Below are 42,554 nucleotides of genomic sequence, written 5' to 3'. Positions count from 1 at the left end.
AGCCGACAGATCCTCAACAGGGCAGCCAGCGCCAGTTGTCCCACGGGCCAAACTCACGCCCCGGGCGATACCCCACAAGTCTCACAGTTGTCCCAGACCAGCACGATCGGGCCGCCGAGTTGATGGTGGGCGGCCTGGATCAAGTCGCGGTAATCGGTCCAGGCGAAGCTCTTTCGCCCATCAGGGCGCGCGTCGGGACAGGGCCGGTAGATCAGGCGCGATGGCTGTCCGGGTTTGTAGCAGGCCAGGGCAGCCACCGATAACCGGCGCCGGGAGCGGCCGCGTACGCGCACGATCGGGGTGGCCCCGCGCCGGGACCAGGTCCTGGTGATCGGCGGCGTCATCGAGAACCCGGCCTCGTCTTCGAAGACGATCCATGCCCCGAGCGCCGCCGCGGTTGTTCCACCTGCGGCCAGATCTCCTTCACCCAGCCGGCCACCGCCGCCTCATCGCGCTCGACAGCCCGGCGCGCCGGCACCTGGCACGACCAGCCGTGCCGCTTGAGCAGCGCGGCCACTCCTTGGATGGTGTAGCTCTTGTGGAACCGTCGGCCGATCAGCGTCTTGATCCGCTGCAGGGTCCAGGTCTGGTCCGGCCAGCCGTGCGCCGACGGCCCTTTGTTCAGCTCGGTCTCCAAGACGGTGAACAGCTCATCGCTCAGGAGCGGTAGCGAGGCCGGGCCGGTGGAGAGCAGCGCTCGCTCACCGGCTTGTGACCAGGCTTTACGCCATCGCTGCACCGAACGCACGCTCACTCGCAGCTCACGGGCGATGACCGCGTTGTCCTGCTCGGCACCGAATCGCCCGGCCGCCTGAAACCGCAACCGTTCACGGAAGGCTCGCCGCTCGGCGGTCAGCCCGCCACCTTGCGCGTATCGCATGACGATGGCATACCTCAGAGATCACCAGCCGTCAGCTCTCCGAGACACCACACTTTTAAGGTCAGTAACCAGGCCAGCGCCCGCTCCACCACCCACCGCCGAGGATGCACCCGAAAGCCCCGCTGACCGGCGGGCTTGGCGACGATGTGCACGGTGATGCCCAGCATCTGCCGCGCCCACAGCACCAACCGTCCGGAAAAGCTCTGGTCGGCGAACACCGCCCGGCAGCGGCCGCTTAAATACAGTCCCAGCAGCATCGTGGTGGCACCGGCGCGGTCCTGCACACTGGCCGGGCGCACCATCACCACCAGGAGCAAACCGAGCGTGTCGGTGACCACGAACCGCTTGGGGCCGTTGATCTTCTTGTTCGCGTCGTAGCCGCGACTGTCTTCGCCGACGGTGTCGGCGCCCTTGACGCTTTGGGAGTCCAGTACCGCGGCCGACGGCTCGGCCTTGTGGCCGGCCTCCCTGCGGGCCCGTCGGCACAGCACCCACGATCTGCTGGGTCACCCCCTGGTCTTCCCAGCGTACGAAGCGCCAGTAGACGGTCTGCCAGGGCGGGAAGTCGGCTAGCAGTTGCCGCCACGAGCAGCCGGTACGCATCACGTACATAATCGCGTCCACGACCTCACGCCGTGAATGCTTGTCCGGGTGGCTATCCCAGTGCGCAGCGGGAAGCAGCGGCTCGATCAGCGCCCACTGCTCATCGGTCAGATCAGAGGGATAAAAACCGGTCTCGTGTCATGCCTTACCTATACCCATCGAGGACAATAGGCCAACGATCACCTCTCAAACACCCTCTTAGTGAGCGTTTGGATCATAAGTAGGGTGTTTTGTGCTAGACCGGGAAGCGCAGGGCACATCCAGGGCACATGAGCACGAGAAGCAGCACGAAACGCTGAGAACCAGTGAAAACCAAAAGCCCAGCTCAGAACGCCTTCTGAAAGATCACCGCAGGTCAGTCGCCATCACGGATCAGATCTCGATGTACTAGGGCCCGTACGGACTTCAGATCTTCAGATGGGTTGATGGCGCTGCGGAGACAAAGAGCGGCGAGGTGGCTCTCGGGAGTCATGTCGAAGCGGAAAACCAGCCCGCGCCACTCCTTGACGGTAACCACTGCGGCCGGGCGGGTGCGCAGCAGCGTTCGACACCGAGCATTCGGCCCAGATGGCGGGGTCAACAGCTCCGGGCACCGCGCCGCCGGCCTACTCGTGGATCCGTCGACCTTGTCCCGCGGGATCGGACTCAGGCTGCGGTCCAGGCGTACGAACCGGGACCGGAATGTCCGGCCTCCGACCGGCGAGCACCCGTACGAGCAGGGCCGGCCGACCAGGCAGCCACCAGTTCCATCGGCCCATCACCGCGACGAACGCCGGCAGCAGCAGCGCCCTGATCACGGTCGCGTCCAGCAGCACGCCCAGCCCGAGCCCCGTCGCGAACATCTTGATCTCCGGCTGCGGGGCCGCCGCCAGTGACCCGAACGCCAGGAACAGAATCAGCGCCGCGCTGGTGACCAGCCGTCCGGTCCGCCCCAGGCCCTCGACGACCGCCTCGTCGGTGGAGCCGGTCCGGTCATACGCCTCCCGCATCCTGGCCAGGATGAACACCTCGTAGTCCATCGACAGCCCGTACAGGAACGCGAAGATCATGACCGGGATGAACTCGGCGATTGAGCCCGTGCCGGCCAGCCCCCAGATCGGCTCGGAGCCGTAGCCGTACTGCCAGACGAGCACCACCGCGCCCATGGTGGCGCCGAGGGAGAGCACGTTGAGCACGATCGCCTTGACCGCCAGCAGCAGCGAGCGGAAAGCCCGCACGAGCAGCAGGAACGTCAGGACGGAGATGAGTGCGAGCACTGCGGGGAAGCCGCCGTAGACCGCGGCCACGAAGTCGAGGCTCTGCGGCCCCTCACCGGAGACCTGGGCGCCCGCGGGCACGGCCGCGCGGACCCGGGCGATCGTGGCCCGGCCCGCCTCCGTGCCCGTCTCGTCCGAGAGGACGACCGTGATCAGCGACGTTCCGCCGCTCCGCCAGCCGTGCGGGGCCACCGCCGTGCGCACGCCGGGCAGCTCCGCCAGGCGCGCCGCCTGCGCGGCGGGATCGACGCCGGGGGGAAGGATCACGTCGAGCGGGGTGAGCACCCCGGAGGGAATGCCCGCCCGCCGCAGCTCGGACAGCCCCTCGTAGGCGGGGCCGGTGCGGGGGAGGGAGTCGCTCACCGGCTGGCCGAGCTGAAGCGAGAACGCCGCATAGCCGAGCGCCGCGAGCAGTGCGCCGGAGGCGGCCAGCCCGGCCCAGCGGAACCGGACCACACCCCGCGCCCAGACCTGCCACCGGCCGGTTTCCGCGGAGAGCCGACGGCGGGGCCAGTCGAGTCGCGCCCCGCCCCTGGCCAGCAGGACGGGCAGCAGGGTCAGTACGGCCGGCACGCTGACGAGCGGCACCATGATGCCGCCGTACCCGACGCTGCGCAGGAACGGCACCGGGATGACCACCATGGCCAGCAGGCCGATGCCCACGGTGACCCCGCTGACCACCACGGAGCGGCCCGCCGTCGCCATGGCGCGCTCGACGGCCGCCTCGCCCTCGTAGCCGAGCGCGCGCTCCTCCCGCCAGCGGGTGATGAGCAGCAGCGAGTAGTCGATGGCCACGCCCAGCCCCACGAGGGAGACGATGAATTGCACGATCGTGTGCACGTCCGTCACACCGGTCAGGCCGTACACAGCCAGGAAGGTGACGGGGATCGACACGGCCGCCACCAGGAGGGGCACCAGCGCGAGCACCGAGCCGAACACGAACGCGAGCACGACCAGCGCCCCCACCCCGCCGATGAGCGTCTCGGCGAGCACGTCGACGCCCTTCGCCTCGGCTTCGGCCAAGGCCTCCATGCCGGTGACGCGCAGCGTCGCGCCCGGCATCAACGCCGGCCGTAACGCCTTCTCGAGCGGCTCGCTCAGGTCGGCGTTCATGCCGCGCGTGGGTTCGGTGAACACCAGCCCGTACGTGGTCCGCCCGTCGTCGCCGACGAATCGCGGGTCGGCAGTGTCGGCGTACGACACGACGCGCACACCCATGGCCGAGACGGCGGCCGAGAACAGCCTGCCGATCTCCGCGCGCTGCCGGGCCGCCGTGCCGCCCTCCGGCAACGTGACGACGACGACGAGGGGCGGGTCGTCGCCGCCGGTTCCGTAGAGCCGGTGCATGGCCTGGTTGGCCTCGTACCCGGGTTGCCCGGGCTGGGCGAAGTCCTCGGTCAGCCGGTCGCCCACGGCGACGGTCGCGAACACTCCCGCTACCGTGACCGTCAGCCAGGCCAGCACCACCACCAGCTTGTGCCGCAGCACGAACCGTCCGAGCCGCGCGGTGAACCGGTCATCCAGATGATTCATGCGCCCAGTGCAGCAGCGCACTCTTCAGTTCCTCTGTGACAGAGTTCCTTGAGAACTCCACGGCAGACTGGCCGGATGAGCGCTCGCATCCTTGTCGTGGACGACGACCCCCATCTCGCCGACCTCGTGGTGACGGCCATGCGTTACGAGGGCTTCCAGGCGGAGGCCGCGGGATCGGGAGGCGAGGCGGTCTCCCGGGTGGCCGTGAACACGCCGGATCTGCTCGTCCTGGACATCGGACTACCCGATGGCTCCGGGCTGGACACCTGCAGGCGGCTGCGGCGGCTGGGCCATCGGTTCCCGATCATCTTCCTGACCGCGATGGGCCGTACCGAGGACAGGATCGCCGGTCTCAGGTCGGGCGGGGACGACTACCTGACCAAGCCGTTCAGTCTGGAGGAGCTGATCGTGCGGACCCATGTCGTCCTGCGCCGCACGATGTCCGCCGACCGGCTCTCCTACGCGGGCCTGGAGATCGACGACGGCCCCCGCGAGGTACGCCGCGAGGGCCGCCTGATCGAACTGAGCCCGAAGGAGTACACGCTGCTGCGCTATCTGCTGGTCAACGCCGGGCGGGTGCTCACCAAACAGCAGATACTCGACCACGTCTGGGAGCCCGAGAACGGCGGCAGCGAGGGCCTCGTCCACACATACGTGAGCTACCTGCGCAGGAAGATCGGCGACCCGCCGCTCATTCACAACGTCCCGCGCGTCGGCTACACGCTGCGCCTGCCGCGGTCGTGATCCGCACGCGGTCGCTGCGGGCGCGCCTGACCCTCACCGTGCTCGCCCTGCTGACGACGGGGCTCATCGGCGTGCCTCTGGTGACGTGGGGCATCACCAGAGACGCCGGCGCGGAGCACGCCCGCGACCGGCTCGGCCGCTTCGCCGCGGCCGTCACCCCGTTCCTCGCCGAGGGCCGCTCGCCGGACGAGGAGACGGCCCGGTTGTTCTCCGCCGCGACGACCCCGGTCCTTCTCCAGGTGCGGGACACCCGCGGCAACGTGATCAGGACTGTTCTCTCCGCCGACGTGCACATCGGCGCCACCTCGCCCCGCCGCCCGACCGCCGCCGACCCGGACGGGGCCGTCTACGTACGCGAGGATGCCGTCCCCGACCTTGGCGGCCCTTTCGCGAGCGAGGACCAGTGGTGGCTGCGCCACTCCTGGCTGCCGGACGGACGGATCCTGGTCACCGGGATCCGCACGACCGAGTACGACGCCGTCACGAAGCGGCTGACCGGCGTCTTCGCGGCCATCACGCTGCTCGTGCTCTGCGTGCTCGCCCTTGTCGCCTTTCGAGCGATCCGCCACGCGCTGCGCCCCCTGGACGACATCGCCGAGACCGCCCAGGCCATCGGCGGCGGCGATCTCACCCGGCGGGTCGAGCCGACCGAGCCGCACACCGAGGCGGGCAGGCTCGGGCTGGCACTGAACGCGATGCTCGGCCAGATCGAGGCCGCCTTCCGCGAGCGCACCGCCTCGGAGGAACGGCTGCGCCGCTTCATCGCCGACGCCTCGCACGAGCTGCGCACGCCCGTGGCCTCCGTGCGGGGGTACGCGGAGCTGTTCCGGCGGGGCGCCGCGAACCGCCCCGGTGACCTGGCCAAGACCATGGCCAGGATCGAGGCCGAGGCCGAGCACATGGGCGTCCTCGTGCACGAGCTCCTCCTGCTGGCCGAGCTCGACGAGCGGCGCCCGCTGGAACGAGAGCCGGTCGACCTCGCGGATCTCGCCGCCGAGGCCGTCGCCGCCTCCGCGGCCGTGGACCTCGGCCGTCCTCTCACCCTCCGGGCGACCGGACCCGTCCTCATCCGCGGCGACCGCACGCGCCTGCGCCAGGCCCTGGACAACCTGCTGGTCAATGTACGTACGCACACCCCGGCGGGCACGGCGGCGACGGTGACCGTCCGGGCGGAGGGCGACGACGCGGTCGTCGAGGTGCGTGACGAAGGTCCGGGGCTGAACGCCGTGCAGGCGGTGCGCGCCTTCGAGCGTTTCTACCGCGCCGACCCCACCCGCCGCTCCGGCACCGGCCTGGGGCTCGCCATCGTCGCGGCTGTCGCCGCCGCGCACCATGGGCACGCCCGGGCCCTGCCGTCCGGCTCGGGCGCCGCGTTCGAACTCCGGCTCCCGCGCGGGTGACCACCGAACCGGGCCGGTTCCACCGCCCCTGTTCCGTGGCCGCCCGTGGGAGCACCGCAACCAGGTCACGTCCAGCGAGAGGCAGCGCGAGATGTCCGCTCGCTTCGCGGGCTTCCCGCTCGATGGTCTTCGGCCGGTACGCGACGGAAGGTGGGGCGGGCGTGTGCCCGGAGAAACTCGCCCGAGGCTGTCCGCGTTCCATCAGACTGGTCATGTGACGAGCGACTCCGAGCTGTATCCGGATGTGGAGTCCGCGGGGAGTCTGGCTGCGGCGTTGGAGGTGGCCGCCGTCAAGCTGGGGGTGGACCTCGGCAACATCGTCAGCAGCGACTCCGATCCACTCGGGTGGGCGGCTGTGGCGAGCGTTGACGCCAGGCGCGATCCGTTTTCGATCATGGTCGGCGCCGTCGAGCGGTGGTTCATCGTCACCGGGTGGAGCCGAGGCGTCGAGCTTGTCTCCGGGGCGACACCGGACCTCGGGGAGGTCGCCAAGGCCGCGAGTGCGTGGCGGCGTGGAGGCCGGCTCTCCGAGATTCAGCGGACGGCACCGTTCGTGGAGATCAGCGAGAAGGCATATGCCCACGAGCGGGGACCGGCCGACGTGGTCGCAGTGCAGTGGCGCCTCATCCGCCAGGCTGCTCGGGACAGTTCTGTCGAGGGAGTACATGCTCTGGTGGAGGCGGCTCACGCAAGACAGCGGTTACGCCGGCTCCTGCCGGTCTTGAGCCACTGGTCCCTCCACTTCAGCATGTGTACGGGGTACCCGTACACATGGAACATCCCGTTCGTCGATCCGTTGGGTAACGGGCGTTACCGGGTCTCCGGCCCCGCGCGTGATGTCGACGTAGACGAAGTCGACAGCGCCGACGCGGCCATCGCTCTGGTGGTGGCCAGGCTTCCGGCTGGATGCGGCCCAGCGGTCGAAGGAACCGCCCATGATTTCCTGTCCGCGCCATGATGCGGGCGTCAGCGGCAGCCCGCCTGCTCGGCGACGGCGACCGCGTCCGCCTGCAACCGACCGCTTCATCGGCCGCCCGGAGTGGCCGTGGCAGCCGGCGTCCGGTGCGAGCGAGTGAACACCACCACGTTCGCCTCGGGGCCGGTCAGACGCCGCCGGCCAAGGCGTTCGTAGAGCCGATCGCGTCATGCGCCTTCGGTGCCGTCAGCAGCCCGCAGCCGGTTGCGCCCTCGCAGAGCAGGTCGAGGATGCGGGCCGCCAGGCGTTGTCCGCGGGCGTGCGGGCTCACCGCGAGCTCATCGACCTCCAGCGCCCCGACCAGGCGCGTTTCCACCTGGCCGCCGAGCTGGACGCGCACCCGGTCGTAGGCGCGGCCCGCGGGGAAGGGGCTCTGCGTCGGCCATGCCGTACCGAATTCCGCGGGTTCGCCGTCCCGGCAGGCGAGCACCGCCGCGAGACCCGGGCGGCGTGCGTCCGTGGCCGGGCGCCTGGCGAAGCCGGCCGTGCCGTGTCCGTCCTCATACCAGGGTGGGCCGTTGAACGAGGCGCCGTAGATCTCGATCAGTTCGGCGGCGCGGCCGAGCGTCTCCTCGCCGGTGAGCCGCCGTTCACGCAGGACCGTGTACGCCTGCCAGAGGGTCAGATGCGGCTCTCGCGGCCAGGGCAGTTCGAGATTGGCCGCGGCCAGTGGCCGGTGGGCGACCCGGATGCTCTCCGCCGCCCTGACCGCGAGCTCGGCTGCCTCTGTCATGTCGATGTGGCCGCCGAGGAGGACGCGAAGTGTCCGGTCCATCGCTCGCGACCGCGCTTCGAGCACCTGCCCGGGGGTCGCCACGGCCCAGATCGCCGGCATGTACTCGGCGATCATCGTGGGGCTGAAGCTGTAGCAGGCGGCGGCGACCCCCCTCGGTCCCGCGGCGCCGAGCGGCGCCATGCGCCAGGCGAAGTAGCTCGGCCAGCGCGATCCGATGTCGTGGCCGAGCCTCGCCGCCTCTTCGAAAGCCTCGGGGCTGAAATAGAGCGTCGCGTGCACCGGCTCGGTCTGGTGCCACATCTGCCGTGCGAGTCGTTCGAACATGGCCGGGAGAAGACAGGCGTCAGGCCCGCGAATACGGTCTCGCCGGAGCCTCAGGCCGCGTAGACGGGTGCGAGGTCGACGAATATGCGGTAGTCCGAGATCAGGCCGTCGTCACGGGTGCGCCAGATCGACACGGCCACGACGCTCGCCTCCTTGCCGTCGAGCCGCCGGTAGGTCACCTCGGTCTCGGCGATGATGTCGGCGTCCACCCGCCAGTTCCTGACGATCCGGTGCCGCAGGCCGCCGATGGTGGAGAAGAACGCCCGCAGCCCGGCGGCGATGGTCTCACGTCCCTTCATCGGCTCGGCGTTGCCGAACACCAGCGTGGCGTCCTCGGCCAGCAACCGCACGAACTCGTCGGGGTCGAACGAGTCGACCACCTCGAAAACGCGTCGCACCACGTCGTCGGTCACGCCGATCCTTCCGTACGCGGTCGGGACCACTGGTGGGGACGATACGGGGTGGAGGACGACGCGCAACTATCGCGAAGGTGGGTGTCCCGTCGCCGTGAGGCCGGCCGGGATCTCCGAGCCTGGAGTGCGGCATCGCGGGCACCCGGAAGGTGCTGCCCTGGCCGGCGGACCGGGGCAGCACCTCGTGCTCGCGGGGACCGGCGTCTCGCTGCGGACGGCACCGCGATCAGGCTTTCGCCGGTGTGGTGAGGGTGACGAGTTGCAGCCCGAAGTCGCCGACGACCGCGGCCGCGGCGTCTCCCAGCCAGGCCATTCCCCGGATGTACCCGTCGAGGGTGGCCGACGCCTGCGCGCGGGCGCCCGCCGCCGACGCCGCGAGGTCGATCAGTTCGAGGTCGCCGCCGGCGGGGTCCGCGACGGCCATGAGCCGGCCGCTCGCGCTCCGCCGCCACATCGGCTTCCGGCCTGCCAGGCGGGTCCGGGCCGCGAGCCCGCCATCGGCGGAGCCGTCCTCGGGGCGCGCCAGGATCTCGATGCCGCCGTCCCCTCTGACGACGGCGCATCGTCCGCCGTCGTCGGACGGCACCACCTTGACGACCGCGTCGTCACTCGTGCCATCCGTCGTCCGGAGCAGCCGGTTCCCGCCGGTGAACGGGTCGATCGCCGTCAGCGTCCGCTCCCCCGCGACGTACAGCCAACGTCCCGCGGGATCGGCGGCCACCGTTTCGGCGGTGCCCGGCGAGGGGAGGGGGCGGGCGGAGGCGAGATCCCAGACGAACACCCGGTCATCGGCGTCGATCCCCGCGACCCATCGGCCCCGGACGTCGCCCACCACCGTCGTGGACGGCGGCAGCACGGCTATTCGCCGACGTGTCGCGACGTCCCAGGCCGACAGCTGCCCGTCCCGGTGCCTGACGACGGTGACGGGACCGTTGGGACCCGCGGCCACGTGCACCAGATCGGCGTCCTGCGAGGGCAGGCCGGGAAGCGGCCACCCCGACATGGCGTCCCACACGAGCAGGCTGTCGTCCCAGTCGTGGACGGCGATCCATCGCCCGTCGGGGCTGAATGCCCGGAAGGGCCGGGCGTTGCGGAAGACCCGGGGCGCCGTGCCGGAACAGCGATGCCGGAGCCGTCCGGTCCTCGGATCCCAGATGTCGAGCTCGATCTGATCGGTGAGGGTGGCCAGCCACCGCCCGCCGGGGTCGGCCGTCACGTCGAGCATGTGCCCGATCACGGGGTAGGCGGTGGCCTGGTCGGCGGCGTTCGCCTCCGAAGGACGCACGAGGTGGACGTCGCCCCCGGCGGAGACGGCGACGTGGGAGCCGTCCGGGCTCACGGCCGTGGCCGCGGCCCCGCTGAAACCGGTCGCCGTGCGGGAGTATCTCATCCCACCGGTCATCAGGTTCCACGTCTCGACCCTCCCGGAGGTGGTCACGACCACGAGCTCGTCGGGACCGGACCCCTTGGCGGCCCCCAGCACCTCGTCGGGTCCCCATCCGCTGGTCAGGGGGTAGCCGGTGCGGACGTCGAACATGTCCACCCTGTGTTCGAAGGACACCGCGCTGCCGCCCGTCAGATGCCTCCGTGTGATCACGGTGGCCAGCACCTGCTCGGAGAGACGGACGGCGACCGCGCTCCCGTAGTCGTCGTGGTCCTCCGAACGATCTCGCCCCGCCGAGGCCAGCCACGCCCCGATCCCGGCCATGGGGGCGGGCCCGGTCCGGATCGGGGTCACGACCAGCCGTCCGGGGTGCTGCAACCAGCGCAGGGTACGGGCACGGCCGTCTATCTGAGGCAGGCCGAAGACCCCGCGCACCGTGGTGAGGCGCCGTCCGCGCGTCCAGTCCCAAACGTGTCCGACGTCGTCGTAGTCCGTCATGAACAGCAGCGCCCCGTCGACGGCGAGGCGCGCGATCTGGACACGTTCTCCTCCGACCCGCAGCCGCGCGGCGTGCCGGCGCTCGGCGAGGTCCCACACGTCCACCAGGCCCTGGTCCGCTTCCACGGCGAAGAGCCGGTCGTCCTCGTCGAGGCATGTCGCCGCCATCTGCCCGTTCAGGTCCATGGTGAGCAGCACTTCGCCCGTCGCCCAGCTCCGCAGCCGGAACGCCCCGCCGGAGCGGGTCAGGAACGTCTCCGGGTCGTCGCGCCCGAGCAGGAAGGTCGCCGTGCCGCCGTCCAGGGTGGTGTCCAGGACGTAGCGCGGGTACGGCACGCCGTCCAGGGACCAGACGCCGAGCAGCCCTTCCGGGGTGAGCACCGCCAGCCGGTTGCCGGTGCCCGGCAGCAGGCACACCCGCGGCGTGCCGTAGCTGATGTGGACGATGCGTTCACGATGCGGGACGGGCGGCTCCCCGTGCCCCCGCTCGGCCCAGAGCCGCCGAGGATCGGTCTCACCGACGAACGCTCCGGTGGCGACGTCCCAGATCGCGACGACGCCGTCTTGGTCCGCCGTCGCCAGTGACTCCCCCTCGATGCCGAACGCGCAGGTGGTGACCATGGCGTCGTGGCGTTGCAGCGTGCGCACCCGCTCGTCGCCGCTCGGGCCGAGGCTCCACAGCGTAAGCAGATACGGCCGCCGCAGCCGCGTGACACAGCGCTCGACCACGGGGCGAAGGCTCGGCTCGCTCCCCAGCCAGGCGAGCATCGTGTTGACGCGATGAGCCTTGGACCGGGCCTCGCCGACCATGTGGGCCCCTCGCTCGATGAACCGGCCGAGCAGGACGAGTTGGGGATCGCCGCCGCGGGCCAGATCCTCCGCCACCTGTCCCGCCGGGCGGGTGGTGATGCTCGACAGGAGCCAGCCCGGGTCGAGGCAGAGGCCACGGATGTCGCGTCCCGCCCGCTCCGTCATCGCGGCCCGGGTCTGCAGGAGAAAGCGTCGGGTGGCCTCGTCCATCGGGGGCCTGCTCCGGTCGTCCGTCATCGACGGGATCCCCCGCCGGCGGGGGCGCCGTACGGCCCGTCGTCATCGTCGTCCTCGTCGTAGTCGTAGACGGCGCCGTGGTACAGATCCAGGATGTTCCGGCTCACCTCCGCGATCAGCCGGGGGCCGGCCGCGTGGCGCAGGTAGGCGCGTACGACGTCGTGGAGGCGGACGGTCGGCGGGGTGAACTGGAAGCGCTGGACCAGGGACATGCCGGCGAACTCGAACAGCAGCGCCTCGCTCGTCGCCGCGTCCAGCCCCGCCCGCTCGCGCCACAGGTCGGCGACGACCTCGCGTGGCACGTCCAGGTCCTCCTGGAAGGCCGCGAGCTCCAGATAGCGTGCCGTCGCTCCCGGCTCGCGCTCCTCGAGGAACCGCAGGCTCGTCTCCATCGTGGCCTCGACCGTGCGAGTGCGTGGCGAGGCGGGTTCGGCACGGCGGGCGCCGTCGAACGCGCGCAGCCCTTTTCCTCCGGACAGCCGGCGCCGCACCTCGCTCACCGCGTCCGCCGTGGACCCGCCCTGGTCGACCACCCACTGCAGCTGCCCGCCGACGAGCGCCAGGATCAGGGGCCAGTCGCCGCAGAAGTCGAGCAGCGGGATCAGGTCATCGTCCGTGATGGCCAGGCGCCCTCGCAGCAGTTGCGCGGATTCCCCGGGACGCATCGTGTCAACGTGCACCCGGGGGACATGGGGCGGCACCGCCCGCTGGTTGCGTGAGGTGACGATTCGAAAGCACTGCGGCGGAAGGGATTCGACGAACGGTTCGACCTGCCCCTCCGTCCAGGCGTCGTCGACGACGACGAGCGTCGGAAGCCCGTCCGTCAGCTCCCCCACCTGCGCGGCCAGGAGCCGCGGGTCACCGGCGGCCACCTCCTGGCTCCCCAGCACCCGCATCAGGCCCTCCAGCTCGGCGGAGAGCCGGACCATGGACCGGTCCTCGCTGAGCTGGACCCAGAGCACGCCGCCTTCGAAGGTTTCCAGAGCCGCCGGGCTGAGGCCCAGATCCTGGGCCAGCCAGGTCTTGCCGAACCCGCCGGTACCCCAGATGAGCAGCATCGGCGGGTGTCCGGGCAGCGCGGGGGCGAAGACGTGGCGGGCGATCTCCCGCTCCGCCGCGGGCCTGGACACGTGACGCCCCCAGCGCGCGGGCGTCATTATCGGCCGGTGGCGTCGAGCCGCCGGGCTGCTCCGCAGCGCGGTGAGGGAGGACAAATGGGCCGCGATGCTCTCCAGCCGCGCCCGGAGCGCCTCGTACCGCTGCTCGCTCGCCAGGAAGGACAGCGAGCCGCCCTTGCGCGCGTTCGCCGAGATACCGCCCACCACCTGTACCGACAGGGCGTCCGCCACCAGGTCCCCGTCGATCCCGATCTCGTCCCAGTAGCTCAGGTGGCTCCCGTCGTCGTGGGGCCGTCCCAGCGGCTCCAGCCAGCGGCGGATACACGTCGCCGGGTCCTTCATCGCGCCCGGGTCCAGATCGAGGCGCGCCGTGAGGCGTTCCCGGAGCACCGGGACGAGCGAACGTCTCTGTTCCTCGGTCGTGGTGACGGCGTCCACGGCCGGTTCCACGGCCCGCTGCATGATCTCGTCGAGTTCGCGGTTCTGCGGATCCCGCCGGACGGTCTGCAGGCCACGACCGAGCGCTTCCCCGACCACCCATTCGAAGACGGCTCCGCCGATGGTCGTCAGCACGGACGCGTCCCTCGGGCCGCGCACCCGCCAGGAGCCCGGGAAACGGGCACGGGCACCCGCGCCACCTCAGGCGGGAGCATCAGGATCCGGAGGCGTTACCACCTTGTCGTACGCGAGCTTGTTGAACATGACGAACCAGTAGTCCGGGTTGTGGACCTGGAGCGCCGTCGACGGCGAGCCGCTCATCTCGAGCCGGATGGCATGGCCGTCACAGTCGGACATGCGGATGTTCTCGAACCAGAGGTCACGCCACTGGGACTGACCTTGGACGGCGAACCGCCGGTTCGTCAGGTAGAGCGTCCCCTGGTCGACCGGGCGCCATTGCGCCGCGGCCTCGCGGGCCGCCTTGGCCTTCCGCATCCGGTTTCCCACGATGTTGCCCGTGAGCCTGGCCGCGCTGTACATCGACCCGAGGACGAAACCGCCGGGCGAACCGCCGACGACGTATCCTCCGGATTTCCTGAGGTACTCGGCCTCGGCCTCGGTGAAGCAGAGAAGAAGAATGGGGGTCTGGCCGACGCAGAACTCATCGCGGTGCAACGCCATCCGCGCGTCGACCGCCTGTGGCTGGAGGCCGCGGCTGAAGGCGAGAGCGAGCCCCCGTCCGGCCACGCGCGATTCTCGGACATGGCTCGGGGGGTTAGGACCCTGCACCTTCGCCCCTCTCTCCGGCAGGCTCGGACAGTGAGGTCGACAGCGTCTTCGCCTTATGGCGAATGATCGATTTTCTGATGCAGGCCACGGCGATCCATCCCCTCCGGCGGACCAAAACGTCAACCACTTGTAGGTATATACCGAGTGCGGACCATCCGTTACACGATCCATGACGTTCGGAAACGAACGCCGGAGTGTACGGGAACTCGATTTCACCGTGAGGGAATCATCATCGCCATCCCCAAAAGGGACATATTACAAAATATTATGATTTTAGAGATATTTGCAGAATTCCCCCTTTTCGGTTGGCCGTGTTGGCCGTGTTGACCCGTTGACCTGGTCCTGTCCGCGCCGATCTCGGGGTTCGCCGGTGACCGGCCGACCGGCGGCCTGCCTCAGAGCTCCTTCGCCCGGTCCGCGTCCTGTCCGGGGAGTCCGGGTGACTCGTCAGGGGAGGCAGGGGACGCGGGCCGCCCGGAGGACTTCGGACGCCCGGGAGACGTGGCCCGGTCGGGAGACGTGGCACGGTCCCGAGACTCGGGAGCCGCGGGACGCCGGACGTAGACCGGGGTTCCCGTCGGGGTCATGTCGTAGAGCGCCTTGGCGTTGTGGAGCGGCACCCGGATGCACCCGTGGGACGCGGGATGCCGCGGGACCCGCTCCGAGCCGTGGAAGCCGATGCCCTCGTTGAAATAGATGGTGTAGAACTGGTCGCCCAGCGGCCCGCTGGTCCATCCGGGCGTCCGGAACCAGGCGCGGAAGTCTCCGGTGGGCGTGACGGCGACCCCGCAGTTGCCCTTCTTGCAGTAGTGCTCGCCGTTGCCGGTCGAGATGTGGGAGACCAGCGCGGGTTTGCCGTCCTGCCACGCGGTGAGCAGCTGGCGGCGCAGATCGATCTCCACCCTCGTGGGCTCCCCGTACGACACCAGCGGCTTGAGGCGCGCCGGGCGGGAGAGCGCCCGCCAGGTTCGCGGGTCGATCTGGTCGGTGGGGGGCAACCCGTTCGCCTTCTGGAAGGCCCACACGGCCGCGCGCAGCGCGGGACGGTACTCGTCGCCGGCCTCTCCCGGCCCGAATCCCAGCCGGTCGAGGCGCCGGTGGACCTCCTGGACCTGGGTCCCCCTGTCGCCGGGGCGAAGGAGGGGAAACCGCGACAGCGGGGTGTGCTCGGCACGAGGCACGGGAGGGCGCTCCTGGGGAAGGGGCGCCCCGGAATGCCGTGACGCCACGACCCCGGTGTTCGCGATACCGAATGGCAGGCACGCGGTGAGCGCGAGGGTCGAGTTCGCGATCAGGAGGCACGTGATGGTTCTCCGCATTTTTTAACGCCTATCCGCTCTCGGACGAGATCCACTAGAAGGAATACGAGTACTTGCGATCCTCTATAGCCGCACGCACCAGACCGACGGCCTCCTGGGCGCAGCCCCAGGAGAAACTGAATCCGGCTCCGCCGTGCGCGAAGTTGTAGACGACCTGTTCTTCGTCGTCCCATTCAAGGCAGACGTTCTCGTTCCGGAACGGCCGCAGCCCCACCCGTACCGGCTCGTCGGGATCCAGCCTGGCGTGCCGCAGCGCGGGCATGAAGGCCAGGCACCGCTCGTACATCTCCCGTACGGGCGCGTGGTTCTCCAGGTCGATCCCGGTGTCCCACTCGTCCTTCTCCGCCAGTCCCCCGAGGACGAGGAGCCTCGGATTGCGCGGCACGATGAAGACGATGTCCTGCTCGTCCTTGTTCTGCTCGTCGTGGGAGACGCAGTGGGCCTCGCGGATCCGGCGGCCACGCAGCCCGTCGTTGCGGACCCGTACCAGCGCGCCGCGCAGCGGATACATGCCGATGCCGCGGAGCCCGGCGGTGCCGAGACCGGCGCAGCAGACGATCACCTCGGCGCCGAAGCGGTCGAGGAGCTCGGCCTTGCGCTCGGCGAGCAGTCCCTCGACCCGGTACCGCTCGACCCGCACACCGTGGATTTTGACCTGCCGCATCAGCCACGCCATGTACTGATCGGTGTCGATCATGGGTGCCATGTGCGAGTACGCGTCGACCACGCCGTAGTCGGGACTGACGCCGTTGCGTTCGGCGAGCGACCGGTCGCGGACGAAGCCGCGTACCTTCCCCGCGAGTTCCTGCATCTTGTGGAGATCGTGCGGACTCTCCTCGACGGGGTGCTTGAAATAGAAGTTGGACCTTCGCATGGCCACCCCGGGAACCTTGGCCCGGGCCAGCCTCTCGAACATCTCGTACGAGGTGACACACCAGTTCTTGGAGCGGGCGAGGGAGATCTGGTCGTGGTGGTAACCGCACACCGCCGGTGGCCACTCCCACAGCGCGCCCGCGACGACCGAGACGATGTCGGGCGCGAATCTCTCCGCGACGACGGTGACGCGAAACCCTTCCCTGGCCAGGCACAAAGCAGTGGTCAACCCGCTTACCCCGGCCCCGACGACAAGTATCTTCTCTGAATTCGCGCGCACCTGGGAACGCCTTCTTTCCGGATCCATCCAGCTCGATCACTTTCCGGCGCGACCGACCGCGGGAGGCCGTCACGACGAACACCGAAACCCCTCCACAGTAAATCGGGAAACCGGCGAACCCCGGAATGGCGGCGAACACGAAACGGGAGAGGACCGGCGGCGGGCCGATGGGAAACCATTACCGACCGAGGAAACAATCTGGATTGAACGGGGAAAAGCCGCACTCGCCCTGAATCATCCGATGACAAATTTTTGGCCGCGTGCCGGATTTTCATCACCAATCCACCGATCGACCCGGGCGAATATTGACACCTCCTTAGTCGAGTCCGGGCCGCCAGGGCGGGCCGGCCGGGGTCACGGCGGGTTGGATTGCCTACTTTGCTCTGTGGACTCGCCTATATGCCCTCGGTGGGATTGTTGAGGGCAGGTGGACGGCCGAGTCTCACTTGTTGTAGAACGTGGTGACTGAACGGCGAGTAGTACCGACATATACCGATGCGTAAGTGTCCTCCGGTACGCGGCGGCGCGCGGACGCCTCGCGATCAGCCGGGAGGAAACCGGGGAAAAAAGGTATGACAGCGGGCCCGCGCGCCGACAGGATGGGGCTCCATGACCGACACACGTGTTGACCCCGCCTTCATCGCCGACGAGAGCACCATGTTGCACTCCTGGCTGGACTGGCACCGGGAGACCCTGGCCGTGAAGTGTGCCGGGCTCTCGGACGAGCAGCTTCGCCTGCGTTCCGCCGAGCCGTCCACGCTCTCCCTGCTGGGCCTGGTCCGCCACATGGCCGAGGTGGAGCGCAACTGGTTCCGCAACATCCTCAACGGTGAGGGCGTCGCCCCGTTCTACTATTCCGACGACGACCCCGACGGCGACTTCGACACCCTGGAGACGAGCACGGCGGAGCAGGCGTTCGCCCGCTGGCGGGGCGAGATCGCGCACGCGCGCGAGCTGTCCGCCGGGCTTCCCCTGGACACCGTGGGAAAGACGCGGCGCCGCGACCATGACGTCTCCCTGCGCTGGATCCTCGTCCACATGATCGAGGAGTACGCCCGGCACAACGGCCACGCCGACATCATCCGCCAGCGGATCGACGGGGTCACCGGGGAGTAGGCCGGCCTTAGGGACGCACACCTCCACCGGGGCGGACAGGTGACGTACGCCTCCACCGGTGTGGACAGCCTCCACCCGCCTCCATCCGCGTGAACAGGCGACGTACGCCCCCACCGGGGCGGGGGCGGGCACGGAGCGCGGGCGGATCCCGTGGAGAACGGGCCGGTCCCGTGCAGGACGGGCCGGTCCCGTGCAGGACGGGCCGGTCGCGGCAACGGCCCGATCAGCCCGGGGTGGAGGTCTCCACGAGCGTCTCGGCGATCATCCGGTCGAGGTTGGCCAGGTTCGCCGGACGGGCGACGGCGGCCTCGGCGAAACGGTCGAGAAGCCGGGCGAAGACCTCGCGGTCCGGCTCGTCCCAGTCGGCCATCAGGCCGTCAAGGTAGGTGCGCCGGTGGCGGACCACCACCTCCAGCACGCGGCGGCCCCGCTCGCTCAGCACGAGCCGGGCTCGTCTGGCGTCCACGGCCGACTCCTCGCGCTCCACGAACTCCGCGCCGACCGCGTCGTTGACCAGCCTGCTGGCCGTGGAGGGGTCGACGCCCAGTTGCTCGGCGACGGCGCCCACGGTCACCTCCGGCACGTCCAGGCTCAGCTTGTGCACGGCGTGCACGACCATCACGTTCGACATGTGCACCGGTCGCTGCGGTTCCCCGGCCTTGCGCGCGCGCAGTGGCCGCGACCAGATCCGGCGCAGCCGGAACAGGGCCACGTCGATCATCGCTCCAGGCGTTCCCTCGTTCACGGCGTCACACTAACCCCTGTGCGCGGATGTGCCGTGTCTTCCCGTCCCCGGCCCCCGGCACGCCGCGCCACGCCGGAGGTCACCGCCCGTGGACCCGTGGCGGGCAGCTCGGCGCGCACGGCACGACGGTCCGTACGGAACACCGGGGCGGGAGTGGGGAACGGTCAGCCGGACAGGCGGACCGGGTTGACCAGGTCGGCGTACATCAGCAGGCCCGCCATGATGATCATCAGGAAGGCGATCGCGTAGGTGAGCGGGAGCGCCTTGGCGATGTCGACGTGGCCGGGCGTGGGACGGCGGGCGACGCGGGCGAAACCGCGCTTGAGCCCCTCCCACAGACCGCCCGCGATGTGGCCGCCGTCCAGGGGAAGCAGCGGGATCAGGTTGAACAGGCCGATCGCCAGGTTGAAGCCCGCCAGCAGGTTGATGAAAACGACGATCTTGTTTTCCAGCGGGATCGCGGCGGCGGCGATCTCACCGCCGATGCGGCTGACGCCGATGACACCGATCGGGCCGTTCCTGTCGCGCTCGTCCCCGGAGAAGGCGGCGTGCCAGACGCCCACCATCTTCTCGGGGAACCTGAGCAGCGACGCGGCGGTGGCCGAGGTGAGATCCCCCATGTGCGCGGCCACGGCGCCGAAGCTCTGCTGCTCGATGACGATCTTCGGGCTCACCCCGAGGTATCCGACACCCTTTTCGATCTTTCCGGGCTCGTCCAGCGACTCGCGGTCCTGGGCGATGAGGCTGGCGTTGACGGTCAGATCCTGGCCGGCCCGCCTGACGCCGATCGCGATCGGGCCCGCGCCGTGGTCGCGGATGGCCCGCGTCGCGGCGTCCCAGCTCGTGGTGGGCCTGCCCGCCACGGACACGATGACGTCTCCCGGCCTCAGCCCCGCCGCGCTGGCCGGGCTGGGCTTGTCGGCCGCGGTGCACTCGGGGTTCTTCTCGTATTCGGCGGCGGTCTTCACGCACTGCGGGATCGAGGCGATCTCGGTCTTCTGCGTGGGGATGCCGAAGCCCATGAGCACGACGCCGAACAGGACGAACGCCAGCACGAAGTTCATCGCCGGGCCGCCGGACATGATGATGACCTTCTGCCACCAGGGCTTGCGGTAGAACACCCGGTCCTCGTCGCCCGGCCGCACCTCCTCCAGGGCGACGTCGCGGGCGTTCTCGATCAGGCCCTGCCAGGGGCCGGTGGAGACCGAGCGCACCTTGCCGGGGGCGTCGGTGGGCCGGGGCGGCAGCATGCCGATCATGCGGATGTAGCCGCCGAGCGGGAGCCACTTGATGCCGTACTCGGTGTCGCCTCTGCGGCGCGACCACATCGTCGGGCCGAACCCGACCATGTACTGGGTGACCTTGACACCGAACAGCTTGGCCGGCACCAGGTGGCCGATCTCGTGCAGTCCGATCGACACCATCAGCCCCACGAGAAAGACGATGACCCCGACCACGGAGAGCCAGCTCACAGGATTCATACCCCCATCGCGGTTTCACCGACAATGCCCCATAAGAGGTTAGCCCAAGTATCCGGCCCCCACGCCGCCGCGAGAAGCGGCGTTCCCGGCCGCTCCCCCGACCGGGCCGTTCGGGACCCTTTGCCGATTGGACACACTCCGTTGACATTCAGCGATCGCACGAACACTCTTTGATGAAGGTGAGGGCGGGAGAGAGGAGCGTTTTGATCGGGATCCTGGTTGCCGAGCATCTTCCCCTGGTCCGGCGCGGGCTGGTGGCGACGCTGCAGAACGAGAGCGACATGAAGGTGGTGGCCGACGTGGCCGCCGGGGAGGACGTGCTTCCCGCCGTGCTGCGGCACGCGCCGGAGACGGCGGTCATCGATCTCGACCTGCCGGACGTCGGCGGTCTCACCACCGCGCTCCGGCTGCACGAGGAGGCTCCCGGCTGCCGGGTCCTCCTGCTGTCGCGCGACCCCAGCCCCGGCCAGGTCCGCCGGGCCTTCGCCGCCCACGCGCTCGGGTTCATGGGCCTGGAGGTCGGCCCCGAGCAGCTGGCCCACGGCGTCCGCCAGGTGGCGGCCGGCCGGCGGGCGGTCGACTCCGAGCTCGCGGTGGCGGCCCTGAGGTCGGCGGAGAACCCTCTGACCCGCAGGGAGCTCGACGTGCTCCGGCTGGTCGCGCAGGGGGCCAGATCCGGCGAGATCGCCGACCAGCTGTTCCTCTCCGTGGGAACGGTCCGCAACCACCTGTCGCGGATCATGTGCAAGACCCAGGCACGCAACCGTCTCGACGCCGTACGCATCGCCGGCGACTCCGGGTGGCTCTGAGCCCTCCCTCTTTCCTCGTCCCTGATCCCTCGTTCCCGAGAAGTCCCCGATCCCTCGTCCCCGAGGAGCCTCCCCGGGGAGACGTGCCTTCCCCCGGCGCCTGTCAGGGACGCCAGATGAGGATGAGGGCGCAGTCGTCGTTGTGGCCCGACGACATGGAGGCCACCAGGTTGCGGGCACCGTCACGGAACCCCGAGGGCACCAGGCGCTCGGCCTCTCCCAGCAGGCGGTCGAGACCGGCGTCGATGTCGCGCCCCGGCTGCTCGATCAGGCCGTCGGTGTAGAGCATGAGGGCGTCGCCCTTGCGCAGCATCCCCCGGTCGGCCTCGCAGTGCAGGTCGGGCACGACACCCAGGACGACCCCCTTGGCCGGGGAGACCCGCCACGTCCCGGTGCCCGACTCGAACTTGACCACCGGGGGGTGACCGGCCGAGGTGATGACGTACTCGCCCGTCACGAGGTCGAGCCGGAGATGGACCGCCGTGACGAAGCCCTCGGCCTCGCGCTGGCGGTGCAGGTAGGTGTTGCAGGCGGGCAGGAAGTCGGCGACCGAGCCGAGCAGCCCGCCGAAGGTGCCCGACAGCAGCAGCGCCCGGGTGCCCGCGTCGACGCCCTTGCCCGACACGTCGACCAGGGCGAGCTCCAGCGTGTCGTCCTCGCGCATGGAGACCAGGAAGTCGCCGCCGAAGGAGGAGCCTCCGGCCTGCTTGAGAACCACCTTGGAGCCCCACCCCTTGGGCAGCGGGGGCAGGTCGCTCTGGCTCTTGAGACGGTCGCGCAACTCCAGCAACATCACGTCGCCACGCAGACCCTGCACACCGAGCTTGCCCCGGGTGCGGGCCATCAGCGCGGCCAGCACCGCGGTGAAGCCGAAGGTGACCAGCAGGCCGGGACCGATGTGTCCCACCCCTCGCACCACGGCCACGTAGACCAGGGAGACCGCGACCGCGCACAGCAGCTTGACGAGACTGTTCAGCCTCAGCTGGAGCCCCGCCACGAGGGTGACCGGGATCATGAGCGCCGGGGAGAACCACTCCATGGACACCCTGGCGGCCAGCCCGCCGATCAGCAGGGTCAGCAGCGTCAGGGTGATGAGCAGGTTCCGGTCGCGCGCCAGAGGACCGCGCCGCAGGAAGCGCACGATGGGAACGAGAAGGGGGACGCGGACCAGGAACGCGCGGAGCGCCGGAGGGAGCAGCGGCACCGGACGGGAACTCATGATGCGCTCGACTGTATCTGGCCGCCCTCCGTTTGGGCAGCCCACTTGACCAACGCCTTGATCATTAAGCAGGGATATTAGATGGCCGGAACCGTTTGTCCCCTACTACCGTTTGGAAGATGACTCTCAGCCTACGTCCGATCGGCGAAGCCGAATGGTCCGCTTGGAACACCGTGGACGAGGAGGCGTTCGGCGCCGCCACCCCGGAACACCGGCAGGAGATCTTCAGGCGCAACCTCGAGTTCGACCGCTCGATCGGCGTGTTCGACGGTGACCTGCTCGTGGGCACCGCCGCGGTGTACAGCTTCAGCATGACCGTGCCCGGCGGGCCGATCCCGGTCGGCGGCGTCACCGCGGTCGGCGTGCTGCCCTCGCACCGCCGCCGGGGCATCCTCTCCTCGCTGATGACCCGCCAGCTGTCCGACCTCCACGAGCGGGGCGAGGCCGTCGCCGCGCTCTACGCCGCCGAGGCCGCGATCTACGGTCGCTACGGCTACGGCAGGGCCTCGGACTGCATGGTCTTCCGGATCCCCACGGCGAGCGCGGCCTTCACCCGGCACGCCCCGGCCGATCCCGCCCTGCGGCTGCGCGTCGTCAGGCCCGCGGAGGCCAGGTCCACCTTCGAGAAGATCTACGAGTCGGCGTTCGAGCAGCGTCCGGGACTGTACGCCCGCACGCCCGCCCGCTGGGACACGGTGCTGACCGACCGGGAGCCCGACCAGGGCGGCGCCGGTCCGCTGCGCGCCGTGGTCGCCGAGGACGACGGCGGCCCGCGCGGTTACGCGCTCTTCCGGATCAAGGCCTCCTTCGACGACCACGACCTTCCCGCCGGCGAGCTGCGGCTCAAGGAGCTGTTCGGTCTCGACCCCGCCGCCTACGCGCTGCTCTGGCGGCACGTCCTGGACCGCGACCTGGTCTCGCACGTCTTCGCCCAGAGCAGGCCCTCGGACGACCCGCTGATCCACCTGCTCGCCGAGCCGCGCCGGCTCCACGCGCTCTGGCTGGACGACCTGTGGGTCCGCGTCGTGGACGTCGAACGGGCCCTTCCCGCCCGCCGCTACAGCGCGCCGGTGGACGTGGTGATCGAGGTCGAGGACACCCTGTGCCCGTGGAACGCGCGCCGCTGGCGGCTGACGGCCGACACCTCCGGCGCCCGCTGCGCGCCCTCCGACGACCCCGCCGACCTGACCCTGCCCGTCTCCGTGCTGGGCGCCGCCTACCTGGGAGGGCGGCCGCTGGCGGCGCTGCTGGCGGCGGGGGTGGTACGCGAGTCGCGCGCGGGGGCCCTGCGGGAGCTGTCCACCGCCATGTCGTGGGGCCCCGCCCCCTGGGGCGGCCTGGTCTTCTGACGGCTCCTCGGTCTTCGGACGATCTGACGGCTCCCCCGGCGACGGCCCCGGCCACTCCGGACGGCCGGGACCGTTCGGGCCGGGACCGGTCAGGTTGGAGCCGGTCCCGAGCCGTTCAGGCCGGGGCGGGCCGGAGCGGGTTATGGTGGCCGGCATGGCACTGCAGAGCTTGCAGATCAACGCGATCACCGCGATGCGGGCGCGAGACGTCTCGCGCCCGTCCCGGGAGCAGCAGGAGGCCGCGGACCGCCGCCCCCTGCGCGACGAGGCGCCCCGCAAGGAGCCGGCTCGCAACGGGACACGCAGGGAGCCCCCGCGCGGGGAGGTTCCACCCCGCGAGCGCCACCGCTGAGGGCCTCTGAGGGCCGCTGAGGGCTACGGCAGCGGCGGGAGCTGGCCGATGGTCTCGTACGAGGTGAGCTGCGCGATCCTGCGGTTGTGCCGCTCGGCCCCGGAGTAGGAGGTGCCGAGGAAGATCTCGACGAACCGGATCGCCTCCTCCGGCTCGTGCATCCGCGAGCCGACGCTGACGACGTTGGCGTTGTTGTGCTCGCGGGCGAGCCTGGCGGTCTCCTCGCTCCAGGCCAGGGCGGCGCGGACGCCGCGCACCTTGTTGGCCGCGATCTGCTCGCCGTTGCCCGAGCCGCCGATGACGACGCCCAGGCTGCCCGGGTCGCCCACGACGCCCTCGGCCGCGCGCAGCACGAACGGCGGGTAGTCGTCCTCCGCGTCGTAGACGAAGGGACCGCAGTCCTCGACCTCGTGGCCGTGCTCCTTCAGCCAGGAGACGACGTGGTTCTTGAGCTCATAGCCGGCATGGTCGGCACCGATGTAGACGCGCACCCGCACAGTTTCGCAGGTGTACGCGGGCGGCTCCACCCGGCCCCCGGATAGAGTAATAGCCGCAATGCTTACAGAACCCTTACAGAGAGAGCCCCCACATGCGTGACATCCGAGTGGTCGGTGACCCTGTCCTGCGCACGCCCGCCGAGCCGATCATCGACTTCGACCGCGACCTGCGGCGCATGATCGACGAGATGTTCGCCGTGATGTACGCCGCCCAGGGCGTCGGCCTGGCCGGTCCGCAGATCGGCGTGTCGAAGCGGATCTTCGTCTACGACTGCAGCAACCGCAAGGGCCATGTGATCAACCCGGAGCTGACCGTGGACGACGACACCGAGGTCCTCGACGAGGAGGGCTGCCTGTCCGTCCCCGACCGCGGGACCGGTACCCCGATCTACGCCAGGACGCCCCGGGCCGCGGGGGTCACCGTGAGCGGCCTGGACCGGCTGGGACGGCCGATCCGGATCAGGGCCCGCGGCATGCTGGCGCGCTGCTTCCAGCACGAGACCGACCACCTCGACGGCAGGCTCTACGTGGACAGGCTGGCCAGGGACGCCGCCAGGAAGGTCCTGCTCCAGGCCCCCTGATCCCGGCGACGGCCGAAGCGGCCGTCAAAGCTGGACGGCTTTGATCTCCAGATACTCCTCGAGCCCGAACTCGCCCAGCTCGCGGCCGAGGCCCGACTGCTTGTAGCCGCCGAAGGGCGCCCGCGGGTTGAACCGGCCGCCGTTGACCGCCACCTGGCCGGTGCGCAGCCGCCGGGCGACCGCGACCGCGCGCTGCTCGTCGCCCGCCCACACCGCGCCCGCCAGGCCGTACGGCGTGCCGTTGGCGATGGCGACCGCCTCGTCCTCACCCCGGAGGTAGGGGATGATCGTGAGGACCGGGCCGAAGATCTCCTCCTGCTCGATCACCATCCCCGGCTCCACCCCGGCGAACACCGTGGGCTCGACGTAGAAGCCGCGCGGCAGGGGCCGGTCGGTGCCTCCGGCGATCAGCCGGGCGCCCTCCTCCTGGCCCCGGTTGATGTAGCGGACGACCCGGTCGCGCTGGGCCGCGGAGACGAGAGGGCCGAGCCTGGTCCCCTCGTCGAAGGGGTCGCCGACGGTGTATCTCCCCGCGGCCTCGACGGCGAGGCGGACGGCCTCGTCGTACCGGTCGCGATGGACGATCATGCGGGTCCATGCCGAACAGGTCTGGCCGGAGTTGATGAAGGCGTTGGCCACCGTCGCCTTGACGGCCGCCTCCAGGTCGGCGTCCGGCAGGACCAGGCTGGCGGACTTGCCGCCGAGTTCCAGGGCCACCCGCTTGATCGTCTCGGCCGCGAGCGCGGCCACCCGGCGTCCGGCCCGGGTGGAGCCGGTGAACGACACCATGTCCACCTCGGGGTGGGTGACCAGCGCCTCGCCCACCACCGGGCCGTAGCCGCTGACCATGTTGAAGACCCCGGCGGGCAGCCCGACCTCGTCGAAGATCCCGGCGAGCGCGAAGGCCGCCAGCGGCGCCACCTCGCTGGGCTTCAGCACGACCGTGCAGCCCGCGGCGAGCGCTGCGCCCACCTTGCAGACGACCTGGTGGAGCGGGTAGTTCCAGGGGGTGATGGCGGCGACCACCCCGACCGGCTCCCTGAAGACGCGGGAGTTGCCGACCTGCCCGCCCTCGAAGTCGTAGGTCTCGGCCAGCTGGGCGTACGAGGCCAGCACCCCGGCCGGCATCAGCGTCTGCACCCTCATCGCCAGGCCGTACGGGGCGCCCATGTCCGTGGCGATGATCCTGGCTATCTGGTCGGAGCGTTCTCGTACCAGGTCCGCGGCCGCGGCGAGGATCGCGCCTCGCTCGGCGGGGGGCGTCGCCGACCAGGAGGGGAAGGCCGCGCGTGCGGCGGCCACGGCGGCCTCGACGTCGGCGGGCGCTCCCGCGGGAACCCTGTCGATCAGCTCCTCGGTCGCGGGATTGATCACGTCGATGCTCTCGGCCGACGCGGACGGCTGCCAGGCTCCGTTCAGATAAAGGTGACGCATGTCCCTCATCCTTGCGTGCGTGCCGTTGTTACGCGAGGGCGAGCCGGACGCGGCTCCCGTACAACGATGATCTCTGTACGGGAGCACAGCTGGGCCGTACGGCGGCTCGGAGAGACCGGCGGGTCGCCGGCCGCGGTCGCGCGGGACGGGCGGGCGGACGCGGGCGGCGGGGGGAACGAGTCAGTCGAAGATCGGCTGCCGGGTCCTGGAGCGCTTGAGCTCGAAGAAACCGTCGGTGCCCGCAACCAGGCGCACGCCGTCCCAGAGCCTGCCCGCCTCCTCGCCCTTGGGGGCCGGCGAGATGACCGGGCCGAAGAAGGCGACGCCGTCGACGGAGATCACGGGGGTGCCGACCTCCTGGCCGACCCGGTCGATGCCGTCGTTGTGCGAGGCGCGTACCACCTCGTCGAACTCCGTCGAGTCCATCGCGTCGGCGAACGCGCGGTCCAGCCCCGCGGCCTCCAGGGCCTCCTCGACGGTCTCGCGGAGCGTGTCGAGCTCCTTGAGCCTGCCCTGGTTGTGGAAACGGGTGCCGAGCTCGGTGTAGAGGCGGCCGACCGTCTCGGAGTCGTACTTCTCCTGCACGGCGGCGACCACCCGGACCGGCCCGATGGCCTGGGCGATCATCTCGCGGTAGGTGTCGGGGACGTCCTTGTCCTCGTTCAGCACGTTGAGGCTCATGATGTGCCAGCGCGGCTCGATCGACCGCACCTTCTCCACCTCCAGCAACCAGCGAGAGGTCATCCACGCGAACGGGCAGAAGGGGTCGAACCAGAGATCCACAGGGGTGCGCTCAGTCATTTTCTCCGGCTTCCTGGTCGTGAGGCATGTTCGGTAGCGACAACCCGGACGACGGAGTCTCCTATTCCGCAGGCTTATTAATACCTTGACATGCCTCTTTATTCTCGAATCCGGGTATCAGTCCGCAGGCTGATGCGAAGCGGCGGTCCGCGCCCTTACGTGGCAGGATTCAGTCACCCCTTAGCAATGGAGCGGGGGAAGTTGTGAAGAGGGAGCGGTAGTGGCAGGCAATCTGACCCGTGACGAGGCGCGCGAGCGCGCACGGCTGCTCAGCGTGCAGTCCTATGCGGTGGAGCTCGACCTGACCGAGGGTGAGGAGCGCTTCGAGAGCGTCACCACGGTCCGCTTCACCAGCACCCGGCCGGGTGCGGAGACGTTCGTCGATCTGGCCGGCGCCAAGGTGCGCAAGGCCGTCCTCAACGGCGTCGAGCTGGACGTGAGCGGCTACGACCCGGAGACCGGGCGGCTGCCGCTGCCGGGCCTGGCCGAGACCAACGAGCTGCAGGTGGACGCCGACTGCTCCTACAGCCGCACCGGCGAGGGCCTGCACCGCTTCGTCGATCCGGTCGACAAGAGCGTCTACCTGCACAGCCAGTTCGAGACGGCCGACGCGCACCGGATGTACGCGTGCTTCGACCAGCCCGACCTCAAGGCCTCCTTCGAGCTGACGGTGCTCGCGCCGTCCCACTGGGAGGTCATCTCCAACGCGGCGCCCGACGCGGCCGAGGATCTGCCGGAGCACCGCGGCAAGCACGGCGCGCTCCAGGCGGCCAAGCGCTGGCACTTCCCGCCCTCCCCGGTGATGTCGACCTACATCACCGCGCTGTGCGCCGGGCCGTACCACAAGGTGACCTCCGAGCACGACGGCATCCCGCTGGGCCTGTACTGCCGGGCCTCGCTCGCCGAGCACCTCGACGCGGACAACCTCTTCGAGGTGACCAGGCAGGGCTTCGACTTCTTCCACAGGGTCTTCGGCGTCCGCTACCCGTTCGGGAAGTACGACCAGCTCTTCGTGCCCGAGTTCAACGCCGGGGCGATGGAGAACGCGGGCTGCGTGACCTTCCTGGAGGACTACGTCTTCCGCTCGCGCGTCACGGACGCGGTGATCGAGCGCCGCGCCGAGACGATCCTGCACGAGATGGCGCACATGTGGTTCGGCGACCTGGTCACCATGCGCTGGTGGGACGACCTGTGGCTGAACGAGTCGTTCGCCACCTACGCCTCGGTGCTCTGCCAGGCCGAGGCCACCCGCTGGGGCCAGGGCGCGTGGACGACCTTCGCCAACGTCGAGAAGGCCTGGGCCTACCGCCAGGACCAGCTGCCCTCGACCCACCCGATCGCCGCCGACATCGTCGACATGCACGCGGTCGAGGTCAACTTCGACGGGATCACGTACGCCAAGGGCGCCTCGGTCCTCAAGCAGCTCGTCGCCTACGTGGGGCTGGACAACTTCCTGGCCGGGGTCCGCGACTACTTCAACGAGCACGCCTGGGGCAACACCACGCTCGCTGACCTGCTCGGCGCCCTGGAGCGCACCTCGGGACGCGACCTGTCGTCCTGGTCGAAGGAGTGGCTGGAGACCTCCTGGGTCAACACGCTGCGCCCGTCGTTCACCGTCGACTCCGAGGGCCGTTTCCTGGAGTTCGACGTGCTCCAGGAGGCCCCGGCCGACTACCCGACGCTGCGCTCGCACCGCGTCGCCATCGGCCTTTACTCCCTGCGCGACGGCGAGCTGGTCCGCGTCAAGCGGGTCGAGCTGGACGTCGTCGGCGCGCGCACCGCGGTTTCCGAGCTGGTCGGCGAGGTCCAGCCGGACCTGGTCCTGATCAACGACGACGACCTGACGTACGCCAAGGTCAGGCTCGACGAGCGGTCGTTGCGGACCGTGACGGAGGGCGGCATCGGCGCCTTCACCGAGTCCCTGCCCCGCGCGCTGTGCTGGTCGGCCGCCTGGGACATGACCCGCGACGCCGAGATGTCCACCCGCGACTACCTCACCCTGGTCGTCTCCAACATCGAGTCGGTCACCGACATCACGGTCGCCCAGACCGTGCTCCGCCAGGCCCGGCTGGCCGTCCAGCAGTACGCCGACCCCGCCTGGCGCGCCCAGGGCCTGGCCCGGCTGGCCTCCGCGCTGCGCGGCCTGGTCACCGCGGCCGAGCCCGGCTCCGACCACCAGCTCGCCTACCTGAACGCGCTGGCGGCCGTGGCCACCTCCACCGAGGACCTGGCGTTCCTGAAGGGGCTGCTGGACGGCGAGACGGTGCTCGACGGCCTCACCGTCGACACCGACCTGCGCTGGACGCTGACCGGCGCCCTGGTCTCCGGCGGCCTGCTCGGCGAGGAGGACATCGCCCAGGAGCTGCTGCGCGACGCCACCGCGACGGGCGAGCGCTCCGCCGCGCTCTGCCGCGCCGGGATCCCCACGGCCCAGGGCAAGGCGAATGCCTGGGCCGCGATCACCGAGGGCAGGCTGAGCGGCGCGCTGCTCCGCTCGACGATCGCCGGTTTCATGGACCCGCGCCACCCGGACCTGCTGGAGCCGTACGGGGCGAAGTACTTCGAGGAGATCGGCAGGATCTGGTCGTCCTGGAGCTCCGACAGCGCCCAGAACTTCGCGAACGGCTGCTTCCCGGCGCTGAACATCTCCCCCGAGACGGTCGCCGCCACCCAGGACCTCATCTCGTCCACCCAGCCGCCGCACGCCCTCAAGCGCCTGCTGCTCGAAGGTGCCGACAGCATCGGCCGTGCCCTGCGCGCCCAGGCCAAGGACGCCTCGGCGGCCTGAGACCGGCTCACCCCGCGAGGCCGGTCCCGGCCACGAAGAAGCCGGACCGGCCTCGCGGGTGCCCTGGACGAAGCCTTGGCTGATTCCCGGCAAATACTGGTAGAAATAGTCACCAAGCGGGGGAAGCGCTCCGCGCCTCGTTTTGCGTAGGCAACAATCCTGTCGTTCGTGGGTCGTGAGAGGGTAATCACGTGGAATCGGCGCGTGACCTGCTCGTCTCCCTGGCCCGCAGATACGCCTTCGGTGACGTCGGGGCCCTCGCCTCGGGGGTGGTGAAGGACGCCGGCAACATCGAGGCGGCGTGCGAGTTCGGCCAGCGGCTGCTCTCGCTCGACGCGGAGGACTTCGCCGCCGAGGCGCGGGCCGTGCCGAGCGATCTACGGCGGCGGGCGCGGGCCTGCACGATGCCCCAGACGCCCCGCGAGCAGCCACGCGGCGCGCTGGAGTCGCTGCGGCCCGCGTACGGGCTGCTTCTGGAGGTCATCGCGGTCAGGTGGCACCGCCGCGAGCTGAGCCCCATGGTCGCCGCGCTCCACATCGCCAGCGAGTATCTCCCGCTGCTCGCCTTCGAGCCGGTGCTCGGCAGCGCCGGTGACCCGGCGCGCTGGCCGGAGGGCCTCACCGCGCCGGGCAGCAGGTTCGGGGTGATCGGCGACCGCGACTGCGACCACACCAGGGCCGAGCAGTCGGCCGTGAACCGGACCCTGCGGGTGGCCGGGGAGCCGGCCGAGGGGTGGCGCGCCTACTTCGACCGCCAGCACAGCCAGGTGGCCGGGGCGCTGGCCACCTGCGTCGCCGACTGCCGCAACCCCTGCACCGCGATGGACTGGGTGGACCCGGACCGCCGTGACGACCTCGCGCTGCGTTCCCGGGTGGCCCTGGCCTTCGCCGACACCCCGCTGGTGCGGCTGCGCCACGCGGCCCCGGTGGGCCACGGGTTCGGCGTGCCCTCCCCCGAGGAGGTCACCGAGGCGTGGGAGCGCAGCCGGACCGTGCTGGCCAAGAACGGCGTGGGCGGCGAGGCGTCCGAGGACGACGGCTTCCCGCTGCCGGGACTGCCCGCCCTGTTCTCCGCCGTGGCGGGCGTCCCGGTGACGCCCTCGACGCTGCTGACGGACATCAGCACGTATCTGGTGAAGCTTCTCCAGTCCTGACCGGCCGGGCCCGGCCCGACCGGGACTCGAAGGCTCAGAGCGAGCCGTCGATGAGCAGCGACAGCGCGCAGCAGGCGATGGAGAACGTCATGAGCAGGACGCTCCGGCGGATGTAGCGCTGTTTGGCGTCCCCGACGGCGTTGAGCCTCCTGATCTCCAGGACGGCGAGGTCGACCCTGGCCTCGGCGTCGCCACTCGCGGGAGGTGCCACCCGGTACCCCAGGCGGGGGTCCGGTGCCGGCGGCGGATCGTCGGCGAACCCCCCGGGATAGAAGCGGCGCCGCTCCAGGGCCCTGCCCGCGAGCCCGGCCGTACGGCGGTAGAGGGCTCCGGCGAGCACGAGCATCCCCATCAGCCAGAAGAACATGCTCGTCCACCAGAGCCACTCGATCCTGCTGGACAGGTCGCCGGGTCTCCAGTGGCCGTTCAGCAGCCCGACGGCGACGGCACCGGCGGCGGCCCCCGTCGTGAACAGCAGGATGGCCGCCGTCTCGTCCTCCCTGCGGACCTTCCGGCGGGCGTCCGCGAGCGTCGCCTGGACGTAGTCGAGGATCCTGTCCGGCTCCCGTTCCGCCGCGGACCTCCTGCGAGAGCGACCCGGCAGCGCGTCCCACATGATCCTCAGCACGAGCCGATTATCCGGGAAAATCATCCTCTTCCCGCCCGAACGGATCCTCCTGAAGATCATTTACTTGGCGGGACCACGGGATCACCTGCGCCGCGACGCCTGGTCCGCGAGCAGCAGGACCCCGGTGACCAGCCCGCCCACCAGGTCGCCCAGGCCGAGCACCGCGGCCATCGAGGTCGCGGCCACCCGGCACTCGGCGTCGGGCAGCCACTCCCTGGCCAGCGAACCCGTGACGATCTCCAGCGCCCTCCCCCGCTGGTCCACGAAGACGAGCACGGCCCTGTCGGCGTCGGCGCCCAGCGCGGCGTGCAGCCGCTCGGAGAAGTGGCGGCGCGGCCCGATCGCCGGCCCGAGGTAGGCGGCGAAACGCAGCCCGGTGTTCCGCTCCGCGGTGCGCAGGGCCCCGCGGACGTCGTCCCCCTGTGTCGGGGTCAGAGTGAGCATCTCCGCCACCTCGCCTTCACCAGCGCTTTCACCAGTGCCTTCACCGGTCCGGTGATTCACCGGTCGGCCGGTTCACCAGGCCGCCGACGCCCCTCCGGTGTGCCGTCCGGGCTCGGAGGTCTCCGCGAGCGCGACCCAGTCGGCCTCCGGCGCCGGGGGCCCGGCGGGCCGCCCCCCGGTCAGCACGAGGACGGAGCCGGTGATCCCCCGCTCGCTGCCGAGCGGGCCGCCCAGCCAGACCGCACCCGCCGAGGTGCTCCTCGCGGCCTTGTCACGCAGCCTGCCGGGCATCGTCACGAGCAGGGCGATGAGCAGGAACAGGCCGCCGGAGACTCCGACGAGAAAGCCGAAGACCTCGATCGCACTGTCCACATCTCAAAAGTAACCCGGCGCCGATCCCCCGTCGAGGGCCACCGGACGGCGGGTCCGCGCTCGCTTCGTAAACCTCCGCGGGCGGCTCGATCCGCGACGACACGGAGATCGGCGTACCGGCGGGTGGGCTCTCCCCGTGCCGCACGGCCGCCTCCGCCCGCTCCGGGGGGTTAAGATCATGAGCGTGGGTCACGCCCCGCGCGGCAGGCGCGGAGCACGCGGTCATCCAGAGCGAAAAGTTCCTAAGGTACCCGGTTCATAGCAGTGCCAAGCGGGTGACGGCGGTCACAAAAGTATGAGATACGCAATACTAGGCACCCCCGAGGACGTCAGCTACCGTGAGTTACGTGGATTCCGGTCAGGTACCAGAAGACGGTAACACTACGTCACCGATTTGGGTCAGTGACCGACAGGCCGAGGACCGGCCGACGTCTCGACCCGCCGCGCCAGCGTCTACGTACGCACCTGTCGAGCGCGCCTCGCTGCGCAGTCTGCTCGACCACCCGAAGTACCGCCACCTGCGCCGACGTGTGCTCGTCTCGGTCGGCGTGGGCGTGCTCGCGGGCGTCCTGCTGGCCAGCTGGCCGCTGGGCCTCAGCGCCGCCGTGGTGGCCGCGATCGTCGACACGGTGCTTCGCGCCCGTTCCAACTCGTCGGTGCCCGCCTGGCGGCGCGCCTCGGTCGCGGAGCGGCGCACGGAGATGCAGCTGAAACGGCTGGAGCGCGGGGGCTACCGCACCCTGCACGCCCGTGCGATCCCCGGCAGCGAGGCCCAGATCGACCATCTGGTCGTGGGCCCCACCGGCGTCTACGCGGTCGACTCCGAGAAGTGGGACAAGCGCCTGCCGGTCCGCGTCCAGTCGCACCGCAAGCTGTTCCACGGCCCGTTCAGCCAGAAGCCCCGCCTCGACGAGGCCCGCTGGGAGGCCTCCCAGGCCGGAGAGCTGATCGGCGCGGAGCTGGGCCGCGAGGTCACGATCGTGCCGTCCCTGGCGATCTACGGCCCGGCCATCCCCTGGAAGGTCCTCAACGTCCGCGAGGTCGACGTGTTCGACGGCAGCCGTGTCCGTAAATGGATCACCAAACGGGAACGCTCACTCACCGACGCCGAGATCGACAGGATCTTCGAGGCCGCCCAGCAGGTTCTGCCCGCGCGCTATCCGGAGAACTGATCCCGGCCGTCCCGCGAGCCCGTTCTCGACCGACCGCGCCTCCCCGTCGGGACCGACGGGAGTCCGCCCCGCCACGGCGCCCCGGCCCGGCGACTCCCGTCTCCCCTCCCTCTTCCGCCCCCTTACGCCTCCGCGTGTTCCGTCCCTTTCCGTCCCCGCGCGCCCTTCCGTCCCCGCGTACTTTCCGTGCCCGCGGGGACGGAAGGGCACGCGTGCCTCCCGTGCCCGCGGGCGCGCCGGGAGCCCGGCCCCTCCCGGGCGGGCGTCGCGGCGGGCGATCGAGGGCCTTCCCGCATGGGCGTCGCGGCGCGCGGCGAGTGAACCGGGGCCCTTTCCGGCGCGGCCGGTGGCGGGTGACCGAAGCCTTTCCGGCGCGGGCGTCGCGGCGGGTGGCGGGTGACCGGGGCCCCTTCGGCGCGGGCGTCGCTCGTCCCGGGTTCGCCGGGCACGGAGACCTTCGGTAGTGTCGGGGAACACCCTGGGCCTGTCGGGCCCACCGGTCGCCGCCCCGGTGCCCACCCCGTACCCCGTCGGCGTTCCGGAACCGTCCCGGACACCGGCGCGGCGCCTCGCCGCCCCGGCCCCGTCTGCCCCGTCTCGTACGTCGATCATGTTCGTGCGGTGTCGGCGGAACCTGTGGTCACCCGCCGGTCGTCTCGCGGCGTGGACAGGCGTCTCACGCACCGGGCGATAGCCGTACCATTTGTAGACACGGTTTCGATGATGGGAGAAGCCTCATGCCCGCCCTCAGGTCTCGTACGGTCACTCACGGCAGGAACATGGCCGGGGCCCGGGCCCTGCTCCGGGCGACGGGCGTAGCCGGCGAGGACTTCGGGAAACCGATCATCGCCGTGGCCAACAGCTTCACCCAGTTCGTCCCCGGGCACGTCCACCTCCGCGAGGTCGGCGACGTCGTCGCCGGCGCGATCCGCGAGGCGGGCGCGATCCCGCGCGAGTTCAACACGATCGCGGTCGACGACGGCATCGCGATGGGTCACGGCGGCATGCTCTACTCGCTGCCCAGCCGGGAGCTGATCGCGGACGCGGTCGAGTACATGGTCAACGCGCACTGCGCCGACGCCCTGATCTGCATCTCCAACTGCGACAAGATCACCCCGGGCATGCTGCTCGCCGCCTTCAGGCTCAACATCCCCACGGTCTTCGTCTCCGGCGGGCCGATGGAGGCGGGCAAGACCCCCAACGGCAAGCTCGACCTGATCGACCCGATGATCGCCGCCGCCAACGACGCCGTCTCCGATGCCGAGCTGCTGGAGATGGAGGAGAACGCCTGCCCGACCTGCGGTTCGTGCAGCGGGATGTTCACCGCCAACTCGATGAACTGCCTCGCCGAGGCCATCGGCCTCGCGCTGCCGGGCAACGGCACGATCCTGGCCACCCACAAGGCGCGCAGGAAGCTGTTCGAGGACGCCGGCCGCCAGCTGGTGGAGATCACCCGCCGCCACTACGAGCAGGACGACGAGACGGTCCTGCCGCGCGCCATCGCGACCAAGGACGCGTTCGAGAACGCCATGGCGCTGGACGTGGCGATGGGCGGCTCGACCAACACGATCCTGCACATCCTGGCCGCGGCCCGCGAGGCCCAGGTCGACTTCGGGCTGAAGGAGATCAACGAGATCTCGCTGCGGGTGCCCTGCCTGTGCAAGGTCGCCCCCGCCACGGCGAAGTACCACGTCGAGGATGTGCACCGCGCGGGCGGCATCCCGGCGATCCTCGGCGAGCTCGACCGGGCGGGCCTGCTCCACCGCGACGCCTACACCGTCAACGGCGGCACCCTGGGCGACTACCTCGACGGCTGGGACCCTCAGTCGCCGCAGGTGCTGCCCGAGGCGCTGGAGCTGTGGCACGCGGCCCCCGGCAACGTCCGCACCGTCAAGCCCTTCTCCCAGGGCGCCCGCTGGGAGGAGCTGGACCTCGACCGCTCCGAGGGCTGCGTGCGCGACGCCGAGCACGCCTACACCCGCGACGGCGGCCTGGCCGTCCTGTACGGCAACATCGCCACCGAGGGCTGCATCGTCAAGACCGCCGGGGTCGACGAGTCGATCTGGCGGTTCGAGGGCCCGGCCGTGGTCTTCGAGTCGCAGGACGACGCGGTCGAGGGCATCCTCAACAACAAGGTCAAGGCCGGTGACGTCGTGGTGATCCGCTACGAGGGGCCGAAGGGCGGGCCCGGCATGCAGGAGATGCTCTACCCCACCTCGTTCCTCAAGGGCAAGGGGCTGGGCAAGGACTGCGCGCTGGTCACCGACGGCCGCTTCTCCGGCGGCACGAGCGGGCTGTCCATCGGCCATGCCTCCCCCGAGGCGGCCGAGGGCGGCACCATCGCCCTCGTCGAGGACGGCGACCTCGTCGCGATCGACATCCCCGGCCGTTCGATCGAGCTGAAGGTCGCCGAGGAGGAGCTGGCCGCCCGCCGCGAGAGGCTCCTCGCCGACCTGGGCGGCTACCGGCCGCGCGACCGCCAGCGCCAGGTGAGCGCCGCGCTCCAGGCGTACGCCGCGCTCACGACCTCCGCCTCGACCGGCGCCTCGCGCGACCTGTCACAGCTGTCCCGCTGACCTGGGCTTCCTATTGGGTAGAGATGCCTTACCCGATAGGAAGTTCGAAAAAATGTCGGTGCTCGGACGTATTATCAGGGTATGGCTGATGTCATGAAGCTCACCGCCCCGCTGACGACCGCCGAGATCGCCGCCCTCGCCCTGTCGATGGCGCATCTGGGGTCGGGTCCGCAGGCCAACGCCGCCCGCAGCGGCCTGCGCCACGCCTTCGAGCAGATGGAGCTCGACGACGACATCGTCGCCACCACCCTGGCGACCCTCACCGAGCCGATGTCCGCCCCGACCGCCGACCGAGCCCGCACGATCGCCAACGCCATCACCTCAGGCCTCGTCATCCGCCTCCACTACCAGGACGTCTCCGGGCGGGTCACCGTCCGCGACGTCGACCCGGTGACCTGCATGGTCCACCGCGAATACTGGTATCTCGTCGGGATGTGCCGCCTGCGCGGCGCGATCCGGGCGTTCAGGTTCGACCGGATCATCGCCACCGAGCCCACCTTCATGTCGGCCCGCCCGCACCGGGCCGAGGCGTTCCTGCCCTTCCAGGGCAAGCGCGCCGCCTGACCGGTCGCACGCGGCCGATCACGGAGCAGGCCCGGAGCGGCCGTGTTCGTCCGATGTTCGTCTGATCCGTCCCCCGGCGGTGCGAGCCGGCCCGGGTGACGGATCCCGGCGGGGATTCCCCGCCGCGGCGGTTCCGGGCCGGGACTCCGCCGGCGGCGGGGCTAGCCGCAGCAGCCTCCCCCGCAACACCCGCCACCGCCGCCGGAGGGCCGGGACGCCGCGGCGGAGCTCGAGCCCGCGGAGCCGCCGGTCACGGCGACCGTGGAGAGCAGTTTGACGGTGTCGTCGTGGCCGTCGGGGCAGAGCGCGGGCTCCCCGGAGCGGGCCATCGGGCGGGAGATCTCGAAGGTGGACCCGCAAGCGCGGCAGCGGAAGTCGTATCGGGGCATGACCCCAAGGTTACCCAGGTTGCCCGGATCGCTCACGCGAAGGTGATGGAGGCGTAGTCGCCGACCGGCCGGTAGCCGATCGCCTGGTAGATCGAGTTGGACGCGGGGTTGGACAGGTCGGTGAAGAGCAGCACCTCGGTGGCGCCCTCCGCGCTCGCCTTGGCGCTCACCGCGTGCGAGATCGCGGTGCCGTAGCCCTTCCCGCGCGACTCCTCGGGCGTGTAGACCGGGCCGATCCGGGACATCCCGCCGAGGGGCACGGAGGCCCCGGCGAACGCGACGGGCCGCCCGCCCGCCTCCCACACGATGAGCTCCCGCCTGGCGATCCGGCTGGCCACCAGCGCGGTCAGGTCGACGTGGGCGATGCCTTCCGCCTCGGCCTGGAACTCCTCGCTCCACCGGACCAGGAGGTCGAGATCGGCGGGCCCGGCGACACGGGAGGTCCCGTCCGCGAGGGGTTTCGGGGAGACGAGCGCGCCGAGCCGGTAGAGGCGTTCGGCGCGACGCCCCGCCTCGGGCCGCCACCAGGAGGCGGCGAACACCTCGGCCTGCGGGAGCGGCCCGCTCACCCCGGAGATCGCCCTCTCCGCCTCGATCAGGCAGGCGGCCAGCTCGGGCACGACGTCCGCAGGGATCGCCGGGAGCAGGAGGAAGTGGGGAGGCGTCTGGACGGCCGCCGCCACGACCTCGCCGTCGCGCTCCAGCCGCCCCAGCAGCGGGTCGTCGCCCCACAGGCCGTTGCGTACGGCACGCAGGACCGTGAGGAGGACGGTGTTGCGAACCGGGTCCCGCAGCAGCCACGGCTCCACCACGCCCGTGTACGCCCCGACATCGGAGGTGAAGATCCATGTCATGAGGTGATTGTGCCGATCGTAGATCTTCCGCACCAGCGGACAGGGCCCGGCGCGCGGGCACGGCAGGCGTCCGTGGCCACCGCGGCCGCCTTCGGGAAGGCGGCCGCGGCGGGCCCCGTCATCGGATCCCGGCCCTCAGGCCGCGCTCTCCGCGAGGTAGGGCGCCCACTGGGGGTCGCCGACGATGTGCGCGCCGATCAACCGCCAGTGGACGCCGCGTGGCACCACCGGGGCGACGTTGAGCGTCCACCCCAGTTCCTCCAGCATGCGGTCGGCCTTGCGGTGGTTGCACGTCGTGCACGACGCGACGCAGTTCTCCCACGTGTGGGGGCCGCCTCGCGAGCGCGGGATGACATGGTCGATGGTCTCGGCCCGCTGGCCGCAGTAGGCGCACCGGTAGTCGTCCCGGCGCATCAGCGCGGTCCGGGTCAGCGGGATCCGCGACCGGTAGGGGATCCGGACATATCTTCGAAGCCTGATCACCGAGGGAACGTCGAGCGTGCGGCTCGCCGAGCGGAACACGGCGCCCCGCCCGTCACGGTGCACGACGTCCGCCTTCTCCCTGAGCACGAGCACGACGGCCCGGTGCAGGGAGAGCGTGGTCAGGGGTTCGTAGGTGGCGTTCAAGAGCAGGACCTGGCGCATCAGCGAGCCTCTCCCGCCGCACGACACGTCAATCGAGGGGGCACGCCGATGCGTGCCCCGGCTGGCGGCCCCTCCTGGGGCCCGGGCGCTTCCGTCACGAGGACCTCCGCCGGACGGCCCAGCGGATGCTCACCACGGCACCGTCCTTCACCAAGTTTGGCTGCTGCAACGTAGTTCTCGCCACCCATAAATGACTGGAGAGACACCTGATACGTTTTATGCCCGCATTACCAGTTCTTAACTCCTCCCGCCGCAGATCAGATACGCCCCCCGCGCAATGAGCCCGTCCCGTGGCCCTGACGTCGTAGGGTTCCAGCCATGACGCGACAGCCGTACCCTCCTGCCAGCCGTCTCGAGCTCGTCGAGGAGCTCCACGGTGTGCCTGTTCCCGACCCCTACCGATGGCTTGAGGACCCGGACGACCCGGCGACGAAGGACTGGCTGGTGGGGCAGGAGAGACTGCTGGAGACCGAGCTGGACGCCCTTCCCGGGCGTGAGGGTTTCAAGGCCCGGATCGCGGAGCTGCTCGGCTCGGGGTCGATCGGCGCGCCGACGTGGCGCGGGGAGCGGCGGTTCTTCATGCGGCGCACCCCCGGGCAGGAGCACGCCGTGCTCTACACCGTGGATCCCGGCGGCGCCGAGCGGGCGCTGCTCGACCCGATGGCGCTCGACCCGACCGGGTTGACCACCCTCGACTCCTGGCAGCCCGACAAGGAGGGCCGCCTGCTCGCCTACCAGGTCTCGGTGGGCGGTGACGAGGAGTCGAGCCTCTACCTGATGGACGTCGCGTACGGCGACCGGATCGAGGGGCCGATCGACCGCTGCCGCTACTCCCCCGTGGCGTGGCTGCCCGGCGGCGAGGCCTTCTACTACGTGCGCAGGCTGCCCGCCACCGAGGTGCCCGAGGGTGAGGAGCAGTACCACCGCCGGGTCTACCTGCACAGGGTCGGCACCTCCACGGAGGAGGACGTCCTGATCTTCGGCGAGGACATGGAGAAGACCAACTACTACGGCGTGGCGGTCTCCCTCGACGGCCGCTGGCTGCAGATCTCCGCCTCCAGGGGTACGGCGCCGCGCAACGACCTGTGGGTGGCCGACCTCCAGGCGTCCTCCCACTCCTCGCCCGAGCTGGTTGTCGTCCAGGAGGGCGTCGACGCCCAGAGCGCCCTGCACTTCGGCCGCGACGGCCGCCTGTACGTCTTCACCGACCGGGAGGCCCCGCGTGCCCGCGTCTGCGTGACCGACCCGTCCGACCCGCGGTTCGAGAACTGGCGCGACCTGATCCCGCAGGACCACGAGGCCGTGCTGACGGACTTCGCGATCCTCGACGGCCTCGACCGCCCGGTCATGCTCGTCGGCTGGACCCGCCACGCGATCAGCGAGATCTCGGTGCACGACCTGGTCACCGGCGAGCGCGTCGGCGAGGTGCCGACCCCGGGGCTGGGCACCATCGGCGGCATCAGCGAGCGTCCCGAGGGCGGCCACGAGGCCTGGTTCGGCTACACCGACAACACCACGCCGCCGAGCATCCAGCGCTACGACGCCCGCACCGGCGAGACGACGCTCTGGGCCGCCTCCCCCGGCGCCGTCGAGGTGCCCGCCGTCGACACCGAGCAGGTGACCTACCGCTCGGCCGACGGCAGCGAGGTCCACATGCTGGTGATCTCCCCTCCCGGCGTCGAGGGCCCGCGCCCCACCGTCCTGTACGGCTACGGCGGCTTCGGCATCTCGATGACCCCCGGTTACTCCGCGTCCATCCTGAGCTGGGTCGAGGCGGGCGGCACGTACGCCATCGCCCAGCTGCGCGGCGGCGGCGAGCAGGGCGAGGAGTGGCACCGGGCCGGGATGCTCGCCCACAAGCAGAACGTCTTCGACGACCTGCACGCGGCGGCCGAGCACCTGATCGCCACCGGCGTGACCACGTCCTCGCAGCTGGCCATCTCCGGCGGCTCCAACGGCGGCCTGCTGGTCGGCGCGGCCCTGACCCAGCGCCCCGAGCTGTACGCCGCGGTGGTCTGCTCGGCGCCGCTGCTCGACATGATCCGCTACGAGCTGTTCGGCCTGGGCGCGACGTGGAACGTCGAGTACGGCTCCGCTGAGAAGCCCGACGAGTTCGCCTGGCTGCACTCCTATTCCCCCTACCACCATGTGCGGGAGGGCGTGTCCTATCCGGCGACGCTGTTCACCGTCTTCCAGTCCGACACCCGGGTCCACCCGCTGCACGCCTGGAAGATGTGCGCCGCGCTGCAGCACGCCCAGGCCTCGGACCGGCCGATCCTGCTCCGCAACGAGGCGGAGGCCGGTCACGGGGCCCGCGCGGTGAGCAAGACCGTCGAGCTCGCCGCCGACCAGCTCACCTTCCTCGCCTACCACACCGGGCTGACCTCCTGAAGGCGCGGCGGGGCACGGCTTGAGAGGACGTGTCGAAGAGGCACGGCCCGGGAGGCGTGGATCACAGAGACGCAGGTCGAAGGGGCACGGGTCGGGAAGGCAGGGGTCGGGAAGGTACGGGCGTATCCGGGACTCCGGGTGTGCCCCCGGCGTCCCCGGCGGCGGCTGCTGTGGCGGCGGCGGCCGGCCGGATTGTCGGGGGCTGCGGCTATGGTCGGGGCGTGAACGACGCGGCGGTGGCCGAGGGCCTGACCTTCACGGAGAGCGACCCGGGGGCCTTCCTGCGGCCCCACGTCACCCACCTGTCGGCCTACACCGAGCGTCACTCCGATCCCACCTCCCAGCGGCGGCCACCGTTCGCCGGGGTCGTCATGATCTTCGGGTTCGGTGCGCCGCTCGCGCTGAGCGGCCCCGGGGGGTCCCGGCTGCTGGCCTCGTTCGCCGGCGGCCTGCACGACACCTATGTCGACACCACCACGGCCGGGATCGCCGAGGGCGTGCAGGTCAACCTCACGCCGCTCGGGGCCAGGCGGCTGCTCGGGGTGCCCCTGCGGGAGCTGACCAACCGGGTGGTCTCCCTGGAGGAGGTGCTGGGCGGCTGGGCCACGACCACGCTCGAGCGGCTGGCCGAGGCCCCCGGCAGGGCCGCCAGGATCGCCCTGCTGGACGAGGCGCTCAGCGGGCGCATCGGCGAGGCGCCGCCGCCCGACCGCCGTGTCGGCTGGGCGTGGCAGCGCCTGGTCGCCACCCGCGGCACGGTGTCCGTGGCCTCGATAGCCGCCGAGCTGGGGTGGAGCAGCCGGCACCTGGTCTCCCGCTTCCACGACCAGATCGGGCTGGCGCCGAAGGCCGCGGCCAGGGTGCTGCGCTTCGAGCACGCCACCGGCCGCCTGAGGTCCGGCATGTCCCTGGCCGACACCGCCGCCGTCTGCGGCTACTACGACCAGGCCCACATGAACCGCGACTTCAGGACCATGGCGGGCGCCACTCCCCGCGAGCTGGTGCCGCCCCCGCGCGTCATCGGGTGATCAGGTCAGATTTCTCCAAGCCTCGCCGCTCCCGCCGGTGACATCGTGGTGATCACCGCAGGGAAGGAGAGGGCATGCGAACGGTGTATCCGCTGGTCCGTTACCGCGACCCGGGCAAGGCCGTCGACTGGCTGGTCCAGGCGTTCGGGTTCGAGGTCCACGAGCTCGTCACGGCCGCCGACGGGGGCGTCGGCCACGGCGAACTGATCGTCGGCACTGGAATGATCATGACCGGTACGGGCGAGCCGGGCGGGCCGGGGATCTACGTCGTCGTGGACGACCCCGACGCCCACCACGCCAGGGCCGTCGCGGCCGGCGCGGAGGTCACCAGGGAGCCGGCCGACCAGGACTACGGCTCGCGCGATTACGCCTGCAGGGATCCGGAGGGCAACGACTGGTACTTCGGAACGTACCGGCCTTGACGGCCTCGAGCGGCGGGGGGGGGGCGGGGCCCCCCCCCCCCCCCCCCAACAAGCGAACACGCGCGGCGGGGCGGGCGCGGTGGGGAAACGGGAGTTGGGGAAGCGGGGGGGGGGGGAGGGTGGGGGGAGTGT

Annotated in this window: 38 protein-coding genes and 1 pseudogene; 16 read left to right on the top strand and 23 right to left on the bottom strand. The window is 70.7% G+C overall.

The window, feature by feature from the left end:
* Positions 1-340: 340 nt before the first annotated feature.
* From AB0G15_RS37675 to AB0G15_RS37660, 4 genes and pseudogenes are all read right to left on the bottom strand, one after another.
* A complete protein-coding gene (locus tag AB0G15_RS37675) occupies positions 341-880 on the bottom strand; it encodes a winged helix-turn-helix domain-containing protein (RefSeq protein ID WP_362849696.1) in 540 nt (179 codons plus the stop codon).
* A 14-nt stretch (positions 881-894) separates the two neighbouring features.
* Positions 895-1,371 carry a transposase gene (locus AB0G15_RS37670; RefSeq protein WP_362849694.1) on the bottom strand — a complete coding sequence of 159 codons (477 nt, stop codon included), beginning with the start codon at positions 1,369-1,371 and terminating at the stop codon, positions 895-897.
* 16 nt (positions 1,372-1,387) lie between these two features.
* A pseudogene (locus AB0G15_RS37665) lies at positions 1,388-1,594 on the bottom strand (transposase); the annotation flags it as partial.
* A gap of 494 nt (positions 1,595-2,088) precedes the next feature.
* Positions 2,089-4,272 carry an MMPL family transporter gene (locus AB0G15_RS37660; RefSeq protein ID WP_362849691.1) on the bottom strand — a complete coding sequence of 728 codons (2,184 nt, stop codon included), beginning with the start codon at positions 4,270-4,272 and terminating at the stop codon, positions 2,089-2,091.
* Between the two features lie 75 nt (positions 4,273-4,347).
* Between AB0G15_RS37660 and AB0G15_RS37655 the strand changes: the two genes are divergently transcribed.
* The 3 genes from AB0G15_RS37655 (at position 4,348) to AB0G15_RS37645 (ending at position 7,374) form a co-directional block, all read left to right on the top strand.
* Positions 4,348-5,016, top strand: coding sequence for a response regulator transcription factor (locus AB0G15_RS37655; protein WP_362849687.1), 669 nt, complete (start codon positions 4,348-4,350; stop codon positions 5,014-5,016).
* Positions 5,013-6,416, top strand: coding sequence for a HAMP domain-containing sensor histidine kinase (locus AB0G15_RS37650; protein WP_362849684.1), 1,404 nt, complete (start codon positions 5,013-5,015; stop codon positions 6,414-6,416). Before AB0G15_RS37655 ends, AB0G15_RS37650 begins: the two co-directional genes overlap by 4 nt.
* A 214-nt stretch (positions 6,417-6,630) precedes the next feature.
* Positions 6,631-7,374 (top strand): DUF6193 family natural product biosynthesis protein, encoded by a 744-nt coding sequence (locus AB0G15_RS37645; RefSeq protein WP_362849681.1) that lies wholly within the window; start codon positions 6,631-6,633, stop codon positions 7,372-7,374.
* 145 nt (positions 7,375-7,519) lie between these two features.
* Here the strand turns inward: AB0G15_RS37645 and AB0G15_RS37640 are convergent, their stop codons facing one another.
* From AB0G15_RS37640 to AB0G15_RS37610, 7 genes are all read right to left on the bottom strand, one after another.
* Positions 7,520-8,452: a hypothetical protein gene (locus tag AB0G15_RS37640; protein WP_362849678.1), complete on the bottom strand. Its 933-nt coding sequence runs from the start codon at positions 8,450-8,452 to the stop codon at positions 7,520-7,522.
* 50 nt (positions 8,453-8,502) lie between these two features.
* Positions 8,503-8,865: a nuclear transport factor 2 family protein gene (locus AB0G15_RS37635; RefSeq protein WP_362849675.1), complete on the bottom strand. Its 363-nt coding sequence runs from the start codon at positions 8,863-8,865 to the stop codon at positions 8,503-8,505.
* 226 nt (positions 8,866-9,091) lie between these two features.
* Positions 9,092-11,794 (bottom strand): hypothetical protein, encoded by a 2,703-nt coding sequence (locus tag AB0G15_RS37630; RefSeq protein WP_362849673.1) that lies wholly within the window; start codon positions 11,792-11,794, stop codon positions 9,092-9,094.
* Entirely contained in the window at positions 11,791-13,485 is a 1,695-nt protein-coding gene (locus AB0G15_RS37625; RefSeq protein WP_362849670.1) for an NB-ARC domain-containing protein, read from the bottom strand. The genes AB0G15_RS37630 and AB0G15_RS37625 overlap by 4 nt, the downstream gene beginning before the upstream one ends.
* Before the next feature lie 66 nt (positions 13,486-13,551).
* Entirely contained in the window at positions 13,552-14,097 is a 546-nt protein-coding gene (locus AB0G15_RS37620; protein ID WP_362849667.1) for a hypothetical protein, read from the bottom strand.
* 437 nt (positions 14,098-14,534) lie between these two features.
* Positions 14,535-15,320: a L,D-transpeptidase family protein gene (locus AB0G15_RS37615; RefSeq protein ID WP_362849664.1), complete on the bottom strand. Its 786-nt coding sequence runs from the start codon at positions 15,318-15,320 to the stop codon at positions 14,535-14,537.
* Positions 15,321-15,492: 172 nt separating this feature from the next.
* Positions 15,493-16,638, bottom strand: coding sequence for an FAD-dependent oxidoreductase (locus tag AB0G15_RS37610; protein WP_362849661.1), 1,146 nt, complete (start codon positions 16,636-16,638; stop codon positions 15,493-15,495).
* Between the two features lie 582 nt (positions 16,639-17,220).
* Here AB0G15_RS37610 and AB0G15_RS37605 point away from each other — a divergent pair.
* Positions 17,221-17,727 carry a DinB family protein gene (locus AB0G15_RS37605; RefSeq protein ID WP_362849659.1) on the top strand — a complete coding sequence of 169 codons (507 nt, stop codon included), beginning with the start codon at positions 17,221-17,223 and terminating at the stop codon, positions 17,725-17,727.
* Positions 17,728-17,950: 223 nt separating this feature from the next.
* Here AB0G15_RS37605 and AB0G15_RS37600 read toward each other — a convergent pair whose 3' ends face one another.
* Both AB0G15_RS37600 and AB0G15_RS37595 read right to left on the bottom strand, forming a co-directional pair.
* Positions 17,951-18,472, bottom strand: coding sequence for a MarR family transcriptional regulator (locus tag AB0G15_RS37600; RefSeq protein WP_362686842.1), 522 nt, complete (start codon positions 18,470-18,472; stop codon positions 17,951-17,953).
* A 164-nt stretch (positions 18,473-18,636) separates the two neighbouring features.
* A complete protein-coding gene (locus AB0G15_RS37595) occupies positions 18,637-19,953 on the bottom strand; it encodes a site-2 protease family protein (protein ID WP_362849656.1) in 1,317 nt (438 codons plus the stop codon).
* Positions 19,954-20,156: 203 nt separating this feature from the next.
* On the opposite strand from AB0G15_RS37595, the gene AB0G15_RS37590 reads away from it, so the two are divergent.
* A complete protein-coding gene (locus AB0G15_RS37590; protein WP_362849653.1) occupies positions 20,157-20,762 on the top strand; it encodes a response regulator transcription factor in 606 nt (201 codons plus the stop codon).
* A 103-nt stretch (positions 20,763-20,865) separates the two neighbouring features.
* Here the strand turns inward: AB0G15_RS37590 and AB0G15_RS37585 are convergent, their stop codons facing one another.
* Positions 20,866-21,981 carry a PP2C family protein-serine/threonine phosphatase gene (locus AB0G15_RS37585; protein ID WP_362849651.1) on the bottom strand — a complete coding sequence of 372 codons (1,116 nt, stop codon included), beginning with the start codon at positions 21,979-21,981 and terminating at the stop codon, positions 20,866-20,868.
* Between the two features lie 119 nt (positions 21,982-22,100).
* On the opposite strand from AB0G15_RS37585, the gene AB0G15_RS37580 reads away from it, so the two are divergent.
* Positions 22,101-23,330 carry a GNAT family N-acetyltransferase gene (locus AB0G15_RS37580; RefSeq protein WP_362849649.1) on the top strand — a complete coding sequence of 410 codons (1,230 nt, stop codon included), beginning with the start codon at positions 22,101-22,103 and terminating at the stop codon, positions 23,328-23,330.
* A gap of 154 nt (positions 23,331-23,484) precedes the next feature.
* The gene (locus tag AB0G15_RS37575) at positions 23,485-23,682 is read left to right on the top strand and encodes a hypothetical protein (protein WP_362849646.1); all 198 of its coding nucleotides are present in this window, start codon (positions 23,485-23,487) and stop codon (positions 23,680-23,682) included.
* A 23-nt stretch (positions 23,683-23,705) separates the two neighbouring features.
* Here AB0G15_RS37575 and AB0G15_RS37570 read toward each other — a convergent pair whose 3' ends face one another.
* Positions 23,706-24,173, bottom strand: coding sequence for a ribose-5-phosphate isomerase (locus AB0G15_RS37570; protein WP_362849643.1), 468 nt, complete (start codon positions 24,171-24,173; stop codon positions 23,706-23,708).
* Between the two features lie 98 nt (positions 24,174-24,271).
* Here AB0G15_RS37570 and def point away from each other — a divergent pair, with 98 nt between their 5' ends.
* Complete coding sequence (gene def / locus AB0G15_RS37565; protein ID WP_362686863.1) at positions 24,272-24,760, top strand: peptide deformylase; 489 nt, start codon at positions 24,272-24,274, stop codon at positions 24,758-24,760.
* A gap of 24 nt (positions 24,761-24,784) precedes the next feature.
* Here def and AB0G15_RS37560 read toward each other — a convergent pair whose 3' ends face one another.
* Positions 24,785-26,194: an aldehyde dehydrogenase family protein gene (locus AB0G15_RS37560; protein ID WP_362849641.1), complete on the bottom strand. Its 1,410-nt coding sequence runs from the start codon at positions 26,192-26,194 to the stop codon at positions 24,785-24,787.
* Positions 26,195-26,374: 180 nt separating this feature from the next.
* The gene (locus tag AB0G15_RS37555) at positions 26,375-26,995 is read right to left on the bottom strand and encodes a disulfide bond formation protein DsbA (protein WP_362686868.1); all 621 of its coding nucleotides are present in this window, start codon (positions 26,993-26,995) and stop codon (positions 26,375-26,377) included.
* A gap of 220 nt (positions 26,996-27,215) precedes the next feature.
* On the opposite strand from AB0G15_RS37555, the gene pepN reads away from it, so the two are divergent.
* Positions 27,216-29,783 (top strand): aminopeptidase N, encoded by a 2,568-nt coding sequence (gene pepN, locus AB0G15_RS37550; RefSeq protein WP_362849638.1) that lies wholly within the window; start codon positions 27,216-27,218, stop codon positions 29,781-29,783.
* A 191-nt stretch (positions 29,784-29,974) separates the two neighbouring features.
* Entirely contained in the window at positions 29,975-30,937 is a 963-nt protein-coding gene (locus AB0G15_RS37545; RefSeq protein WP_362849635.1) for a hypothetical protein, read from the top strand.
* 34 nt (positions 30,938-30,971) lie between these two features.
* Here AB0G15_RS37545 and AB0G15_RS37540 read toward each other — a convergent pair whose 3' ends face one another.
* From AB0G15_RS37540 to AB0G15_RS37530, 3 genes are all read right to left on the bottom strand, one after another.
* The gene (locus tag AB0G15_RS37540) at positions 30,972-31,565 is read right to left on the bottom strand and encodes a hypothetical protein (RefSeq protein ID WP_362849632.1); all 594 of its coding nucleotides are present in this window, start codon (positions 31,563-31,565) and stop codon (positions 30,972-30,974) included.
* A gap of 81 nt (positions 31,566-31,646) precedes the next feature.
* Complete coding sequence (locus tag AB0G15_RS37535) at positions 31,647-32,009, bottom strand: DUF5130 family protein (protein WP_362686880.1); 363 nt, start codon at positions 32,007-32,009, stop codon at positions 31,647-31,649.
* A 72-nt stretch (positions 32,010-32,081) separates the two neighbouring features.
* A complete protein-coding gene (locus AB0G15_RS37530; protein WP_362849629.1) occupies positions 32,082-32,381 on the bottom strand; it encodes a hypothetical protein in 300 nt (99 codons plus the stop codon).
* A gap of 530 nt (positions 32,382-32,911) precedes the next feature.
* Here AB0G15_RS37530 and AB0G15_RS37525 point away from each other — a divergent pair.
* The 3 genes from AB0G15_RS37525 to AB0G15_RS37515 all read left to right on the top strand — a co-directional run bounded on the left by AB0G15_RS37525 (position 32,912) and on the right by AB0G15_RS37515 (position 36,693).
* On the top strand, positions 32,912-33,553 hold the full coding sequence (locus AB0G15_RS37525) for an NERD domain-containing protein (protein WP_362849626.1): 642 nt from the start codon (positions 32,912-32,914) through the stop codon (positions 33,551-33,553).
* A 737-nt stretch (positions 33,554-34,290) separates the two neighbouring features.
* Positions 34,291-36,129: a dihydroxy-acid dehydratase gene (gene ilvD / locus AB0G15_RS37520; RefSeq protein WP_362849623.1), complete on the top strand. Its 1,839-nt coding sequence runs from the start codon at positions 34,291-34,293 to the stop codon at positions 36,127-36,129.
* 81 nt (positions 36,130-36,210) lie between these two features.
* Positions 36,211-36,693: a WYL domain-containing protein gene (locus AB0G15_RS37515; protein WP_362849620.1), complete on the top strand. Its 483-nt coding sequence runs from the start codon at positions 36,211-36,213 to the stop codon at positions 36,691-36,693.
* A 161-nt stretch (positions 36,694-36,854) separates the two neighbouring features.
* On the opposite strand, the gene AB0G15_RS37510 is transcribed toward AB0G15_RS37515, so the two are convergent.
* The 3 genes from AB0G15_RS37510 to AB0G15_RS37500 form a co-directional block, all read right to left on the bottom strand.
* The gene (locus AB0G15_RS37510) at positions 36,855-37,082 is read right to left on the bottom strand and encodes a zinc ribbon domain-containing protein (RefSeq protein WP_362849617.1); all 228 of its coding nucleotides are present in this window, start codon (positions 37,080-37,082) and stop codon (positions 36,855-36,857) included.
* A 32-nt stretch (positions 37,083-37,114) separates the two neighbouring features.
* Positions 37,115-37,936, bottom strand: coding sequence for a GNAT family N-acetyltransferase (locus AB0G15_RS37505; RefSeq protein WP_362849614.1), 822 nt, complete (start codon positions 37,934-37,936; stop codon positions 37,115-37,117).
* 135 nt (positions 37,937-38,071) lie between these two features.
* Positions 38,072-38,581, bottom strand: a complete 510-nt coding sequence (locus AB0G15_RS37500) for an HNH endonuclease (protein WP_329084484.1) — start codon at positions 38,579-38,581, stop codon at positions 38,072-38,074.
* 318 nt (positions 38,582-38,899) lie between these two features.
* Here AB0G15_RS37500 and AB0G15_RS37495 point away from each other — a divergent pair, with 318 nt between their 5' ends.
* The 3 genes from AB0G15_RS37495 to AB0G15_RS37485 all read left to right on the top strand — a co-directional run bounded on the left by AB0G15_RS37495 (position 38,900) and on the right by AB0G15_RS37485 (position 42,422).
* Entirely contained in the window at positions 38,900-40,972 is a 2,073-nt protein-coding gene (locus tag AB0G15_RS37495; RefSeq protein ID WP_362849612.1) for a prolyl oligopeptidase family serine peptidase, read from the top strand.
* 221 nt (positions 40,973-41,193) lie between these two features.
* The gene (locus AB0G15_RS37490; RefSeq protein ID WP_362849609.1) at positions 41,194-42,000 is read left to right on the top strand and encodes a helix-turn-helix domain-containing protein; all 807 of its coding nucleotides are present in this window, start codon (positions 41,194-41,196) and stop codon (positions 41,998-42,000) included.
* A gap of 74 nt (positions 42,001-42,074) precedes the next feature.
* Positions 42,075-42,422, top strand: a complete 348-nt coding sequence (locus AB0G15_RS37485) for a VOC family protein (RefSeq protein ID WP_362849607.1) — start codon at positions 42,075-42,077, stop codon at positions 42,420-42,422.
* Positions 42,423-42,554 lie beyond the last annotated feature (132 nt).

The organism is Streptosporangium sp. NPDC023825, from assembly GCF_040639575.1.
GTDB lineage: Bacteria > Actinomycetota > Actinomycetes > Streptosporangiales > Streptosporangiaceae > Streptosporangium.
This window is presented reverse-complemented; position numbering and strand designations above follow the sequence as displayed.

Bases quoted from the DNA above. Each gene is read 5' to 3' on its own strand.
- AB0G15_RS37655 (WP_362849687.1), top strand. From the start codon at position 4,348: ATGAGCGCTCGCATCCTTGTCGTGGACGACGACCCCCATCTCGCCGAC.
- AB0G15_RS37515 (WP_362849620.1), top strand. From the start codon at position 36,211: ATGGCTGATGTCATGAAGCTCACCGCCCCGCTGACGACCGCCGAGATC.
- AB0G15_RS37580 (WP_362849649.1), top strand. From the start codon at position 22,101: ATGACTCTCAGCCTACGTCCGATCGGCGAAGCCGAATGGTCCGCTTGG.
- AB0G15_RS37575 (WP_362849646.1), top strand. From the start codon at position 23,485: ATGGCACTGCAGAGCTTGCAGATCAACGCGATCACCGCGATGCGGGCG.
- AB0G15_RS37675 (WP_362849696.1), bottom strand. From the start codon at position 880: ATGCGATACGCGCAAGGTGGCGGGCTGACCGCCGAGCGGCGAGCCTTC.
- AB0G15_RS37535 (WP_362686880.1), bottom strand. From the start codon at position 32,009: ATGCTCACTCTGACCCCGACACAGGGGGACGACGTCCGCGGGGCCCTG.
- ilvD (WP_362849623.1), top strand. From the start codon at position 34,291: ATGCCCGCCCTCAGGTCTCGTACGGTCACTCACGGCAGGAACATGGCC.
- AB0G15_RS37495 (WP_362849612.1), top strand. From the start codon at position 38,900: ATGACGCGACAGCCGTACCCTCCTGCCAGCCGTCTCGAGCTCGTCGAG.
- AB0G15_RS37585 (WP_362849651.1), bottom strand. From the start codon at position 21,981: ATGAGTTCCCGTCCGGTGCCGCTGCTCCCTCCGGCGCTCCGCGCGTTC.
- AB0G15_RS37605 (WP_362849659.1), top strand. From the start codon at position 17,221: ATGACCGACACACGTGTTGACCCCGCCTTCATCGCCGACGAGAGCACC.
- AB0G15_RS37640 (WP_362849678.1), bottom strand. From the start codon at position 8,452: ATGTTCGAACGACTCGCACGGCAGATGTGGCACCAGACCGAGCCGGTG.
- def (WP_362686863.1), top strand. From the start codon at position 24,272: ATGCGTGACATCCGAGTGGTCGGTGACCCTGTCCTGCGCACGCCCGCC.
- AB0G15_RS37610 (WP_362849661.1), bottom strand. From the start codon at position 16,638: ATGGATCCGGAAAGAAGGCGTTCCCAGGTGCGCGCGAATTCAGAGAAG.
- AB0G15_RS37555 (WP_362686868.1), bottom strand. From the start codon at position 26,995: ATGACTGAGCGCACCCCTGTGGATCTCTGGTTCGACCCCTTCTGCCCG.
- AB0G15_RS37510 (WP_362849617.1), bottom strand. From the start codon at position 37,082: ATGCCCCGATACGACTTCCGCTGCCGCGCTTGCGGGTCCACCTTCGAG.
- AB0G15_RS37500 (WP_329084484.1), bottom strand. From the start codon at position 38,581: ATGCGCCAGGTCCTGCTCTTGAACGCCACCTACGAACCCCTGACCACG.
- AB0G15_RS37660 (WP_362849691.1), bottom strand. From the start codon at position 4,272: ATGAATCATCTGGATGACCGGTTCACCGCGCGGCTCGGACGGTTCGTG.
- AB0G15_RS37485 (WP_362849607.1), top strand. From the start codon at position 42,075: ATGCGAACGGTGTATCCGCTGGTCCGTTACCGCGACCCGGGCAAGGCC.
- AB0G15_RS37560 (WP_362849641.1), bottom strand. From the start codon at position 26,194: ATGCGTCACCTTTATCTGAACGGAGCCTGGCAGCCGTCCGCGTCGGCC.
- AB0G15_RS37630 (WP_362849673.1), bottom strand. From the start codon at position 11,794: ATGACGGACGACCGGAGCAGGCCCCCGATGGACGAGGCCACCCGACGC.
- AB0G15_RS37595 (WP_362849656.1), bottom strand. From the start codon at position 19,953: ATGAATCCTGTGAGCTGGCTCTCCGTGGTCGGGGTCATCGTCTTTCTC.
- AB0G15_RS37505 (WP_362849614.1), bottom strand. From the start codon at position 37,936: ATGACATGGATCTTCACCTCCGATGTCGGGGCGTACACGGGCGTGGTG.